The organism is Planotetraspora mira, from assembly GCF_016863275.1.
GTDB classification, from domain to species: Bacteria; Actinomycetota; Actinomycetes; order Streptosporangiales; family Streptosporangiaceae; genus Planotetraspora; species Planotetraspora mira.
This window is the reverse complement of record NZ_BOOO01000031.1, coordinates 57,672-115,215: the sequence shown is the minus strand read 5'-3', so window position 1 is coordinate 115,215 and position 57,544 is coordinate 57,672. Positions and strand designations below refer to the sequence as shown.

Here is a 57,544-nt window from a genome sequence, read left to right as displayed (position 1 = left end):
GTGTCCCGCCAGTCCGTCCGGGGAATCTCGTCGCTCTGCCGCCCCACCTGGGTTTGGAGATCGCGATCGAAGTCGTCGATCTCCTGCCGGGCGCGATCACCGGCGTCGGGCCAGATCGCGGTCAGCGCCGGTGCCGCGGCTGCGGCGACCAGATTGTCCTCTTGGTTCGCCGGCTGCCCGGTGTGCGGGAACCACGCCCAGGCGAGCCGGTCGTCGCGGTCGAGCAGGAACTGCGCCACCTGCGGATGAACGGTGTCCGCCTCGTCGCGGTGACCGATCCGGCACCACAGGGCACGGCCGTCCGCATTGGCTCGAACCTGCGCGCAGAACCAACCGGCCTCCCTCAACGGCCGAGTGAGTGTTCCGGCCGTACCGTCGGTCGGGACCGGCACGGCCTGCGAGTCCTCGCCCGATGCGTCGTGGTCGTAGACGCCGGCGGGCGGCAGCGCCGGAGGCTCGGCCGATCGGGTGCAGCCGGTCAGCATGAGCGGGCCGAGAATCACGATCATCGTGGCGACGGCGATCGTGCGGACGGACGGCCGACGCCGGCGTGTGGTCGTGGAGAACGGGCGGGACACGGGGTTCATCGAAGCCGCTGGATCAGTGATCCGGCAACTTCGGTCATCGGGCGCGGGGGAGGACCTGGCCGGACCGGTTACCTACGCCCTGCACGTCCATGCCTGGAGCGCCACCCGCCGTGTGAGGACCGGAGCCTCTGGGAGATCGTGCAGCGTCGCCCCCTGCACTGACCGTTCTGGGTGATGGTGGTCCCGCTGACGCTGTTCACCTGCTGGACGCCCCTGACGGTGTTGGGGCTGTTGATGGCCGGTGCGTTCTGGTTGTGCCGCCCGCTGTTGTGGTTCCGGACAGGGCCGGGCTTGTCCGCGAAGGTGGGCGCCGGCGCGGTCCGGGGGGTCGTCCAGGCGCTCGCGTTCGCCTGTGGTGTGGCGGCGAACCCGGAAAGTGTGACGGCGACAGTGGCCAGGGCCAGCAGTCGGACGCCGACGATCGTGGCGGCGGATGAGTTCCCTGCACGATGACGACTCATTTCGTCGTGCACCTGCCTCTCGTCCGTCGGCGGTCATCACCTCCGAACGGACATAAAGGACATAAGGGACATAATGCTGCATACCCTGAGGCTGGGTGCCGGCCCCCTGTCTGGCGGTCTACGGCGCAGATGATTGCTCCTTCTTTGTCGTCTGATGTCGGGAAGAGATCATCATTCGGGCGGAGCATCCTCGCGCTGCTGGCTAGTGTCGATGGCATGACCGCCGATACGCCCAAGTCGCTGGTGCTCGTACGGCACGCCAAGTCCGCTTGGCCCGATGTGCCTGATCATGAGCGGCCTTTGGCCGGGCGGGGGCGGCGGGACGCGCCGCTGGCCGGGCAGTGGCTGCGCGACCACGGTCATGTGCCCGACCGTGTCATCTGCTCCACCGCCCAGCGGACCCGCGAGACGTGGGAGTTGGCCTCGGCTCATCTGGACGCCTCGCCGCCCGTCACCTACGACCGGCGGCTGTACGGCGCGGATCTGCGGCAGTTGCTCGATGTCGTGGCGGAGAGCGGCGGTGATGTCGGCACGCTGCTTCTGGTCGGGCACGACCCGGGCCTGCAGGAATTGATCCTTCACCTCGCAGGTGATCGCGCCGGGGACGCCCTGGAGCGCGTGCGCGTCAAGTTTCCCACCGGCGCGATCGCGACTCTGGCGATCGCATCCCCATGGGCCGAACTCGGCGCGGGTTCGGCGGAGCTGACCGAATTCGTCGTCCCGCCGCGGCACGGTCGCCCGCATCACTACTAGGTCGTGTTTCCTGGATCTTGGTTCGTCATCTCGGGCAGTACGGTGCAGACTGGGCAAATGGCTCAGATCAAGGTCTATGGGCGGCGCGATGCATGGGCGGGGAAGCAGCGGAGGATCTCTGATCTGCTGCAGGAGTGCCTGGAGTCGGCGTGGAGGCTGCCGTCGGACAAGCGGTTCCACCGCTTCCTGCTGCTCGACCCCGAGGACATGATCTGCCCGCAACGAAGTGACCGCTATCTGATCATCGAGGTCCTGTGCTTCACGGGTCGTTCCGACGACGCCAAGCGTGAGCTGATCCGTACCGTGTATGAACGGCTGGCGCCGGGCCTCGACCTGCCCGTCGATGACATCGAGCTCACCATTGTCGAGATGCCGAAAGCGAACTGGGGAATCCGGGGCGTTTCGGCGGATGAGTTGTCGCTCAGCTACCCCGTCAATCTGTGAAAGACCCCGTTGGGCACGGGTAGGTGAGACTTTTCCCCTGACCACGTGACGGGGTCGCGGAGCCAGATCTTGATGGTGCTGACCTGGGCTGGTCAGCTTGGTGATCGGGCGGCAAGGAAACACGCCCTGGCCCCGGGTCCGACGACCGATCCCCCCGTCGATGCCAGCGCCGCGTGGGGGAGGCCGCCCCTTTATATACCACTGGTACGGTTTGCACAGAAATAGGCAAATAGGACGATTGCGGGCGGAATGACGGATAAGCGGGACGCCCGTCTGGCGCTTCTGGACAAAGCTTCGCCAGGACGATCAGCACACCGGGTTCGGAATGACAGGGACGGCGCGGAGAGCGGATTCGTGGCACTCCAGCGGCTCTTCGACGAGAGCGTGAGCCGATGACCGTTGTAGACGGGCCGAAGGCCTCGGGGCAGGCGGGGGAGCCGTCTGCGCCGGCGGGCGAGGAGGCCAGCGAGATCATGCTGATCGTCTTGCGCATGGGCGAGTTGTTACTGAGAAGCGGAGCACCCGCGGCCGACGTGGTGGCCACGATGACGGAGGTCGCCGAGTCCCTCGGGCTGCGCGACTGCGCGGCGGACGTCACCTCCGGCTCGATCGTCCTGTCCTACAGAAGCGGTCCGCGGGCGGTGCCGCTGACCGAGATCAGGGTCGTCCGCGCCGCCGTTCTGGGTTATGCGCGCATCGAGGCCCTGCACCGCCTCGCCGAGCAGATCAGAGGCGGGCGGGTGGACATGCCCGCGGCCTCGGCCCGCCTGGGCGAGATCGAGGCCGCGCGGCCGGCTCATCCCGCGTGGCAGGTCACCCTGTCGTGGGCGTGCCTCGGCGGATTCTTCACCGTGATGCTGGGTGGCGGGCCGGTGGTGTTCCTGGCCGCCGCCGCGGTGACCGCGTTCATCGACCGCGCCGGTCGCCGGCTGTCGCGCCGTGGTGTCCCCGCCTTCCACCAGGCGGTACTCGGCGGAGCGGTCGCCACCGCAGTCGCGACCGGGCTCTTCCTCTCCGGGGGGACGACCCAGGCGCCGCTCGTCGTCGCGGGCGGAATCGCGATGTTGCTGCCCGGCCTGTCGTTCGTCGGGGCGGTGCAGGACGCCATCGCGGGCTATCTGGTCACCGCCGCGGCGCGGGCGATGGAGACCGCGGTGGTCGTCGCCGCGATCGTGGCCGGGGTGGGAACGGTCCTGTACGCCGCGGTGCGTTACGGGCTGCGCGTCCCTCAGGTTCAGCCGGACGGATTGACGCCGCACGGTTGGGCCGGACTCGCGGTGGAGATTCCGGCCGCGATGATGGTCTGCGTCTGCTTCGCCTTCTGCGTCCAGGCGACGCGTTGGAACATGCTCACCGCCGGATTGGCGGGGGCGGTGGGCTGGACGGTCTACCTGGTGCTCACGCAGGAGTACAGCCTCCCGTCGGCTCTGGCCACCGCTGTCGCCGCGGTCGTCGTCGGGCTCGGTGGCCATGCCTTCGCGCGCCGCACCAACGGCACGGCGCTGCTGCACACCGTCGCGGGCATCGTGCCGCTGGCCCCCGGTTACACCATCTACCGGGGCCTGCTTCAACTCAGCCACGGCCAGGCCGGGCCGGGATTCCTGGCCATCGGGCAGGCCGCCGCCATCGGCCTGGCGATCGGAGGCGGTCTGACACTCGGTCAGGCGATCCTCAACCGGCCCGCGCGTGCGGTCCCGCAAGTCGAGAAGGCGCCCAGCGGTTCGGGACGGCGACGCCTGATCGGCGGCCGCCGGCGGTGAGCCTCGGCCGGCGACCACCGTCCCACGTTCAGTGGTGCTGGATCGTGCCGGGTCACGCTTGTGGCGCGGCGACGGCGTCGGGGGGCAGGCGGCGAGACAGGTGAAGCATCCCGAGGCCGGCCGACGCGAGCATGGTGGCGAGCGTCAGCCACAACAGCGGCGGCGCCGTATCGAGCAGGACCGAGAAGCCCGCGGGCGCGAAGACGGCCGCCAGCGCCCAGGTCTGCTGGTAGATCGCCAAGTAGCGGCCCCTGAGCGCGGGGGGCGCCGTTGCCGTCGTCAGGGCCCACGAAGGGGTGGTGTGCATGAGTTCGCCGAGGGTGAAGACGAGCGTGGCCACCACGAGACCGCAGACGCGCGGCAGCACGGGCGGAACAAGCGCCGTCGCGGCGTACGCACCGCACGCGACGATCAGGACCGCCCCGCCCAGCGCCATGGCGTGCGTACGGCGGGCGTTGCGCTGCCACCGACGCACCGCGAGTTGTCCCGCGGCCACCAGGATCGTGTTGAGGGTGTACAGCAGGCCCAGGAGTGAGGCCGGGGCGCCGAGTATCGCGACCGCGTATATCGGCAGCGCGACCGGGAGGATCATGTGCGCCAGCGTGAACGCCTGCTCGGCCGCCACCAGGCCGATGAACGGCCGGTCCGCGAGCACCCGCCGGTAGCCTCCTCGCCGCCGTGGGACGGTCTCAGCCGGCGCGTGCCGTCCCGAGCGGATCAAGCACCCCGCGGCCACGACGAAGCTGGCCGCGTTCACCAAGGCGATGAGCATGAACCCCGTTCCGCCGGCGAGCGACACCGCACCCGCCGACATCAGGCCGCCCAGCCCGAAGGCGACGTTCCTGGTGGTCGCCACGAGCGCGTACAGCCGGTCCCGGGCCGCCCCCTCGGCCAGGACTGAGATGTAGCTGCCAGAGGCGGGGTAATAGGCGCGGTCGCCCACCGCGACCACGGCGGCGACGGCGATCAGGGCGGCGAAGCCGTCCACGAACGGGTAGGCGGCGAAGCCCAGCGCGCGGAGCACATAGGTGGCGATCAGCACGCGGCGTGCGTCGAACCGGTCGATGAACGCACCGGCCACCGGATTCGCGGCCAGTCCCACCACGGCCGCCGCCGTCACCCCCAGGCCGACCGTGGTCAGGGGAAGACCGGTCACCTCGTGGATGAACAGCAAGGTGAGCGGAACGTAGATCCCGCTGCCAAGCGCGTCGACGAACATTCCGACGACGAACGGCCGTGCGCCCGAGACGCGCTGTATAGACGTGATTGACACGACGAACGAGTATCCGCAGGCGAGGGCCGGAGTGGATCAGGCGGCGGCCCTGGACGATCTGAGTCCATCGGCCTAGGTCGAACGATCGAACCCGCCTTCATGAGGCGACTCGCCGAGAAGGCCGAGGATCAGCCGACCGCGCCCATCACCCGCCTGAGCGCAGGCGCGGGCCGGCCGATCTGGACGTCAGGGCCGCCGGTCGGCCAGGGACGACGCGAGCTTCAGCCAGTTCTCCAGAGTGGTGGTGGCGCCGCCGCTGTCGACGGCGCGGCGCGCCTCTTCCAGGCCGGTCGCGAAGGCGTCATGGAGGCCTCCGCCGAAGCCGCGGTGGGCGGCGAGGGCTCCGGCCGCGTTGGCGAGGACGGCGTCGCGGGCGGCGCCCGGCTCGCCGGCCAGGACCCGGTGGACGACCGAGGCGTTGTAGGCGGCGTCACCGCCGCGGAGTGCCTCCGGTGCGCTGCGCGCGAGCCCGAAGTCGGCGGCGTCCAGCGTCTCCTGCCTGACGCCGTCGCCGCCGGCGATCCAGACGTCGGTGGGTGCCGCGGTGGTGATCTCGTCCAGGCCGTCCTGTCCGCGCACGACCAGGGCGCCCGCGCCCCGCTCGGCGAGGACGCTCGCCAGGACCGGGGCGAGGGCCGAGTTGGAGCAGCCGACAAGGGCGGTGCGGGGACTGGCGGGGTTGGTCAGCGGCGCCAGGTAATTGATGGCGGTCGGGACGCCGAGCGCCTTGCGCACCGGACCGGCGTGACGCAGCCCGTGGTGGAAACGCGGGGCGAAGGTGAAGCCGATGCCGACCTCGCGCAGGCACCGGGTGATGTCGTCGGGGGTGAGGTCGAGTGAAAGGCCCAGGGCCTCGAGGACGTCGGCGGAGCCGGCCTTGCTGGACACCGACCGGCCGCCGTTCTTGACGACCGGCACGCCGGCGGCTGCGACGACGATCGCCGCCATGGTGCTCACGTTCACGGTGTGGGCGCCGTCGCCGCCGGTGCCGACGATGTCGACGACGTCCGCGCCGTCGACGGGGAGGGGGATGACCCGTTCCATGAGGGCGTCGAGCATTCCGCGGAGCTCTGCGGTGCTCTCACCCTTGGCCCGCAGGGCGACCAGGAATCCGGCGAGTTGGGCGGGGTCGGCCGCGTCGTCCATGACCCGCCGCATGGCCCATCGGGTGTCGTCCGCGGTGAGATCCTGCCCGCGCAGGAGTGTCGCGAGCAGATGTGGCCAGGAGCGGGCGGGCTCAGTCACTGAGATCCTCTCGATACGACTGTGGACTCACCGGCGAGCGGTGTCGCCACTCACCGACGAAATCTACCGGGGGACACATGGGGGACCACACATCATGGAGCAATGCTCAAGACCTGTGGATGACGACGGCTCCACGCGAGACAGCTCCCTGATCGACGAGATCGTGCGCGAGGGTGGTTACTGGTCCGGGTCGGCGATCTCGATGGTGAACAGAGGGTCTTCCAGCGGGCCCGACGCTTCGTTCCACTTCCCGGCGTCGAGCGTCAGGATCGGACAGATCGCAACATCGGCGATGGCTGCGACGTGCGCGTCCCACGGGCTGAGTCCGGTCCGGCCGATCAGGTCAGCGATCTTCGCGGCCTGCTCGATGCCCTCGAGCGGCGCGATCTCCACGCTGTCGAACGCCGCCAGGCCGGCCAGGAGGGCGCATCGATGAGATCAGGTGGCTACGCCACCAGCTGGACGCCGCTCGACGGAGCGCACCGGAACAGTAACTAAACCTGCGTGATCCACAGGTATTGACGATTACTCCACATCATGCGCGTCTGCCCCAGATGGAGCCCATTCGCCTCGCGGCTCTGACCGCGACGACGCACGACGCCAGGTAGAGGCCGATCGTCAGAGAGAACACCAGGTGCCACAGGACGTTGCCGTCGAGTGTGAACTCCCCGGTGCCGAGCCATCCGAAAGTCGCGAAGACGACCTCCAGCAGGGTGAGCACCGCCGCCGAGATCCCCCACGGCATCGCCGGAATGCCGATCAGGAACGCCAGGAAGTTGCCGTTCGACTCCTTGAGGAAGAAGGCGCCCACCAGGAACGCCGCCCCCACCAGGACGTACACCTTCGTGAACGACGTCAGGTTCAGCCAGGACACGGCCGATGGCGCGTCCTGTGCCTCCAATTCCAGGAAGAGCCTGCCCGACCCCTGATAGGCGAAGGTGAGCAGGTTGCCGACGACGAGCAGACCGGCCAGCCACATGAGTTGCACCACCACGAGAAAGGCCGACACGACGGTGGCGATCGTTTTCTGACCCGCCGGCATCTCACGGAGACGCGAACGGGCCTCCTGTACGGCTCCCGCCAGCCACAGGGCCGCCGACCTGGTCGATTTCAGCGCGCCCAGCCAGGAAACCACGAGGTTGTAGACGAGGAAGGCCGTCACCGCCAGGCCGGGGCCGAGCGTCGCGTTGATGGCCCATTTCCAGACGTCGTCGGGCTGGGGGATGTTCTGCAGGAAATCGTTCATCGATTTTCCTGTCTGCGGGGGAGAGGGCGAAGTACACCATAATCACGTGATCGCTCCGGTGCGGCGCAGATCGAATAACGGGGACGGGACGCCGCCGAGTCACCGGATTCGGTCGATCACGGCATGGTTCACGGCAGGTCGGCGCGTGTTTTCGACGATGCCGCGTTGCGGGACGCGGAGATCGGTTCCTGGGGCGTCGTGGTGGCCCACGGGTGTCCGGCGAGGAGCCGGAGGGCCGCGTCGGACGGTGAGCCGGGGATCGAGGTGTAAGTCAGGATGCGGTGCCCGGTGTCGTCGGGCAGGTGGAGGACTTCGAACCCCAGCTCGAGGTCGCCGACCTCGGGGTGGTGGAACTGCTTGACCCCGGACAGGCAGTTGTGGACCGGGTGTCCGGCCCACAGGGAGGCGAAATCGTCGCTCTTGAGGGTCAGTTCTCCGACGAGCTCGGCCAGCTCCCGGTCGTCGCGGTATCGGCCGGCGATCAGCCGGAGGGAGGCGACGGCGCGGGCGGCCTCTTCGTCCCAGCGGGTGTACAGCTCGCGCGTGTGCGCGTCGAGGAACAACATCCGCGTCAGGTTGGGCCGCTCAAGCGGGCGGCTCGGGGCGTCGAAGTCGTGGTGCCCGGCCAGCAGCGCGTGTCCGAGACGATTCCAGGCGAGGATCTCGCTGCGGCGGCCCATGACGACCGCGGGCACCTCCGCCATCGCGTTGATCAGACGCACGGTGCCGGCTCGCGCGGCTTCCGGCCGGGCGGGGCGGCGCCGCTTGGTCCTGACCGGCCGTGCCAGGTCGTGGAGGTGGGTGCGCTCGTCCTCCTCGAGGTTGAGCGCCCGGGCGATCGCGTCGATGACGGCTTCTGAGGCGTTGCCGCTCTGTCCCTGCTCCAGACGGGTGTAGTAGGTGGCGCTGACGCCGGCGAGCTGGGCCAGTTCCTCCCGGCGCAGCCCCGGTACGCGGCGGGCGCCGTAGGACCTGATGCCGGCGTCCTCCGGGGTCAGCCGGGCCCGGCGACTGCGGAGGAACTCACCGAGAGCGCCCGCCGTTGCCGCATCCGCTCCGTTCATGCCCTCCATTGTGCCCATTCGCCGGCTGTGTGCCTGTCCCTGTCAGTGCTAGGCAACGCAGTGGTGGGCAGCGCGGTGCTCGACTCAGCCGGGTGTGGTCGCGGATCCCGGCCTCTTCCAGAGTCTGAGGCGGGACGGCGGGACCGTCCCCACCGCTCTGAAAGGGATCACCTGATATGACCCGCCTTCATCAGCCACCCGCCGCCGGCGGCGACATCGCCTCCCGAGGCGGCGTCGGCGACGGCACATCGCGCAGCGTGGGCATCGGCGGCCGAGAGCGCTTGATCTTGGCCGTGTTGCTGACGGCCGGTTTCACTCTCGCCGTCGACTTCTCCATCCTCAATGTCGCCCTGCCGACCATCGGCGCCGACGTCGGGTTCTCTCTGGGCGGCCTGCAGTGGATCGCGACCGCCTTCTCACTGTGCGCCGCGGGCTTCACGCTCTTCTTCGGGCGGATCGCCGATCTGTTCGGCCGGCGTCGCCTGTTTCTGGTGGGCATCGCCGTACTCGGCATCGCCTCTCTCGTCGGAGGCCTGGCCGGCACGCCGTGGGTGCTGATCGTCGCCAGGGTGGCGCAGGGGCTGGCGACCGCCGCGGTCACGCCCGCGGCGCTGTCGCTGCTGACCACCTCCTTCCCCGAGGGCCCGGTGCGGGACAGGGTGCTCGGTCTGAACGGCGCACTGATGGCGGCGGGGTTCACGACCGGAGCCGTGCTCGGTGGCGTGCTCACCGATCTGCTGAGCTGGCGGTGGGCGTTCTTCATCAACGTCGCGGTCGCCGTCGCCGTTTCGGCGCTCGCTCCCGCGGTCCTGGCCGAGAGCCGGCCGGAACGCCGTCCCAAGGTGGACGTGCCGGGAGCGGTCACCGTGACCCTTGCGTTGTCGGCGGTGGTGTACGGGCTGACCCAGGCCGGGGAGAGATCCTGGGGGAGCCCGCATGCGTACGGCGCGCTCGTCGCCGGCGCGGGGTTGCTGGTCGCGTTCTGGGCGATCGAGAAGCGGGTGCCGCAACCGCTGGTGCCGATGCGGGTGCTGCGCCGGCGGACCGTCGGCTGGGGCAACGTGGCCGGACTGGCGGCCTTCGCGACCGAGACGTCCGTGGTGTTCCTGCTGACGCTCTACCTGCAGGAAGTTCTGGGTTACTCCCCTCTGGCCGCGGGCCTGTCCTTCGCGGTGCTGGGTGTGGGGACCGTCGTCGGCGGCATCCTCGGCCCGAGGGTCATCGGCGCCGTCGGCGGCAAGAACGCCCTCGTGGCCGGCTTCCTCACCCAGGCGGCCGCGACGATCCCGCTGATCTTCCTGGGCGACCGGCCCGGGTGGGTCACTGTGCTGCTGGCCGCGACGTTCGTCGGCGGGATCGCCAACCTGGTCGCGATCGTCGGGTTCATGGTCACCGCGACGTCCGGGCTGCCCGATGACGAGCAGGGCCTGGCCACGGGCCTGGCGACGATGAGCCAGCAGGTGGGCATCACGATGGGCATTCCGATCATGTCGGCCGTCGCCACCGCACGGATTCATGCACTGGGCGGCCAGACCGCGCACACCGTTCTGCGTGGGATCAGCACCGCCCTGATCCTGAACACGGCGGTCTGCGTCGTCGCAGCGGTCCTGCTCGCGGTGTTCTTGCGGCCACCCGGGCATCTACGGGCGACCGCGTGAGCGCGGCGCCCGTAGAGATCGGGGACGATCAGGAAGCCGGACTCCCCACCTCGGGAACCGGCCGGTCCACCGAGGCGCGCAGGTGCACGGCCTCGATGTTCCGGTTCGTCCGGCGCATGATGTCGGTCATCTCGGTGTACGGCTGGTCCTGCTGATTCACCAGTCCGGTGTTGAACGCCTCGGTGGCGCCGGGCTTCATCGTCACCGCCTGGTCGTAGTTCGCGAACCAGGAGAATCCCACGAACACCGGGCTCTTCGCCTGCGCCTCGACGAACGCCTGGAACTTCTCGCCGCGGTTCGCGATGTCGGTGGCGCTGATCGCGGCGTTGGGCGTGGTGAGACCGCGGTCGGGATGGGAGAAACAGAACTCGAGATTCACGATCGGCTTGTCGTACGCCTCGTACTGCTTCAGATAGTCGGCGCTGTCCGAGTACCAGTCGAAGGAGATGGCGTCGAGGTGATCGATCCCGCCGACGTTCCACTCCAGGCTCGTCCGCCAGGTCGCCACCAGGGACGAACCGAGGAAAAGGTGGTGCGGGTCCTGGCGCCTGATCGCGTCGCGGACCTTCTTGAAGTAGGTCTGCGAAGCCCGGGTGATGAACGCCTTCACATCGTCGCCGGGCACCTTGCGGATGTCGATCACCACGTCCGCGAGCGCGTGGAACGAGTCGGCGTCGGTCCCGAGCATCGCGTTGACGCGGGCGAGGTCGCCGTCGTAGGCCTGCCGGAGGTGGTGGACGAACGCCCGCTTCGCCGGCAGGCCGGAGTCCCGCTGAAGCACGGTGGACACGACGTCGCTGTTCCACCCTCGCTCGTTCTCGAAGAAGTATCCGATCAGCCACGGGTCGTTCCGGTAGTGCCGCATGCCGAAGTCCCGGAACGCGCGGTCGAGCTTCTTGGAGAAGTCCGGGTCGAACGGGTCGATGCCCCACTGCACGGTGATCACATCGGCAGGGGTCGGCGCCCGTTCGATGTACGGCATCGCGACCGACGGATCCCGCTGCCACTTGCCCTGGGCGTTGAAGCCCCAGTCGATCATGCGGCGCCTGCTGACGTCGCGCCATTTCGCCTGGTAGTCGTCGCCGTACTTGCGCCGCAGATTGGCCTTGATGAAGTTCACCGTCTGAAGCCCCTGCTGGACGACGGCATAAGCGTCAGGGAACCGCTCTGGGTCCGGCAACTCCTCGAACACCTCCCGCGGGCTGCCGTCGGCGTTCTTGTACAGGGTGCCGTAGCCCCACTCGTCGTAGGAGAAGGCGTCGACGCCCTTGAGGAAGAACAGGTGGCCGTCAGGCGTGACGAACCACCAGCGGCCATCCACCTTGTGCAGCCGGAAGTATCCGGTGGCCGCATGGCGTCCCAGGCTCTTCAGGCCGCCGTACCGGTCGTAGGCGGCCCGGTCGAGGGCGACGCCGGAGAGCTTCGCCGCCTCCTCGGCGTACTCGCGCCGCAACTGTTCGTCCGACGTGACCTTGCTCGGCCAGTCCTGGTGGAGGTACTGCCCGTACCGATCGACCAGGTTGGCGCCGGCGGCCTGGCCGGTCGCCGCCTCGGCGGTTCCCCGCCCGGCAAGCACACCGGCCACCGCGAGGGCCGGTACGCCGATGAGCAGGTGTCGTCGCGATATCTCGGGCATGGGGGGCTCCTTTGTCTCGCGCTGGTTTGCGGACGTCCGTAGCGGTCCGGGAGGCCGCTACCTGTCGAAGGGCGTCGGGTCGAGCGGCGTGGAGACGGCCAGACCGTCCCAGCGCCAGCGGATCAGCTCCGCCGCGTCCTGCTCGCCGGTCAGTGCGGCCGTGCGGGGCGGCGTGCCCGTCGTGATCAGCTCCACGGCGAAGGCGGCACGCAGCCGGGCCTCGTGGAAATCGACCGACGCGGACGGCCCGGCGTGCAGATCCACCTCGACGCGCACCTCGCCGTCGCCTTCGGCCGCCCGCCACGTCCTCGTCCGGCCGAGGAACTCCGCGGGCACGGTGTGCACCACCGCCTGGCGGTCTCCGGCGGCCAGCGCGAACACGCCGTCGCGCACCTCGCGCACCTCCACCCCGCGGCCGCGCAAGGAGACGCTCAGCCGCAGGTCGTCGATGCGGAAGACGCTCCCGGCGGGCCGGTCCAGAGCCGGGTGGAAGTCGCCGGAGTCGTAGCTGAGCCACCAGGCGGACAGGACGCGTGGGCCGTCCTGATGCTGGCGGCACCAGGCGGCGCTGAGGTCGTGGCCGTTGAGCAGCATCCGGGCGCGCAGGGCCACGGCGGGGTCGTCGGGCGTCCGCCAGTATCCGAGCACGGGACGCCGCTGGACCCAGGCGAACTCCTCGTCGGCCGAGCCCAGGCAGGCGTCCTCGGCGAACCAGGAGGTGCCGGTCGTCGTGGGGTTGAAGCGCGTGTGCGTTTGGAACGGCGTGGTGGGGAGGGCGCGGAACCGCTCGGCGACGGTTTGCGGGCAGGGCAGCGGCGGCACCAGGAGCGGCGCGGCCGGGGCGTCGTCCCCGGAAGTCTCCTTGCGAGGCACGATCGGAGCGCCCGTCTGGGCCTGCAGATAGGCGGCCAGGTCCGACTGGATCCAGTCGTGGTAGGCGCGGCTCATCGGGCCGGCGAGCTGACCCGTCCCGGGGTGGAAGCACGCGGCGAGCGCCGCCCACGTACGCTCCCTCAACTGCTCCGCGACGGCCCTGAACCCGGTGTCGGCGACGATCAGTGTGGCCCGCTCCAGCTCTTCGAGCACCACCCGTCCATACGCCGGGGAGTTGTACTCGGTGAATCCGCCGTTCTCGTCGTGCAGGGCGAGGACGGCGCGCAGACGCCGCCGGCCGAAGTCCAGCAGGAGTTCGGAGTCGAGGGGGCCTCCCCGCGGAAGATCGGAAGCCGGAGGGCCGGGACGGAGGATCTCCGCCGCCGCGGCGGCGGTCACCGCGCCCATCACCGCGATGTTGGTGTAGCCGGGGTCGACGTTCCGCCGGAAGATCGCCATCGCCGCGTGGTGCAGCGCGGTGCGCACCCGCTCCCGCAGTTCGGGTGCGAGCCGCTCGCCGTGGACGGCCAGGATCTGCGCCAGCCGTACCCCGATGAAGTCCGCCCAGTTCCAGTCGGCCGGTTCCATCCGCTCAGGCGGCTCCTCCAGGAACCATCCCCAGATCCCGTAGTGGGCCGCGAGGGGGTCGGTCACCTGCAGGTCGACCAGCGCGTCCAGCACCTCCCCGGCCCGGTCGGCCCGGCCCAGCCCCAGGAGCGCGATGGCGTAATCGGCCGCCTCCCTCGTCTGGTGCGCGCGGGCGCCTTCGGGCACGCGGGTGTGATAGCCGGGGCCGGTGGCATGGCACCAGGGCAGCCGGGTGTCCGCGTCGTATCGGGTGTCCAGTTCGGCCACGTATTCGTCGAGTCGCATGGGTCCTACTTCGTGTCGTTGACGCAGCGCAGCACCGGAGGGCACGTGAGCGCGCCGGGATCGAGGTCCCGGGAGCTGCGGACGCGGAACACCGTTCGCTCACCGGGCAACAGCGTGATCATCATGTCGTCCACGGTGGCGTCCGGATCGAGCCGGTCCGGGAAGAGCGCGAGGTCGCGCAGGATCGTCCTGGCGGTGACGGTGACGAGGTAGCCGTCCGCCACCGGCCGCGCCTCGGCGTCGAAGTCGGCGGAGGGAAAGGCGACCGCGGTGTCCTCGGCGAAGAAGTGGACCGTTCGCGCGTCGCCCAGGCCGGCCACCAGCAGCTCCGCCGCCGGGTCGGCGGGGGTGGCCACGGGGCGCGCCATCGGAATCCGGGCCACGCTCCGGGGCGGCACGAGGACCCGCACCGAATCCTTGGCCAGCGGCTCGCCGGTGAGACCGTGCCGGACCAGGCTCAGCTCGCCCGACCACGGGTCCGCGCTGTCATTGATCGCGACGAGGTCGCCGCCCTGCACGGTCAGCAGGCGGTCGGCGTAGGCGCGGCGCAGCGCGTACCAGAGGGGCTTGCGGCGCCCGTCCCCGTCGATGGCGGACCAGGAGGTGACCGGCCAGCAGTCGTTGAGCTGCCAGACGATCGTGCCCATGCAGTACGGCATGAGCGCGCGGAACCTCTCGACACCGAAGGTCACCGCCCTGGCCTGGTTGAGCTGGCTGTAGTAATGCCAGTCGTCGAACGTCGCGGGAGGCGGCAGGTGGCCGGCCATCCCGCGCAGGAGCTTGCCCTGGCCGTCGTCCGCCTTCTGGTGCGAGGAGTCGGCGGTGAGCGGGCCCCCTGTCACCGAGCGGCGCAGGGTGGCATAGGCCGGCGGGCCCTGGAATCCGAACTCGGCGACGAAGCGCGGCCGCCAGTTCGCGTAGTGGGTGTAGTCGAGGTCGTTCCAGACGTCCCAGATGTGCACGGTGCCCTGCTCGGGAGCGTTGGGATGGCGGCCGGTGTCCCCGGAGTACGGCGTGCCCGGCCAGTACGGTCTCGTCGGGTCCAGCTCCGCGACGACGCGGGGGAGCACGTCCAGGTAGTAGGCCTCGCCCCAGGTGCGACCCGCGAGCGGCTCCCGCCAGCCCCAGTCGGCGTAGCCCATGAAGTTCTCGTTGTTGCCGATCCACAGCGCCAGGCTGGGGTGCGGCGCCAGACGCACCACCTGCTCGCGGGCCTCGGCCGCCACTTCGGAGTAGAGCGGTTCCTCCTCCGGGTAGGCGGCGCAGGCGAACGTGAAGTCCTGGAAGACCAGGAGGCCCTGCTCGTCGGCCAGGTCGTAGAAGTCGTCGCTCTCGTACAGCCCGCCGCCCCACACGCGCAGCAGGTTCACCTGGGCGTCGCATGCCTGGGCGAAGCGCTCGGCCAGGCGCTCACGGCTGATCCGGGCGGGAAAGCAGTCGTCGGGGATCCAGTTGGCGCCGCGCACGAACACCGGCACGTCGTTGACGACGAGGGTGAAGGCCGACCCGTCCGCGTCCGGAGTCGTGTCCAGCCGGATCGAGCGGAAGCCCACCCTGCGCCGCCAGGTCTCGCCGGTCTCCTCGAGCACCACGGTGAGCTGGTGCAGGGCCTGCGCGCCGTACCCGCGCGGCCACCACCGGGCGGGCTCTCGCACCCGCAGCTCAAGCACGGTCTCGCACTCGCCCGGCGCCAGCGGCACCCGCACGGAGGTTCCGGCGACCGCGGCGGTCAGCGTGAGCGGGATGTCGGCGGCCCGCTCCACCATGACGTGGACCCGTACCAGGCCGTCGTCGCCGTTCAGAGTGACCTCGGGACGGACCTGGGCGAGCCGGGCGGTGTTCCAGGTGTGCAGGCCGACGGGCCGCCAGATGCCGGCGGTGACGAGCGTGGGGCCCCAGTCCCAGCCGAAGTTGCAGGCCATCTTGCGGATGAACTGGTAGGGCTCCGGATACGGGCCGGGACGCTCACCGAGCTCGGCCCTCCGGTCCTCCGCGTAGCGGTAGGGCGACTCGAAGTGCACGGTCAGGGTGTTGCGGCCGTCACGGAGCAACTCGCGCACCGGAAAGCGGTAGGTCCTGTGCATGTTGGCCACGGTCCCGACCTCGATCTCGTTGACCGACACCGTCGCGACCGTGTCCAGGCCCTCGAACACCAGGTCAGCCCGGTCGCAGCCGTCGTCGGCCGGGGACATCGTGAACTCGGTGGCGTACCGCCACCGCGCGCGGCCGATCCAGGCCAGCCCGCTCTCGTTGTCGTCCAGATAGGGATCGTCGATGAGACCGGCCGCGAGCAGGTCGGTGTGCACGGAGCCGGGGACGGTGGCGGGCACCCCCTCGATGGGCGGCTCGGTCGAGGCGGTGCTCGCAGTCCAGCCGCGGTCCAACGGGCGGTACGGGCTCACATGATCTCCCAATGTCTCCGAAGTGATACTTAAGCGCGTAAGTGATATGACCGTACGACCAGCATTAATCCTCGTCAATAGCCTGCATGACTGACAGGTGGCCACTACTGATGCGCTTCATGAACCCCATTGACAAATGGCAGTTTGTTAACCCATAGTGACGGCCACGCAAAAGAAGGTCCCACCCCCTGAACGGAGCTCTCATGCGAGTCCAGATGCCGGGCCTGTTCGCCGCCGCGCTCATCGTCGCGGCGGTCGCCGGCTGCTCGTCCGGTTCGTCCGGCTCATCCGAGTCCGGTTCCGGCGGCAAGACACTGATCACCATCGGCGACCTGCCGCCCACGACCCAGCAGAACGTACGCCAGCAGTTCCTCGACCAGGTGGCGGCGTTCGAGAAGGCCAACCCGGACATCAAGGTTGAGCCGCACGAGTCCGTGTGGGACCCCAAGACCTTCGCCACCCGTCTGGCCGGTGGCCAGTTGGAGACGGTCTTCCGGGTCCCGCTCACCGAGCCCGCCGGGCTGGCCAAGCGGCGTCAGATCGCCGACATCACCACCGAGGTCGGCAAGCTTCCGCACGCCACCGAGTTCGACAAGCGTGCCCTCGCCCCCGCCACCGACCAGGCCGGCCACATCTTCGGCCTGCCCACCAGCGAGTTCGCCCTCGGCCTGGCCTACAACCGGGACCTGTTCGGCAAGGCGGGCCTCGATCCGGCCAAACCACCGACGACCTGGGACGAGGTCCGTACGGCGGCGAAGGCGATCCAGGGGAAGACGGGGGTGCCGGGCTTCGCCGTCCCGACCACGAACAACACCGGAGGCTGGATCTTCACCGCCATGGGCTACACCTTCGGCGGGCGCCTGCAGCAGGACAGCGGAGGCAAGACCGTCGCGACGCTCGACACCCCGCAATCCCGCAACGTCCTCGACCTGCTCAAGGCGATGCGGTGGCAGGACGACTCGATGGGCACCCAGCACCTGCGCAACGCGGGCGACCTCGCGAAGGACTTCGCGGCGGGCAAGGTGGCCATGATGATCGCCACCCCGAGCTCCTACACCGAGTTCGCCACCCAGTTCGGTGGCACTCCCGACGTGTTCGGCATGGCCGCCCTCCCGTCGGGAGGCACCCCCGCCACCCTGCTCGGCGGGCAGATCGCGGTGGTCAGCCCCAAGGCCACCGCGACTCAGCGCGCCGCGGCGGTGAAGTGGATCGACTTCTACTACCTCAAGCCGAAATACGACCCGGCCTTCGCGGAGAGCGTGGCCGCGGCCAAGGCGGCGGACCAGGTGCCGATCGGGTTCCCCTACGTGTCGCCGTACGGCTCGACGGTCGCGGCCCCGGTCCTGGCCGCCGAGCGCAAGCACGCCAACGTGCCGGTGGACAACTTCAAGCCGTACGAGGACGGCGTCGCCGCGCAGGAGTTCGTCACCGAGCCGGCCGTCGCGGGCCAGGACATGTACGCGGCGCTCGACACCGTGCAGCAGGCCATCCTGACGCGCAAGGACGCCGACCCCGCCGCGGAACTGGGCAAGGCCGAGGAGAAGGCCACCGCCGCGCTGAACAGAGCCGAGCGATGACCGGGAGTCGAGGCTCGGCGGCGACCGGAAGGCGAGCGTGTCGCTGATGACGACATCGCTCCGGCGCGCGAGGCAGGTGCGGCCACACGTGGGGCTGGCCGCCCCTGCCTCGCGGCCGGCCGCTGACCGGCCACTCCGCCATCGGCGCCGCCCGCGCCTCGCGGGGTGGCTGTTCCTGCTGCCCATGGTCCTGGTCTTCGGCTGCTTCGCCTGGTGGCCGATCCTGCGCAGTCTGGTGTTGAGCGTCCAGTACACCAATCTGGTGGACCCGCCCACATGGGTCGGGCTGGACAATTTCAGCAACCTGCTGGCCGACCCGTTGTTGTGGACCACGGTCCGCAACACGGTCTGGTTCGTGCTGCTGGCGCTGGTCTTCGGGTTTCCGCTGCCGATCCTGCTGTCCGTGGTGATGTCGGAACTGCGCAGGTTCAGCGGCCTGTTCCGCGTGCTGGTCTACCTGCCGGTGGCGATCCCGCCCGTGGTGGCGGTGCTCATGTGGAAGTGGTTCTACGACCCGGACTTCGGCATGTTCAACCAGGTCCTCGGCGTGTTCGGGCTGGGCCCCTTCCCGTGGCTGCAGGACACCGCGACCGCCATGCCCAGCCTGGTGCTGGAGGCCACCTGGGCCGCCTCGGGTTCCACCGTGCTGATCTACCTGGCCGCGCTGACCTCGGTGCCCGGCGAGTTGTACGAGGCGGCGGAGATCGACGGCGCCTCGATCTGGCGGCGCGTCTGGCACGTGACCCTGCCGCAGTTGCGCGGAGTGTTGCTGATCATGTTGCTGTTGCAGATCATCGGCACCTTCCGGGTCTTCACCGAGCCCTTCGTGCTCACCGACGGAGGCCCTGAGGACTCCACGGTGACGATTCTGCTGCTGATCTACCGGTACGCGTTCATCAACGGCGACTACGGCACGGCCGCCGCGCTCGGTGTGCTGCTGGCCCTCGCCCTCGGTGTGATCTCCGCCGTCTATCTGCGCCTCACCAGGAAATGGAGCCGCACATGAGCGACGACCGCGGCCGTGGCATCGTCTCCGACATCGACCGGCGGCGGCCCTGGGTGCGCCGGCCTCTGCGCCTGATCCAGGGGATCCTGCTGCTGGCCACCCTGCTGGTCGGCCTGGGGCCGATCCTGTGGACCGCCAAGGGGGCGCTGTCTCCCACCCAGGACCTGTTGCGCGATCCGTTGCGGCTGTGGCCGTCGTCGGTGGAGTGGGGGAACCTGTCCACCGCCTGGACGGATCTGCGGGTCGGCCACTATCTGCTCAACACCGTCGTCCTGGTCGGCGGCTCGTGGTTCGTCCAGTTGTTCGTCGCCGCCGCGGGGGCGTTCGCGCTCTCGGTCCTTCGGCCCCGCTTCGGCCGGCTGGTCTACGGCGCGGTGCTGGCGACCCTGTTCGTGCCCGGCTCCGTGTCACTGGTGGCCCTGTACCTGACCGTGCTGGACCTGTCGCTGGTGAACAGCCCGTGGGCGGTGTGGCTCCCCGCGGGGGCGCACGCCTTCAATGTGCTGATCATGAAGCAGTTCTTCGACGCCCTGCCCAGAGAGCTGTACCAGGCCGCTCAGGTCGACGGGGCGGGGCCGATCCGGTTGTTCTGGCAGATCGTCATGCCGATGTCCCGGCCGATTCTGGCCGTGGTGTCGCTGCTGGCGGTGATGGAAGGGTGGAAGGACTTCCTGTGGCCGATGGTCGCCATCTCCGACGCCGACGCGCAACCGCTCGCCGTCGCGCTCCCGCGGCTGGCCGAAACCGCGGAGCAGAACACGGTGATCGCCGGAATGCTCGTCGCGATCATTCCGCCGCTCGTGCTCTTCCTGGTCTTCCAGCGCCACATCGTCCGCGGGATCAGTTTCACCGGACTCAAGGGATAGACAGCGTGAACCACTTCGTACGGCGGGCTCCCGGCGAACTCGCCGCCTTTCTCATGGCCACGTTCGCCTCGCCCTCGGCGGGTAGGGTACGAGCGTGAAGCGGCCGACCATCGCGGACATCGCCCGGCGAGTGGGGGTCTCCCAGGGCGCCGTGTCCTACGCGCTCAACGGCCGTCCCGGGGTGTCGGACGCCACGCGGGCGCGGGTGATGAAGGTCGCCGAGGAGTTGGGCTGGCGGCCCAGCGCCGCGGCCCGCGCCCTCACCGGTGCCAGCGCCAACGCGGTGGGCCTGGTCCTGTCCCGGCCGCCGAGCGTCCTGGGCGCCGAGCCGTTCTTCATGGAACTGTTCAGCGGGATCGAGATGGCGCTGAAGCCGCACTCGTACGCGCTGATGCTGCAGATGGCCGATGACCAGGACGCCGAGATCGAGGTCTTCCGCCGCTGGTGGGCGGAGGGCCGGATCGACGGCGCGATCCTGGTGGAGGTGCACGTCTCCGACCGGCGCCTGCCGGTGCTGGAGGCGCTCGGCATGCCGGCCGTGGTGATCGGCGGATCGCCCGGCTGCACCGGGTCGCTGCCGTCGGTGCTCTCCGACGAGAGCGCGCCGGTGCACGAGACCGTGGAATACCTCGCCGCGCTGGGCCACCGCAGGTTCGGTCATGTGGCGGGGCTGCCGCATCTGGTGCACACCCGGGTGCGGGAGGAGGCCTTCGCCGAAGCCTGTGCCCGCCTTGGCCTGCCGGAATGCGTCACGCTGCACACCGACTACACCGGAGAGGACGGCAGGCGCGCCACACGCCGCCTGCTCAGCTCTCCCAGCCGGCCGACCGCGATCATCTACGACAACGACATCATGGCGGTCGCGGGTCTGTCGGTCGCGCAGGAGATGCGTCTGCGCGTGCCGGACGACCTGTCTCTCGTGGCGTGGGACGACTCGCAACTGGCGCAGGTGGTGCGGCCCGCGCTCACCGCGGTGCGGCGCGATGTGCCCGCGCTGGGCGCGGCCGCGGCCCGCCACCTGCTCGCGCTCCTCCATGGTGAGGTGCTCCCCGACGTCGAGACCGAGCCGGCCCGGCTCACCACGAGGGGAAGCACGGGCCCGCTCGCCTGACACCGGGTGTGCGAAGGGGCGGCGCCGCCGACGCGGCGCCGCCCCTTCGGCCTATTTCCGTGGCGCCTTGGGCACCGTCAGCTTCAGTGGGATGGTCGACGCCGTGCTGCCGTCGCTCATCCTGGTGATCCTCAGGGTGAGTGTGACCGTGGTCTTTCCGGCGGGGAGCCGTACGGTCCCGTCCGGCGCGACCACGTCGGGCCGGGAGGAGGAGGCGATCTCCAGTGAGAACGCCTGCGGCGTCCGTGGCAGCGACACCACGGAGGCGTGCTTCTTGACCGGCGACAGCCGGGTGATGGAGGCCGCCACCATCTCCGCGGTGAGATCGCCGGTTCCGTTCCTGTGCACCGCCTCCAGCGTGAGGTTGGTGTCGCGCATGATGTCGGTCATCTCGGTGTAGGGCTGGTCCTGCTGGTTGAGCAGGCCGAAGTCGTAGTTCTCGCCGTCACCGGGCCGTCCGGTGACCGCCTGGTCGTAGTAGACGAACCAGCCGGAGCCGACGAAGACCGGGCTGGCGGCCTCGGTCTCGACGAACGACCGGTACTTGTCGCCGCGCTCGGCGATGCTCTGCGCGCGGGTCGCGGCGTTGATCGCCCGCAGGCCCCGGTCGTCGGTGCTGAAGGAGTACTCCAGGTTGAGCACCGGCTTGTCGAGGGTCTCGTACGGTGCCAGGTAGTCCGCGGTGTCGCTGTACACGTCCAGCGACACCGCGTCCACCTGGTCGATGCCGCCGACGATCCAGTCGAAGCCGGCGTGCCAGGTGGGCACCAGGGCCGAGCCCAGGAACAGGTGGTTGGGGTCGGCCTTGCCGATGGACTCGCGAATGGCCGTGTAGTACGTCTTGGACGCCAGGCGGATGAACGCGGTCATGTCCTCGGCCGGCAGCCTGGCCACGTCGATCGCCACATCGGCCAGCGCCTCGAACGAGGGGGCGTCCGTGCCCAGGATGGAGTTCACCTGCGCCAGGTCCTGCCCGTGCGCGTCGGCCATGTAGGTCACGAAGGCCCGCTTGGCGGGGAGCGTGCCGTCCTTCAGCAGGACCTCCTTGACGACATTGGAGTCCCAGCCGCGCTCGTTGTCGAAGAAGTAGCCGATGAGCCATGGGTCGGTGCTGCGCGCCGCGACGCCGAGTGAGGCGATCTGGGTGTCCAGCTTGGCCCCGAACCCGGGGTCGAACGGGTCGATCGCCCACAGCACCTTGACGACGTCCGGCGGGGCCGGCACCTGGTCGATGTACGGCATGCGCAACCGCGGGTCACGGGCCCACTTGGCCAGCCCGTTGAAGCCCCAGTCGATCAGCCGCTTGGCGGTGTGCCTGCGCCAGTCGTCCTGCCAGTCGTGCCCGTACTTGCGCATGAGGTTGGCCTTGACGAAGCTCACCACCTCACCGCGGTCGGTGGTGGAGTAGGCGTCCTTGTAGGCGACCGGGTCGGGCAGCGACTCGAACACCTCCCGCGGGCTTCCGTCGGGCTCCTTGTGGAGCGTGCCGTACCCCCACTCGTCCTGCGAGACCGAGTCGACGCCCTTGAGCAGGAACGGGTAGCCGGCAGGGGTGACGAACCACCATCTGCCGTCGATCTTCTTGAGCTGGAAGAACCCGTTGGCCTGCTGCTTCCCCAGGGCTTTCACCCCGCCGTACTTGTCGTGTTCCGACGTGTCGAGGGTGACCGTCTTCAGACGGTCCCACTCCTGCCGGGCCTCGGTGCGCAGTTGGTCGTCCGAGGTCACCTTTCCCGGCCAGTCCTGGTAGAGGTACTGGCCGTACTGGTCGGCCAGCCTGGTGGGACGGGTCAACTCCTGGCGCAGGGCGCTCTCATCGAGCGGCGGCGCCGGGTTCTGCCCGACCTGCCCGGCGCCCAGGGTGAACTGAACCTCTGACAGCGGGATGTGCAGGAACTGGTTGGTTCGGCTGAGCTGGATGCGGACGAAGCGTGCCTGCTTGCCGGCCATCGGGACCGCCAGTTGATAGGCGAGGTCGGTCCGCGCGCGCACTCCCTTCGTGGCGATCCGGTAGGTGGTGTCGGCCTCGGCCCGGTAGGTGACGGTGATCTCGTCGAAGCCCCAGTACTGGTTCGGCGCGTTGCTGAAGATGGTGATGTCGTCGAGCGGATGATCCGCGAGCAGGTCGAAGACCAGCGACACCGTCTTGGGGGCGGTCGCACTGCCGCGCCACCCGGCGCCGCTCGTCACGCCGCGGTCGAACAGCGCCCCGTACGGGAACGGCACGGCCCCACCCGCGTTGTCGGGCACGCCGTCGTCCGGCGTGGTGTCGGCGAGGTAGTTGCCGAGGTCGACCATGCCGGGGCGGGGGATCTGCTTGACGGGTTCGGTGATCTCCGCACGCAACTGGTCGGCGGTCAGCGGCGGTGCGGGGGACTGCCCCGGCTCGCCGGCTCCCGGGTGGATCGAGATCTCGTTCAGCACCATGTGCTGATACTGGTGCAACCGGGTGATCTTAATGATGATCATGCGAGCGGTGCGATCGCCCAGATCGACGTCGAGGGTGTGGTTCAGCGGTTCGTCGGCCGGCAGCGGGTTGGCCGTGCCGTACCAGTCCTGAGACTGGATCGAGGTGTAGTCGGGGTCGGCCTCGGCGCGGGTGCGCACCGAGATCGACTTGATGCCGTAATAGCGGTTGGGCGCGTTGCTGACGATCGAGATGTGGTCCACGGGGTAGTCCCGGCGCAGGTCGATGACGATCGAGACCTCCTTGTAGGCGGTCGCGGCGCTGCCGACCCATTCCGCCCGGGTGGCGACAGACGCGTCCGCCAGTACGCCTTGACCGAACGGCTGCAGCCCGGCCTGTCCGATGTCGGGGGCGCCTCCGGCGTTGGGGGGTTGGTCGTAGGTGTAGCCGCCCGAGGCCACGGCGGGCGGGTCGGCGCTCGCGGGCGCGGCGACCAGCGGCGGCACGGCCAGCAGGAGGAATGCCGTCAGCAGTTTGGATAACACGAGCTGAAACCCTTCAGTTCAGCACGCGACATCGGGGGACCACCGGGAGCCGGCCGGATTCCCCCCGAGCGATTTCCATTTCCAGACGGCATCGTCGCATCTGGCAGGGTGGCAGTTACCGAAGCGCGTAACAGAGGAGCCTGCTTCTTGCAGATGACACGATTACGAAACGAAGAAGACATGTCAATATCTTGTTCCCATTTTACTTAAGCGCTAAAGTTAATCGAGGTCGTACTGGTCGACAGAGACGGGACCCCCAATGGCAGATCCCCTTCGCGCCGTCCTCGTGGGCGTGGGCGGCATCGCGCGCAGCGCCCATCTGCCGGCGGTGCGCGCGCTGGCCGGCGCCGTCGAGCTGGTGGCCGTCACCGACATCGACGGTCACCAGGCCGCCCGCTTCGCCGCCGAGCACCGGGTGCCGCGCGTCCACGCCGACCTGACAACGATGCTCGACAAGGAAACGCCCGATCTGGTGCTGGTGGCCACCCCCTCGGCCACGCACGCGGCGATCGCCGTCGAGTGTCTCGACGCCGGCGCCTCCGTCTACTGCGAGAAGCCGCTGTGCGCCTCGCTCGCCGAGCATGACGCGATCCTGGCCGCCGAGCGCAGGAGCGCCGGCTGGTGCGTGCCGGTCTTCCAGTGGCGCAGCGGCTCCGCCGCCCGCCACTTACGTGATCTCCTCGCCGCGGGCTCGCTCGGCAGGTCGCTGCTGGCCCTGTGTCACACGCTCTGGTACCGCGGCCCGGACTACTATGCCGTGCCCTGGCGCGGCCGCCGGGACACCGAGATCGGCGGTGCCACCACCACCCAGGGCATCCACGCGATCGACCTGCTGCTCTGGCTGCTGCCCGACTGGGAGGAGGTGAGCCGTGCTCGCCACCCTCGATCGGCCGCTGGAGACGGAGGACGTCTCGATCGCCCACGTCCGGTTCGCCTCCGGCGCGCTGGCCGGCCTGGTGAGCAGCGTGCTCTCGCCTGCCCAGACCAGCAGCCTGCGGCTGGACTGTCAGCGGGGCACCGTGCGGCTGGAGCACCTCTACCAGTACAGCAACGCCGACTGGACGTTCGCGCCGGCGCCCGGGCAGGACGACCTGTGGGCCCCGCCGACGGACGAACCCGCCTCACATGACACCCACCTGGCCCGCACGGTCGCGCGGTTGCGCGACGGGTTGCAGCCGGAGGACACGGCCGAGGACGCGCGGCGGACGGTGGAGTTCCTCACCGCGCTCTACAAGTCCGGCGTGACCGGCGTGCCCGTCAGACGGGGCGGCATCGACCCGTCGGACCCCTTCTACCGATCGATGTGGGGCTGACGGCATGCTGAAGCTGACCCATGCCCATGGCGAATCCGTCAGCGTCTCCGCGGACGGCACCGAGTTGCTGCGCTACATCTACCGGCCCGACCCGGAGCCGACCGAGTCGCCCAAGCCCTATGTCCATCCCCTCCGCACCCTCGCCGGCGACGTCGTCTCCGGCTACCGCCCGCACGACCACCGGTGGCACAAGGGCCTGCAGATGACCGGCTCGCACGTGTCCGGCGACAACTTCTGGGGCGGCGGCACCTACGTGGACGAGCGGCGCGGATACGTGCAACTCGACAACAACGGCCGCATCCGGCACGAGAGGTTCGACCACGTGGACGCCGATGCCGACCGGGCCCGCCTGTCGGAACGGCTGACCTGGGTCAGCTTCCAGGGGGAGGAGTGGCTGGACGAGTCGCGCGAGGTCATCGCCGGCCGGGTCGACGCCGCAGCCGGCTCGTGGGAGCTGGAGTGGCGGACCACCCTGACCGGACGGCGAGAGCAACCCCTGCGGTTCGGCAGCCCCACCACCCACGGCAGGCCCCTGGCCGGATACAGCGGACTGTTCTGGCGAGGCCCGCGCTCGTTCACCGATGGCGAGATCATCGGCCCGGGGGAGCTGAGCGGCGAGTCGATGATGGGTGTCGGCGCGCCGTGGCTGGCGTTCGTGGGCCGCCATGACGAGGTCGACCGGTCCTCGACACTGGTGTTCCACGTGGCCCCGGAATGCCGGGCCACCTGGTTCGTGCGCAGCGCCCCGTTCGCGGCCGTCAACCCGTCGTGGGCGTTCCATGAGGAGTTCGAGCTGGCCCGGGGGGAGAGCATGACCTGGCGATATCGCCTGGTGGTGGCGACCGGGTCCTGGGACAGAGACAGAGTGGAGCGCCACCTGAAGGAGAATCCGTGGTGACCTCCCTGCCCGGCGCCGTCGGGCTGTCGCACCTCACGGTCTATGACTGGCCGGCCGAGGACGGCCTCGCCGGGGGCACGCCCCACGTCCACCTGGCCTGCGCGGAGGCGTACGTCGTGACGAGCGGCACCGGCTCCGTGCAGACCCTCACGCCGGCCGGGTTCATGGAGACCCCGCTGGAGCCGGGAACGACGGTGTCGTTCACCCCCGGCACCCTCCACCGGCTGGTCAACGCGGACGGCCGGCTGCGCATTGTCGTCGTCATGCAGAACAGCGGCCTGCCGGAGGCCGGTGACGCGGTCTTCCCGTTCCCCCCCGAACTCCTCGCCGACCCGGCCGCCTACGCGCGAGCCGCCGTCCTTCCCGGCGCCGAGGTCGCCCTTCAGGAGCGGGAGCAGGCGGTCAGAGAGCGTAGGGACCTCGCCCTGGCGGGCTTCGCCCGGCTGCGTGACGAGGTGACGGCCGGTCGGACGGGCGCGCTCGACGACTTCTACCGCCGGGCGGCCGATCTGGTCCGCCCCGCCCTGGACCACTGGACCGACGTCTGGCGCGAGGGGGCCGCGGCCGCGTCGGCGGCCACCGGCGACCATCTCGACCTGCTGCGGAGGGGAGACCTCGACCACCTCCGGCACGCCGGTGTCCGCCGGCCCGTTCCGGCGCCCCGCCTGGGAATGTGCGGGTGGCTGCAGGCCTACCGATGAGGTGCGTGTTCGGACGTATTCGAGTTGATCGCCGCGGCCTGCGTGATGATGACGTAGCCGGTCTGGGAGCCTGTGGGCTCGGTCTTGGCGGTGGAACATTGGGCGGGGGACGGGGCTCCATACATCTCGACGTCCGCCACTGCCGTACCGGTGTCCTGCCCGCAGCTCTCCCAGGCGAGCACATCGCGCGCGAAGATGACCATAACGATGATCCCGACGCTGACGAGCGCCACGAACAACATCGTGCTCAACCGTCTCATCGCCGCCTCCAGCCCCTGCTGGATGGACGAAATCGGCACTGGCGAAGGTGACCTGAGAGCGGAGGCCGCCCGCCGGTCCTAGTCCACCGAGAAGGGGACCAACACCCACAATACGGCCTCTGCTCGGGCCGGTCACCGGCCCCCTGCACCCCGCTCTGCCTCGACTTCGGCCCGCAGGCCTCCCGCCGTGATCTCGGTGCGGACGGCCCGCCGCCGGGGGTCGGTTCAGGTGGTCGCGAGCCAGTCGGCGTATCGGGTGGGGGCGATGTCGGCGTCGGCCGGAGCGATGATGACGTCGCCCGGGACCGCCGCGAACATGCCCGCCGTGTCGTCGGGGACGACGGATCGGCTGTCGCCCTTGGCCTTGAGCGTGATCCTGCCGAGGTCGTCGAGGGTGAAGACCTCGGGGCCGGCGATGTTGCGGATGCCGTTCAGGGGGGCGCCCGCGGCGACCTTCGAGACTGCGACGGCGACGTCCGCGGCGGCGATCGGCTGAATCGGCGTACGCGGCAGGCGCACGCTCTTTTCATCGGAGGTCCAGGACATGGCCGCGTCGATGAACTCCATGAACTGGGTGACGCGCACGATCGAGAACGGGATCGTTCCGGCCCGCAGCACGTTCTCCTGCAGCACCTTCGCCCGGTAGTAGACGAGGTCGGGCACCTGGTCGACGCCGACGATGGAGAGGATGACGAAGTGCCCGACGCCGGCCTTCGCGCTCGCGGTCATGAGGTTGTCCATCGAGGTCTGGAAGAAGGCGGGCGAGGCGTCGTCGAAGGTCGGGGAATTGGTGAGGTTGACGACGACATCCGCGCCCGCCACCGCGTCGTCCACGCCGTCGCCGGTGATGACGTTCACGCCCGTGGACAGCGAGTGCGGCACGGCCTCGTGCCCGGCCGCGGTGAGATTCCTTACGACCTGCGAGCCGATCAGGCCGGTCCCGCCGATAACTGCGATCTTCATGATGAGCCTCTCAAACAAGATCGAACTTGTCTCTTCCGCCGCTCAATATACTCGGACAATTAATGTCCGAGTAAGAGGATCGCGGCTAAGGTGACAGGGTGAAGATGTCTGGGGGTGTGGAGTGGGCGCTGCACTGCTGCGTCGTGCTCACGTCCGTGGCAGAGCCGGTGCCGGCCGCCCGGCTGGCAGAGTTGCACGATGTGTCGCCCACCTACCTGGCCAAACAGCTTCAGGCGCTCTCGCGAGCGGGCCTCGTGCACTCGGTGCAGGGGAAGTCGGGCGGCTACGTGCTGACCCGCTCCCCGGCGTCGATCACGCTGCTCGATGTCGTCGAAGCCGTCGACGGGCCCGATCCGGCCTTCGTCTGCACGGAGATCCGCCAGCGCGGCCCCTTCGCGACTCCTGCCGAATCCTGCACCACGCCTTGCCCGGTCGCCCGCGCGATGGCCACGGCCGAGTCGGCGCGGCGGGCCGCGCTGAGCTCCGTGAGCATCGCCGACCTCGCCGAACAGGTCGAGATCAGCAGCGGTGAGGGCGCGCTGAGCAGTATCGGCACCTGGCTCGCCCCCGGCAATGTGTAGCCCCGGCAGGTGACGCCGCGCCGCGCGATGCGACGAAGGGTGTGCTGTGCGCGAACCGCGGTCAGTGCCGCGAGCGTCGCCGCTATACGGCAGGCGAAGGCAGCTGCACCAAGCCGAAGCCGAGTTGGCCGTAGAGCTCCAACTGGTCCCAGTAATGCTGATGCGTGACGATCTTGTCGTTCTCGACGTGGACGTCACATGACGCGCGGAGTGTGATCCGTCGGCCGGTCCCCTCCAACTCGGTCCCGTCATGCAGCAGGAAGGGTCCCGTATGAGTTCCGGTGATCGTCCATTCGGTGACGGCGGGATCGTCGCAGTCGACCTCCAGCCAGGGCGTGTAATGCAGGTCGGGGAAGCCCTTGAAGAACCGCTCGTAGCACCACTCGATCTGATCGTGTCCTTCCGCCACCCCCACCGGGGTGACGAGGACCGCGTCCGGGCTGTAGCACTCGAGTATTCGGCGCAGGTCGTGATCGTTGAGCGCGTCGCCCAGCCGGTGTTTGATCTCCCAGGACGTAGACATCACGAAAGTCCCCTCGTCGGACCACGAAAGGCAGGCAAGGCGAAGAGCGCACGCTCTTTCAGTCCCGGATCGGCATCTGGCCGATTACCGGCAGGAGGCGTGAATGCCCGGCCGGGTCAGAAGTAGTGCTTGCGTCCGCCGACGGGCCGTCCCATGCGGCCCATCAACATGAGCACCAGCCCGATGACCAGGACGATGATCCCGATGGTCCACAGGATGGAGATGCCGGTCAGGAATCCGATGATCAGCAGGATGATCCCGATGACGATCATGATGGCTGCCTACTTTCGAGGATGGTGAATGTGAGGCATCGGCTTTCGGGTCGTGTCGACGGCGTGATGACCGGTCGATGTTCGAAGGTGTCCCTCATGGGTCACCGTGTTTTACATCTACCCCCCATGGAGAATGCAGTCCGGCTGCCGGAAACGCATGCCTCAATCTGCCGAATGATTCCCATCTGTTGAATTCCCCATGGGGAAGCCGTCGAGCAGCGAGATCCGCATCGGCTACGCCGGCGTCTCCGCCGTGGTCCGACCGGTAGGTGCAGCGTTCCCTCCCGCAGCCCCTGGGCGGGGTGCTCGGGGTGGATCAATAAACTCGCCGGTATGACATCGCTTGATCTCACCCCGGACCAGTTGCTTTCCACCACGCGTGCGGTGCGCAAGCGTCTCGACTTCACGCGTCCGGTTCCCGACGACGTGGCGCGTGAGTGTGTGGCGATGGCGTTGCAGGCGCCGTCCGGGTCGAACGTGGTGACGATGCGGTTCGTGGTGATCCGAGACGAAGAGAAGCGTCGCGCGATCGGTGAGGTGTACCGGCAGGTGTACGCCATGTACAAGGCATCGCCCGGCTACGCGGGCAGGCCGACCGGTGACGCCGAGCGTGACCGTGTCCAGAGCCGGGTCGCGGATTCGGCCGACTATCTGGGCGAGCACATGGGCGAGGCTCCTGTGCTGGTGCTCGGCTGCAACGAGGGCAGGGACCGGGCCTCGGCCATCGCGGGGATCGGCAACATCCTGCCGGGGATGTGGAGCTTCATGCTGGCGGCCCGGGCGCGCGGGCTCGGCACCGCCTGGACGTCGATGCACGTGGCCCGCGAGCGGGAGGTCGCGGAGATCCTCGGCATCCCGTACGACACCGTCGCGCAGGCGGTGCTGACGCCGCTCGCGTACACCAAGGGCACCGACTTCCGCCCGGCCGACCGTCCGGCTCCCGACCAGGTGATCCACTGGGACACGTGGTGAATCCGTAACGTGGACGCCGTTCACATGCGCCGGTTAGCCTCTAGGCCGGGAGGCGACCAGATGCCAGCACAGCCGCAACCGCTCGACCACACCTTCACGGCCCCCATCGGGGTCGACGTCAAGGGGGAAACCTGGTCGTGCGTGGCCATGCCCGACTCAGTGGAGTTCTTCGGTACGGGCAGGTCCGTCAAGGTCGCCGCGACGATCGACGGCCAGCCGATCACTGCGGCCTTCATGCCGACCGGCGCCGGCGGTCACATGCTCTCCATCAACGCGGCCCTGCGAAAGCGCCTCGGCAAGGGCATCGGCGACGAGGTGACCGTCCATATCGAGCAGCGTCTGAGCTGAGGTCCACTGATCGGACCCGCCGACGGATTCGGGCGGAGAGCGCTGGGTAGGCCCGCAGAAAGGGATATCTGGGGCGAAGGGGTCATAACCGTATGGCGCGTGACTTCAAGATCCGTCCTCTCGGCGGGGCGATGGGCTGCCTCGCGATGATCGCGGTGTCGATCCTTCTCTCCGTGCTGCTGACAGTGCTCATCAACGTGTTGCTGCGGTAGCGCGCGAGGCGGCACCTCCATTCGACTCGGCCGTCATCGAGCCGGGTGAAAGCGGTCCGCGTCAATCGATGCGGATGAGGTCGGCGTAGACGCCCGTCGCGGTCCGCCTCTCCGGAGCGGGGCTGTCGTAGACGACGATCAGCCGTCCGTCGTCCAGCACGGCCAGGCCCTCGGGATGGTCGCAGCCGCGGCCGAAGGGGAGGTCGGCCACGTGTTCCAGATCCTTGGCGGTGACCACGTCGCGGACGGAGCCGTTCCGCCAGCGCACGACCCGGACCGGGCCGTCGAGGTCCATACTCGGGCCGGTGAGGATCAGCAGGTCGTCGCCGTACGGGCACAGGTCGCGGATGCCCAGGCCGTCCAGGTCCAGAAAATGCGTCCGGTACGGCTCGGCCAGCCGGAGTCTGGACGGGTCGCGCGGATGGGTCACGGGCCGGATCTCCAGCAGCACCGCCCACCCGCGCAGGACCGGTCCGCGGAGCCCCACATAGAGCCGGTCGCCGTGCTCGTCTCCGACGGCGGCGATGCCCTCGATGTCGAGGCCGTTGTCCTTGCCCGGCAGTTTCAGGAACGGAGCCAGGTGGGGATCGTCGGAGAGCATGTCGGCGAGATTGTCGTGGTCGGCGAGGATGGCGGCCCTGCGACGGCCGTCCGCGCGCACCGGTTCGCCGTCTTGAAGCGGCAGGCGCAGGAGCACGAACCGGTTCTCCTCGCGGATCACCGTGGCCAGCCTCTTGCGGGCCCTGTCAGTGGAGTGGCCCGGTTTGACCCGCTTGCGCTTGAGGCTGTGCGAACCGATCGCCCAGAGCCAGCCGTCGGTTCTGGCCAACCCCTCGATGTCGGCCTCCGCCTCCGGCCCGGCCGGGAGATCCACGAAGTCGGCCAGATTGAAGGTGCGCTGCTCGTCGTAGACGCCGTCACGTAACGTCAGCCGCTCGATGGTCGCCGTCTCGTCGCCCGCGATCCACAGGTGCCTTCCGTCCTGGCGGATCGCCGACAGGTTCTCATGAGTGCCGGCGCTCTGGGCGCCCGAATGGAAGCGGAGTTCCACGCAATCTTCAAGGTGCACCCCTCCCATCATGACCTCCGGTCGGCGGAAGAGCGCGGCTTGTCCGCCACGTAAACCGCCGGAGAGGTCACCGTGACGGCATGGCGCCGAGCGGGGCGGGCGCGGGTCAGGGCAGCCGTGCGCTGGTGAACAACGTGTGGACGGCGGATTCGAAGAAGACCGCGATGTGAGCGAGACCGGTGGTGTCCATGGTCAGCACATGGACGGCGTGCGGCCGGTGAGTGCCGTCGTCCTCGTGCAGGTAGGCCATGACCGCCGGCTGCCCGTTCGCCGCTGTGGGCACCATGGAGAAGCGGCCCGGCTTGCGGAGAACGCGGGTGGCGAAGAATTCCGCGACGGCGCTCCGGCCACGGAACCACTCGGCTTGAGGGGGCATTTCCAGAGCGATGTCGGCCCGCATGAGCCGTGTCAGGGCGCCGATGTCGGCGGTCTCGAACGCGGCGACATAGTGATCGAGCAAGGCACGCCGGCGTGGTTCCGCAGGTTCGACGACCTTGTCGGCGATGGGCGCGACCTGGGCGATCTGTGCTCGGGCCCGGGGCAGGGCGCTGTTGACCGCGGCGGTCGTGGTGTCCAGGACCTCCGCGGCTTCGGCCGCGGACAGGGAGAGCACATCGCGAAGGATCAGTACGGCACGCCGGATCGGTGGCAGGTGCTGCAGTGCGGCGATGAAGGCGAGCCGTACGGACGCCCGCGTGTCGACGACGGCGGCTGGATCGGAGGCGCGTGCCAGCAGGGCGTCCGGGATCGGCTCCAGCCAGCTCGGCTCGCCGGGCTCGAAACCGTGAGCAGAGGGCATGATCCGGCGCGACCTCTGCTCCAGGGCCGTGAGACAGGCGTTCGTGGCTATCCGGTACAGGTAGGTGCGCACCGAGGAGCGCCCTTCGAAGGCGCCGAAGGAACGCCAGGCCCGGAGAAACGTCTCCTGCACCAGGTCCTCCGCCTCGTGCACCGACCCGAGCATGCGGTAGCAATGCACAAGCAACTCGGTGCGGTAGGGGTCGGTCAACGCGGCGAACCGGGTCGTGTCCGGGCTCATCGTGCCAGTTTGCATCATGGTCTCCTCGCGCCTGCGTACACATACAGACCGTCGTCCCGTACGGAAATCAGCACCCGAACGGTGACGAGTTCTCCGCATCGCGCTGGTCTGTATCGGTGTCCGTATCGACGACACAGGAGCTCAGCATGCGGCTGGACAACAAGAACGCGATCATCTACGGGGCGGGCGGGGCGATCGGCGGTGCGGTGGCGCGGGCCTTCGCCCGCGAGGGAGCGAGGGTCTTCCTCACCGGCCGCGACCTCGGTCCACTCGAGGCCGTGGCCAAGGAGATCTCCGCTGAGGGCGGGTTCGCCGAGGCGGCGCACGTCGATGCGCTCGACGCCGCGGCGGTGCGCGAACACGCGGACGGCGTGGCATCCCGGCACGGCGGCATCGACATCTCCTTCAACGCGATGGGCCTGCCGCAGGCCGGCATCCAGGGCACCGCGCTCGCCGACCTGGAGCTGGACCGCTTCCAGGCGCCGATCCACGCCTACCTGACCTCCCACTTCCTGACCGCACAGGTGGCGGGGCGGCATATGACCCGCCAGGGCTCCGGGGTGATCATCACGCTCACCGCCGCGCCCAGCCGCGCCGCCGCCCCCTTCGTCGGGGGGATGGCACCCGCCTGGGCCGGGGTGGAGGCGCTGACCCGCGTCCTCGCGGCCGAACTCGGCCCGCAGGGCGTCCGGGTGGTGTGCCTGCGGCCCGACGGCATCCCCGAGACGGCGACGATCGACGTGGTCTTCGGACTGCACGCCCAGGCGCTGGGCATCACGCGCGCCGAGTTCACCGATGCCATGCGGGAGCGGACGCTGCTCAAGCGGCTCCCGACACTCGCCGATGTCGCCGGAGGAGCGGTGTTCCTCGCCTCCGCCGATGCCGCGGCGATGACGGGCACGGTGGCCAACCTCAGCGGTGGCTCACTGGTGGACTGACGGGCGTCGCGCTCAATAGGTGGGGGCTGCCGGCCGGCCGGGTGTGAGCCGCGCGCGCCGGTCTTCACGAGGTGACCTCGGCGCTCAGGCCGGTCCAGGCATGTGACGCGTGTCACATCGATCCCATGTCACGAAAGGGAGGGCGGCTTCCATCTCGTGGTCGTCAGCACGAAGAGAGAGGCACCACGATGAGCACTCAGCACGAAGCCGGCATGGCGGCCACGCACCGCGTTCTGGTCCTGGGGGCGGGGTACGCGGGCATGGCCGCGGCGATCCAGCTCGCGGCCCGGGTCGAGCGGCGCGAGGACGTGCAGGTGACCTTGGTGAACCCGCAGGAGCGGTTCACCGAGCGGCTGCGGCTGCACCTCTCGGCGACCGGGCAGCAGGTCGCCGAGATGAACATCCCGGAGTTGCTGGAGGGCACGGGTGCGCGGTTCGTCCGTGGCTGGGTGACGGCGGTGGACGCGGACGCGAAGACCGTGCGGATCGACGATGACCGGGTGCTGCACTACGACACCCTGGTGTACGGGCTGGGCAGCGTGGCCGACACGGCGGCGGTGCCGGGCGTGGAGGACCACGCGTACAACCTCAACAGCGCCCAGGACGCCGAGGTGCTGGCCGGCCGGTTGGCCCAGCTCGGCCGCGGCACGGTCGTGGTCGGTGGCAGCGGGTTGACCGGCGTCGAGTCGGCCGCGGAGATCGCCGAACGGCACCCGGAGCTGAACGTCGTCCTGCTGGGACGCCAGGAACCCGGTGCGGCCATGACCCCGAAGGCCAAGGCGTACCTTCAGGCCGCGCTCGAACGCCTGAACGTCCACGTGCGCAGCGGGATCGAGGTGGTGAAGGTGCTGCCCGACTCGGTCGAACTGGCGGGCGGGGAGAGCATCGCCGCCGATGTCGTCCTGTGGACGAGCGGCACGCGGGTGTCGCCGCTGGCGGCCGCCGCGGGCCTGACCGTCGACGAGCGCGGCCGCGTCGTCACCGACACCGCGCTGCGGTCGGTGTCGCACCCGGACGTGTACGCCGTGGGCGACGCGGCCGCGATCCGCCAGGGCTACGGCGTCATGCACGGCACCTGCCAGGGCGGCATGCCGACCGGGGTGCACGCCGCCGTGTCGATCTTCCGTACGCTGAACGGCAAGCGGCCCAAGCCGTTCCGCTTCGGCTACTACCACACGCCGGTGAGCCTGGGACGGCATGACGCGGTCGTCCAGTTCACCCACCCCGACGACAGCCCCCGACGGGTGCATCTGACCGGCCGTATGGCGGCACGGTATAAGGAGACGGTGACCGCCTCCCCCTGGCCGACGTACGGCCGCATGAAGAAGATGCCGGCCTCAGGCGCGTTCTGGCCCCGCGGCGGCCGCTTCACCCGCATCCGGGGTGTGCGGTGACCCACCTGTCCCCGGACCATGACCAGCAGGTGTTCAACGAACATCGCAACCTGCTCTTCTCCGTGGCCTACCGCATCCTCGGCACCGCGGCCGATGCCGAGGACGCGGTCCAGGACGCCTGGATCAAATGGTCGGCCGCCGACCGTTCGCAGGTGACCGACCCCAAGGCCTATCTGGCGCGGATCGCGTCGAACCTGGCGCTCGAACGGCTGCGCTCCACCCGGAACCAGCGCGAGACCTATGTCGGGCCGTGGCTTCCGGAGCCCATTCTCACCAGCGGCGACACCGCCGACGACGTCACCGGCGCCGAGTCCGTGTCGATGGCGATGCTGGTGGTGCTGGAGACCCTGAGCCCGCTCGAGCGCGCGGTGTTCGTGCTGAAGGAGGTCTTCGACTTCGGCCATACCGAGATCGCGGAGGCGGTGGGGCGCTCCGAGGTCGCGGTGCGTCAGGCCGCGCACCGTGCTCGCGAGCATGTGCGGGCCCGGCGGCCGCGTTTCACCGCGGACCGGTCGCGGCAGCGCGACGTGACCAAGCGCTTCCTGGCGGCCGCGACCGGAGGGGACATCAACACCCTCATGGAACTGCTGTCTCCTGACGTCACCCTGTGGACCGACGGCGGCGGCAAGGTCCGTCAGGCCCTGCGTCCGATCGTGGGCGCACAAACGGTGGCCGCCTGGTTCGCCGCCATCGGCACGGTCACCTACCAGGGCGTCGAGCCCGCCGACATGAACGCCGAACTGGTCGAGATCAACGGCGGCCCGGGCATGGTGTTCAGCGGCCCGGGCCGTGTGATCGCCACCGTCACCTTCGATTTCGACGCCGACGGCCGCATCGTCGCCGTTCACAACGTCGCCAACCCCGACAAACTCCAGGCCGTCGCCGGCGGGACCACCCACGACGTCAGCACGCCCTGAGACTCATGTCCGCGCCTCCGGCGGCCGCCGCGGGCCTCTGCGGACTCGGCCTATTTCACATCGGCCTGCTTCACATCGGCGAGGACGCGGTCGAGGAGCCCGCACAGCGTCTCGAGCTCGTCGGAACTGAGCCCGGAGAACCACGTGGCGACGGCGGCGTGGTCGCCGATGTTCCGCTCGCGCCAGTACTCCGTGTTGGCCGCCGTGGTCACCAGCCTGCGGCGGCGCCGGTCGGCGGGGTCGGTGGCGATCTGGAGCATCCCCTTGCGCTCCAGGGACGCGACGAGCTGGGCGACGTTCTGGTGTGTGCTGCCGAGCACGGCGGCCGCCTCCTTGAGTGACGGTTCGCCGAGCGCGTCCACCACGGTCAGCAGGGCGGCCTGCTGTGTGGTGAGCCCGTCCCCGCGCAGCCTGTCGTCCATGAGATAACGCAGTCGCTGGGCGAGGGCGAGGACCCCTCGGAAGGCGTGCACATGTGGCTCGGGGGCCTTGTACGGCTCAGACATAGGCAATATATTACCTAATATGATCGCTCTTGTCCCCCATTGCGGATACCTGTCGGAGACCTCGCGGATGCTGGACATCTACCACGCACTCCGCCGCCGCGGCGCCCAGGTCAGGATCGCCACCCACGGTGGCACGCACGAGAACCAGCTCCGCGTGCCGTACGACATCGTCGAACCGCGCATGGACCACGAACGCTGCGTCCGATTCGTCCAGAACGGTCTCGGGCTCGGCCCTGCCGACCAGAGCATGTACACCGACGACGAGCTGCGTGAGCACGCGCTGGCGGAAGCCGAGTACTTCCGGGAGCACGGCATCACGGTCGCGGTCACCGGGATCGCGCTGAGCACGCTGCTGTCCACACGGCTGGCCGGGATCAAGCTGGTGACCGAGCACGCGGGCTCCTGGGTGCCCCCCGTCCTCGATCCGAGGGTCCTGGAGCTCACCTGGTACTGCGACGGCTTCAACCGCGTGGCCGACGAGCTCGGCGTGCCTCGGATCCCCAGCCTGCCCGAGCTGCTGTGCGGGGACCTGACGCTGATACCCGAGGTGCCGCAGGTGCTCGGCGTACCGGCCGGCGAGCTGGGCGACAGGTTCCGATACGCCGGCCCGCTGTTCGCCCACCTCGACCTGCCCGTTCCCGACCGGGTGTCGGCGTTCCTCGACCAGCCCGGTCCGGTCGTCTACGTCGCGCTCACGTCCACCTCACCCGACCTGATCAGGCGCATCGTCAGGCAGCTGCACACCCGGGTCCTGGTCGCGGGGACCGTACACGACCTGGCCGACCTGGCCGGAGACGACGTGCTGGTGGAGGGCGTGCTGCCAAGCCACCTGATCATGCCGAGGGTCGACCTCGCGATCACCACGGGCGGGCAGGGCAGCGTCCAGACCGCGATGGCGTCCGGGACCCCGCTCCTCGCGGTGCCGCTGCAGCCCGAGCAGCAGCACAACGTCGACCTGCTTCACCGGCTCGGGGCGGCCGAGTCGCTCGATCTGGACCAGGTCGGCCCCCAGGTCGACAAGATGCTCGGCAGCGGGTCTCATCGCGCGGCCGCGCGCCGGATCCAGGCCTGGTACGACGAGGTCGACGGCCCGGACCGCGCCGCGGAGGCGATCCTGGAGTTCGCGGTCGCCGGATGACGGCAGGCCCGCGGCAGGGGATGGCCGGGCGCCCGCGGATCGGGAGACCGCGGCGAATTCCGGTGACCTGGTCGCCGGCGATGGTTCGCACGTCAACACCCGGCCGCAGCTTGATCACGAATGCGGAGCGGGGCGAACAACACATGATCTCGCCTCGTCTCTTCTGCCATGAGAAACTCGGCCGTGGGCTGGCTCGGTCACCCCCTGACCGTCATCGCCGTGGTAGTCCTGCTGCTCAACGACCACCTCTTCAAGGCGCTGTGGCCGGGCCCGGTCACCGGCAAGCTCAGCGACTTCGCCGGGTTGATCGTCGCCCCGCCCCTGCTCAACCTGCTCATCCGCCGCCCCCGGGTGTCCATCCTGCTCACCGGCGCGGCCTTCACCCTGGTCAAGACCACCGCCGTCGGCGCCGTCCTCGCCTCGGAGGCCTGGACCCTTGTCTGGGGTCCCTCCCGGGTCCTGGCCGATCCCACCGACCTCATCGCCCTCCCCGCGCTGTACGCCGCCTGGTGGACCTGGAACCGCCCCGGCGCGCGAGCCGTACGGCTGGCACGGGCCGCGGTCCTGATCCCCGTCACCGTGCTGGCCGTGGCGGCGACCGGCGCAGCGGACATCTTCCGGCCGTACAGCGCCTATGCCGTCGACGTGGTCGACGGCATGATCGTCGTGTCGACCCGCGGGGGATCGTCGATGGGGCCGCCCGCGACGAACTTCGCCTCCAGTGACGGCGGGAATTCGTGGTCGAGTTGGGCCGTCCCGGTGCCGTCCCTTCCGAGGACGTCGGCCTGCGTGCCCGACCAGCCGGACCGCTGTTACCGGATCGTCCCCGACAGGCTCAAGGTCGAGGAGTCGAGGAATGGCCGGTGGGTGACCGCGTGGGAGATTTCTCCCAGCGGCCAGGACCGGCTGACGAGAGCTCACGCGACCAAGTTCCCCGAGGACACCGAGGCCGTCGCGTCCCTGGGGATCGCCATCCAGAAGTTCTCCGGCGGATACGTCGTGGTCGTCGCCAACGGCGCGGACGGGATCGCCCTGCGGGACACCGCGGGTGCCTGGCGCCGGCTGGGCTGGGCGGAGGACGGCTTCGACTACTCGAACGCGGTGTCGCTGTCAGCACAGGGGAGAGTTGAGGACTCCGTTCCCATGGCGGCGCTGCTGGCAGCCCTCGCGGCGGGACTGGTGACCCTCGGATGCGGTGTGCGAAGGTTCGGCTTCGCCGCGGCCGCGCTGACGCTGTGGGCGGGAGTCTGGTTGTTCTATACGGGGGTGAACACGCCGATCCTGTTCGACCCGTACGCCGTGCTCCTCGCCGTCGTGCTGGTCCCCGTCGGAGGGATCTCCACGATGGTGAGCGCCGTGCGGGGCGGCATACGGATCCGGGCGTGGGCGATCAGCACGGCCACCGCGGCCGTCGCCTACTACGCGGTCATGATGCCCTTCTCCGCGTGGAGCGCCGGGTGGCTGGGGTACTACTCCCTGGCGTCCGGACTGTCGATCGTCCTGGGGATCGCGGTGACCTCGGCAGGCGTCCTCGCGGTGATCAAACTGAACACGCGGCGACCGGCACCTCCCTTACAGCCGCACGCCGATGACCCGGATCAGTGATCTATTACACGATGCGGTGTGAAGTACTACGCTTTGTTGAGTTGCCTGCGCATACCGCCGACCTTCTCCACCACGCACGCAGGAATAGATCACCTGCTGTCCGAGCTCAAGTCCGTTCGCTGGGAGAACTCATGACGGTGATGACGGGCCTGCTGGACGCCCTGGTCGACGACGCCGGGCTGTTTCCGCCGACCTCGCTCGACATGAGATCGGCGGTAGAGCGTCATCGCAGTGACCTGGCCGCCGCCGCGCCGATGCTGACCCACCGCCTCCTGTGTCCGGCGGCGCGGATAGGGGAGCTCATCGCGGAACTGTCGGCGGACGATCGCCTGCGGGTCATCCTGATCGGAGGCGACGACCCGGCGAGGACACAGGACGCCATCGACCAGGTCGTGAGCGACGGCCAGCTCACGCTCGCCGCTGTGGAATGGGCCGTGACCCCCCTGGCACCGCACCGACCCGGCGATGGCCCGCATTCCAAGGACCAACCCCGTGAGGGATCACTCGACGAGGCGCTGCAGGTCGCCTTCCGTGCGCTCGACGCGTCACAGGCGGGGCCTCAGGTGCCGTTGTTCGCCGAGGCGGCTGACATCTCAGCGGCGCCGGCCATGACCGCGGCGCTGGCCGTACGCCCGGAGGCCGAGCGGCCGGTCGGACTGAAATTGCGCTGCGGCGGTGTCCGGGCCGAGTTGTTCCCGGCCCCCGCCGACCTGGCCGCCGCGTTCGTCGTCGCGGCTCGCGCGGGCATCGCGGTGAAGGCGACCGCGGGCCTTCACCATGCGGTCCGTCATGTCGACCAGGCCACCGGGTTCACCCATTACGGGTTTCTCAACGTGCTGCTCGCCTCGGCGCAGGCTCAGCGAGGTAGGCCGGTGTCCGAAGTCGAGGCCGTCCTGCTGGATGACGACGCCGAGAGGCTGGCCACGCTGGCCCGGTCCTTCACGACTGAGGAGGTCCGGCCGGTGCGTGCCGGCTTCTTCTCCTACGGGTCGTGTGACACCTCCCTCCCGGTGCGAGAGGCGGCAGGACTCGGCCTGTCCGTCTGAGCCCGGCGGGGCGTGACCGAGCCCCCATCCGGTGGCGGGCTGGGCGTCGGATGTCGACAGCCTTAGTGGTGCCCAGGTCTCAACCGGTGCCGGCGACGAGCGGGTCTTCCAGGAGACGTTCGAAGGCGAGTTCGGCGGCGCCCATCAGAGGGACGTCGTCGCCGAGCACCGGGGTGCGCAACCGGATGTGGTCCCGGCAGCCCGGAAGCGCCATTGTGCTCAGCCGGCTGTGGACCTGGGCGGCGCCTGCGAGGTACAACTCGCGCAGCGTGCCGCCGAACACCACCATGTTCGGATTGAAGATGTTGACGAGGTTGACCACGCCGAAACCGAGCCAGTCCGCGACGTGCCGGATGGCGGCCTCGGCCGCCCTGTCGCCGTCCAACGCCGCGTCCAGGACGGCGAGGACGGCGTCGCGGCCGGTGGCACCCGCCCGTCCGGCGCGCTCGAGCAGCGCCTGCTCGCCGATCTCCGTCTCCCAGCAGCCCCGGGATCCGCACCCGCAGGCGCGGCCGTGTGGGTTGACGACCATGTGGCCGGCCTCCCCGCCGTAGCCGCCGTGCCCGGTCACCCGTCGGCCCCCGGCGATGATGCCACTGCCGACGCCCACGTCGCCGTGGAGGTAGATGACGTTGTCGTAGCCCGCCGCGGCGCCGCGGGTGTGCTCCACCAGGGCACCGACATCGGCCGAGTTCGCGACGACGAGGGCGCGGTCGTGGCCGAGCGTGGAGCCGAGTGCCTCGCCCACTGTTCCGGCAACCCCGCCGACAGGCGAACTGATCCGCACGACGCCGTCCGCGCCGCGCACCATGCCGGTGACGGCCACTCCACCGCCGACGCAGCGGGAGTCGGCGGGCGCGGCTCGCCGCATGTCCCGTACGAAGCCGGCCAGCGTGCCGACGGTCTCGAGTATCGGCAGCCCGGGTGGGCGATCCGCGGCACGACTGTCCAGGATCTTCCCGCCGAGGCCGACCCGTGCGGCCCGCAGCCGGTCCACTTCGATGCTCAGCGCATACGCGTGCACTCGTGACGATCGGGGCCGGACCACCAGCGACGGCCGGCCGGCACGGCCGGTCTTGCGGGGAATCTCCTCGCTGACCAGATCGGCGGTGGTCAGGTCGGCGGTGAGGGCACCGATGGTGCTGCGGTTGAGCCCGAGCCGGTCGGTCAGTTCGGCCCGGGATGTGGCGCCGTGGATGTGCACGTACCGGAGCAGCGCGCCCAGGTTCCGCCGGCGGACCTCCTCCTGGCTGGGGGCGGCGATCGTCAGCGCCATGCCGCGCCCTCGCCGGTGCTACGTCGCCCTTGATGTGAAATCGCGGTCACGGGAGAGGTCCCTTTTCCGGTCGGGCAACGCCGCTAGACGACAATGTGGGTCCCCGACGTCCGGGGACCCACGATTTGCCTGACTTCAGACGAGCGCTGCTACTTCGTGAGCGGGGCCAGGTTGGGGTCGTTGGCGTAAGCCTCGACGACGTTGTCCTTGGTCACGATCATCGGGGGGAGCAGGAACGACGGGACGACCTTCACCCCGTTGTTGTACGACTTGGTGTCGTTGACCTCGGGGGTCTTGCCGGCCTGCAGGTCCTTGACCATCTGGATGGTCTGCGCGACCAGGTTGCGGGTGTCCTTGTTGATCGTGGAGTACTGCTCACCGGCGACGATCGACTTGACCGACTCCACCTCGGAGTCCTGGCCGGTCACGATCGGCAGCGGCTTGCCCGCACCCTTGACCGAGGTGATGATGGCGCGGGCCAGCGTGTCGTTGGGGGAGAGCACGCCGTCCAGCGTCTTGCTGCCGTAGGTGGAGGTCAGCAGCGAGTCCATCCGCCGCTGGGCGTTCTCGGCCTTCCAGCCGTCGGTGGCGGTCTGCTTGATGTCGGTCTGGCCGGAGCCGACCACCACGTCGCCCGAGTCGATCTTCGGCTTCAGCACGCTCATCGCGCCGTCGAAGAAGACCGCCGAGTTGTTGTCGTCCGACGATCCGGAGAACAGCTCGATGGTGTACGGGCCCTTCGCCTTCTTCTTCGCCATGCCGTCGAGCAGGGCCTGGCCCTGGAGCTCGCCGACCTTGAAGTTGTCGTACGCGACGTAGTAGTCGACGCCCTGGGTGTTCTTGATGAGGCGGTCGTAGGCGATGATCGTCGCGCCGGCCTGCTTGGCGGCCTCGACCTGGGTGCTCAGCTGCGCGGCGTCGGTCGCGCCGATGACGATGACCTTGGCGCCCTTGGTGGTCATGGCGGAGATCTGCGCCTGCTGGTCGGCGACGGTCGTGGAGGAACCGGCGTACTGCACGTCCGACTGGAAGCCGGCGTCCTTCAGGCCGTTGGTGAACAGGTCACCGGCCAGGACCCAGTTCTCCGAGGTCTTCGCCGGCAGGGCGACGCCGATCAGCGAGTTGGCGGGGAAGCCCTTGGCGGCCTCGGTCGAACCGCTGGTGGCGGTGGCGTCGCCGCCCGAACGCTCGGAGGAGCAGGCGGTGAGCGACAGCAGCGCGATCGCGCCGGCCGCCACGCCCCTGACGAGGATATTGCGCATTTTCAGATGCCCTTCTTCGATGGAGGACGGGGCGGAGGCTCCGTCCGTGAGGAAGAACGGTGGCCGTCAGCCGGCCACCGGACTCTTGCCGCGTTCTTGGCCCGCTTCGGCGGGAGACTCGGCGCCGGTCGGTGTGTCCCGGCGGAATGGGCGCATCAGTGAATCGATGACTGAGAAGCGCCCCTGCTTCTTGTTGTAGGCGTCGAGTGCGACGGCCAGCAGCAGGACCACGCCCTTGATGATCTGTACGCGGTCGGACCCCACGCCCATCAGCTGCAGACCGTTGTTGAGCACGGCCATGACGAGGCCGCCGACGATCGACCCGCTGATGGTGCCGAGGCCGCCGGAGACGGCCGCGCCGCCGACGAAGACGGCCGCGATCGCGTCCAGCTCCCAGCCGATGCCGTCCTGCGGCCCGGAGGCGGCCGAACGGGCGACGAAGATCATGCCGGCGAGAGCCGCCAGGACCGACATGTTCATCATCACCAGGAAGTTGACCCGCTTGAGCTTGACGCCCGACAGCTCGGCAGCGCGGGCGTTGCCGCCGACCGCGTAGATGTGCCGGCCGCCCGCCGTGTTGCGGGTGACGAATCCGTAGATCACGACCAGGACGCCGAGGATGATGCCGGAGATCGGGAAGCTGGTTCCGACGCGTCCGCCGGCGAACTGCAGCGTCGCGAACACCACGACGACGAGCGGGATCGCGACCCGGATCACCGAGATCCACATGGGGGCGACCTCGGCCTGCATCTCCCGCCGGGTGGCGCGGCCTCGCCACTCGCGGACGACGACCGCCACGCAGATCACCAGGCCGAGCAGGAGGGTGAGGTTGTTGTATCCGGTGTTCGGGCCGATCTCCGGCAGGAAGCCGGCGCCGATCTTCCTGAACCCTTCGGGCACCGGAATGGTGTCGGCGTTGCCGATGAACTGGTTGCCGCCGCGGAACAACATCATGCCGGCCAGGGTGACGATGAACGCGGGCACGCCGACGTACGCCACCCAGAAGCCCTGCCAGGCGCCGATCACGGCGCCGACCGCCAGGCCGATCAGGATGGCCAGGAACCACGGCACCGAGTAGTCCTGCATGATGTTCGCGACCACGATGCCGACGAACGCGGCGATCGAGCCGACGGACAGGTCGATGTGGCCGGCGACGATGACCATCAGCATGCCGATGGCCAGGATCAGGATGTAGGAGTACTGGCTCACCAGCGAGATGAGGTTGCCGGGGCTCAGCGTCAGGCCGTCGGTCAGGATCTGGAACAGCAGGACGATCGCGACCAGCGTGAAGATCATCCCGAACTGCCGGGCGTTGGAGGTCGTCCCTCCGAACAGGGACTTCTGGAGTTCTTTCACGCGGCTCATGCTCGTTGCGCCTTCTTCACTGAGGTCATCTGCTTCATCAGGAGTTCGGGGTCGGCGTCCTTGCGGAGGATTTCGCCGGTGATGGTCCCCTCGAACACCGTGTAGATCCGGTCACACAGGCCGATCAGCTCGGGCAGCTCCGAGGAGATGACGATGACGCCCTTCCCCTGGTCGGCCAGTCGCTGGATGATGCCGTAGATCTCGTACTTGGCGCCCACGTCGATGCCGCGGGTCGGCTCATCGAGGATCAGCAGGTCGGGGTCGGTGAACATCCACTTGGCCAGCACGACCTTCTGCTGGTTGCCGCCGGAGAGCTTGGTGACCCCCTCGTCGACGGTGGGGGCCTTGACGCGCAGGCTCTTCCGGTAACTCTCGGCCGCCTGGTACTCCTGCACCTGGTCGACCACGCCGTGCTTGGAGATCTTGGACAGCTTGGCCGCCACCATGGAGGTCTTGATGTCGTCCAGCAGGTTCAGGCCGATCGCCTTGCGGTCCTCACTGACGTACGCCAGGCCGTGCTCGATGGCGTCCGACACGGACTTCAGCACGATCTCCTCGCCGTCCTTGAAGATCTGCCCGGAGACGTAGGTGCCGTACGAGCGGCCGAACAGGCTCATCGCGAGCTCGGTCCGCCCGGCGCCCATCAGGCCGGCGAACCCGACGATCTCGCCGCGGCGGACGGTGAAGCCGGAGTGCTTGGCCACCAGGCGCTCGGCGGAGATCGGGTGCCGGACCGTCCAGTCGCGTACCTCGAAGAAGACCTCGCCGATGTTGGGGGTGTGGTCCGGGAACCGGCTGTGCAGCTCCCGGCCGACCATGCCCCGCACGATGCGGTCCTCGTCGACGCCGTCCGCCTTGATGTCGAGGGTCTCGATCGTGCGCCCGTCCCGGAGGATGGTGATGGAGTCGGCGACCTGCGCGATCTCGTTGAGCTTGTGGGAGATGATGATCGAGGTGATGCCCTGCAGCTTGAAGCCGCGGAGCAGGTCCAGCAGGTGCTGGGAGTCGGCCTCGTTCAGGGCGGCCGTGGGCTCGTCGAGGATGAGCAGCTTCACGTCCTTGGCGAACGCCTTCGCGATCTCCACGAGTTGCTGCTTGCCCACGCCGATGTCCTTGATCAGCGTGTCCGGGTCCTCTTCCAGACCGACCTGGGCCATCAGCTCGGTGGCCCGTCGGTTGGCGATCTTCCAGTCGATCACACCGCCGCGGCCGGGCTCGTTGCCGAGGAAGATGTTCTCGGTGATGGACATGCCGGGCACCAGGGCGAGCTCCTGGTGGATGATCACGATCCCGGCGTGCTCACTGGCCCGGATGTCGGAGAACCGGCTCTCCGTGCCCTGGTACAGGATCTCACCGGAGTAGGTGCCGTACGGGTAGACCCCGCTGAGCACCTTCATCAGGGTGGACTTCCCGGCGCCGTTCTCCCCGGCGATCGCGTGGATCTCTCCGGCCCGCACCACCAGGTTGACGTCGGACAGCGCCTTGACTCCGGGGAACTCCTTGGTGATCGAACGCATCTCCAACAGGACGGGTGCGCCGCTCATGACCAGCTCACCTCACTCCGGGCCCGTCCCGGGTACGGCTGCGGGGCAGCGGGGCCGCCGTCCCTGGGCCGCCGGAGGGATCCGCGCGCGTCCGGCTGCAGTCGGCCGCGCCACGTCTCCAATGACATTGTTGCCTCCGGGGGTCGACATCAGTTCAGACAACTTTGACCGCAGCCTGAAACATATTTCGAAGACGAGGGGCTCCACAAAGCCCCGATTCGCTCATTTCTCGAACGATTCGCCTGTGCGGGGAGTGATCGGCGTTTGCTGGTGCCGCAGTCGTACGCGGTTGCGGACCGTGGTCGACTGCAGACCAGGCCCGGCAGCCTCGTCGTGGGGGGCCGGCGACGATGTCCGCTGGAAGCGATCGTGCGAGGGCGCTTGGCCCCGGCACCGGCTGACAGGCGTGTCCACGCCCGCGTGGAGTTCCTGACGGGACACGGTACCGCAGGAGGAAGAGCCGGCAAACATAACGATTGTGGTTCCCTCCGATCGGTCGTGACATCGTTGTCAGGCAGGCAGCGGATAGAGACTCCTACCGCGTTACGAGAGTGTCAACTGGACTCGGTCCAATGTGGCCGTTTTGTAACGCGTCTCCGAGCGCTCTGAGGCTCTCACCTCGCATGATCCAACCGGTCGGCACCGCTCACGGCGAGCCGTGGGCGATCGGTCGTGACGCGACGACCGCGGTGCGTGGCCGGCCGGTTCCGGCTCAGCGCGGAGGGGCGCCCCGCGCGACCAGTTCGGTGGGGAGCACCACCGTTCGCGGCCAGGAACGATCCCCCTCGATCCGGTGGAACAGCAGCTCGGTGGCGGTCCGGGCCAGCTCACGAGTGTCGTAGGCGATCACCGTCAGCGGGTACGGCACCAGGCGGGCCACGTCGAAGTCGTCGAACCCGAGCACCGCGGCGTCGCTGCCGCGCCGGTGCAGTTCCTCGATCACACCGAGGGTGATCCGGTTGTTCAGGGAGAAGAAGGCGGTCGGCGGATCGGGTCCTTCGAGCAGTTCGGAGACGACCTGGGCGGCCGCCGCCGGATCGCGGACGCCGTCGCGGACCAGCCGGGTGTCGTACGGCACGCCGGCCGGGGCCAGCGCGTCCTGTGCGCCGTCGAGCCGCTCGCGCATGGTGTAGACGCCGATGGAGTCGAGCAGGATGCCGATCCGGCGGTGGCCCGCCTCGACGAGCCGGCGGACCCCGGCCCGCGCGCCCCCGCGGTTGTCGAGCAGCACCGTGTCGGCGAGCAGCCCGCCGGCCGGCCGGTCGAGGAAGACCATGGGGGTGCCGAGTTCGATCTCGGCGCGCAGGAACGAGTGATCGTCGCCGGCCGGCACCACGAGCAGCCCGTCGACGCGGCGGGCGCACATGTCCCGCAGCAGTTGCTCCTCGCGCGCCGGATCCTCTTCGGAACTGGCGATGATGAGCATCGTGTCGTGTTGCCGGGCCACCTCGGCGGCGGCTCCCGCGATCGTCGCGTAGAACGGGTTGGCGATCTCCTCGATCAGCAGCCCGATCGTGGCGTTCGTCTGCCCGGAGCGCAGGGAGCTGGCCAGGGGGTTGCGGCGGAACCCGAGCTCGGCCACCGCGGCGAGCACCCGCTCGATCAGCTCGGGCTGGACGTGCGGCGCGTTGTTCACGACCCGCGAGACGGTTTTCAGGCTCACTCCGGCCAGGTCCGCCACGTCCGCCATGGTGGGCCGCCTCGTACGGCCGACGTCGCTAGCCATGAAGGAACCATACCGGCTCTGACCGCTATTGTGACAACGTTGTCCAAGCCATAGGAGCGCTGCATGTCCGATCTCGCCCTCGCCGTCGACATCGGCGGAACCAAGGTCGCCGCCGCCCTGGTCGCCGCCGACGGGACCGTCGCCGAGCGCGGGGTGCGGGCGACGGTCGTCTCGCCGGACCCCGAGGTGGTCTGGCGACCGGTGGCCGAACTCGTCCTGGAACTGCTCGCGGCGGCCGGCACGGCACGGGTGGTCGGCGTCGGCGTGGGCTCGGCGGGCCCGATCCACCTGCCGGAGGGCTCGATCAGCCCGGTCAACATCCCGGCTTGGCGCCGCTTCCCTCTGCTGCACCGTCTCGCGGAGCTGGTCCCCGGGGTCCCGGTCCGGCTCGCCGGCGACGGCAGTTGCGCCGCGGCGGGGGAGCACTGGCGCGGCGCGGGGCAGGGCGCCGACGACCTGCTGGGCATCGTCGTCTCCACCGGCGTCGGGGGCGGCCTGATCCAGGCCGGGCGGATGGTCGGCGGCCCGACCGGCAACGCCGGGCACATCGGCCACATGGTCGTCGACCTCGACGGAGTCCCCTGCCCGTGCGGGGGGCGTGGCTGCGTCGAGGCGATGAGCAGCGGGCCGAGCATGGTCGCTTGGGCGCTGCGCGCCGGGTGGCAGGCACCCGTACCGGCGCCGACCGGGGTGGACCTCGCGACCGCGGCCCGGGCCGGTGATCCGTATGCGTGCGAAGCGTTCCAGCGTTCCGGCCGTGCCCTCGCGGCGGGCATCGTCTCGACGGCGGCCATCTGCGACCTGTCCCGGGTGGTGATCGGCGGCGGTGTCTCGGCCGCCCACGACCTGCTCTTCCCGCCGCTGCGGGCGGCCATCGCCGAACACGGCCGGCTTGACTTCCTGCGGACGCTGACGGTGACGACGGCGAGTCTCGGCAACGCCGCGGGCCTGGTCGGCGCCGCGGCCCTGGTGCTCGCCCCGGAGGCGTACGCCGGTCGCGGCGTCGCCTCGCTCGCCTGACCAGACGGACGACCACGGGAAAACGAACGGGTTGTTTCGCGGAGGTTTCGCGGTGAGTCTTGACAACGTTGTCTCAGAGGAACCAGGCTAGCCGCGATCTCCAGCCGGGTGCGCCCTTCCGCGAGCCCGCCATCCCCTCGTGGAGCTTCCGCATGGTCCAAGACCTACGTCCCTACTCACGGCAGCGGTCGCGGCGGTTCTCGCTGCTTTACGGCACCCCTCCCGGCGCCGACCCACGCTGACCCGAGCTGACCCCCCTCGGAGCCGAACCGCTTGGGCGCGGACCTCTGGCCGGCATACGGCAAGCCAGGCCAGAGTCCCCCCGCGGGCAACTCGCGCCCCATCGCAGTCGGTCGACTGCGGCAGCCAGGGTCTTCATCCCCCGACGATCGACGCTCTCGACCTCCATCGAGTCGAAAGGCCCCCGTGATGTCACATCCCCCCTTTGCCCGCCTCTTGTCCCTGAGGCGGTTGGCCGCCGTGGCCACGGCGCTTTCGCTGCCGGTGTGGGTGCTCGCCGCCGCACCTTCGGCGAGCGCCGCGGCGCAGCCCGGCGACTTCATCTCCTCGTTCGAGACGGCCGACCCGCAACCCGCGGCGAGCACCGTCGAGACCGCGAACGGCAAGCCGGTCCAGGCGAACCTGAGCGGGTCCAACCCCGGACTGCCCGGCAGCGTGCTCGGCCAGGTCGGCGCGGTGACCGCGAGCGCGGACAACCCGCCCGGCGAAGTCGCCACGAACCTCAAGGACGACGACTCGTCGACCAAGTGGCTGGCGTTCAGCCGTACCGGCTGGGTCACCTACCGGATGAACCAGCCCGTCGTGGTGAAGAAGTACGCGCTGACCTCCGCGAACGACGCGCCGGGCCGCGACCCCAGGGACTTCGCCGTCCAGGGGTCGAACGACGGCAGCGAGTGGACCGACCTGGACAGCCGGACGGGGGTGAGCTTCAGCGGGCGGTTCGCCACCAACACCTACAGCGTCTCCAACACGACCGCCTACACCTACTACCGGCTGAACGTCACCGCGAACTCCGGTGACTCGATCATCCAACTCGCCGACTGGAACATCAGCGACGGCTCGGACGTCGTGCGGCCTGCCACCCCGATGGTCAGCGTCGCGGGTCCCGGTCCCGTCGACGGCGCCAACATGAAGCCCGGGGCCGGATTCACCGGAGTGACCGCGGTGCGGTACGCGGGCTACGCCCAGGCGGGCGGTCGCGCGTACGCGACCAACAAACTGTTCGATGTCAACATCCCGGTCGGGCCGAAGAGCCGGTTGACCTACAAGGTCTTCCCGGAGTTCACCGCCGACGACCCGCGGTACCCGTCCACCTACGTGGCCGTGGACCTGCACTTCACCGACGGCAGTTACCTGAGCAGCCGTTCCCCCGTCGACCAGCACGGTTACGCGCTCACGGCCGAGGGCCAGGGTGCGGCGAAGGTGCTGTTGACCGACGAGTGGAACGCGGTGCAGTCCGAGATCGGTGCCGTCGCGAACGGCAAGACGATCGACCGCATCCTGCTCGCCTACGACGACCCCCAGGCGACGGACTCGACCCGCTTCCAGGGCTGGCTCGACGACGTCGTCGTGACGGGCGTTCCGGCGCCGATCGACGGCCGCAGCCTGACCAACTACGTGGACACCCGGCGCGGAACCAACGCGACGGGCGGGTTCTCGCGCGGCAACAACCTGCCGATCTCGGCGATGCCGAACGGCTTCAACTTCTTCACGCCGGTCACCAACGCCGCGGCCAACAACTGGGAGTACGACTACCAGCGGGCGAACAACGCGGCCAACCTGCCCACGCTGCAGGGCCTGGAGATCTCGCACGAGCCCAGCCCGTGGATGGGCGACCGCAACCAGATGTCGGTCATGCCGGTGCCCGCAGGCGGGTCGCTCACCGGAGCGCCCAGCGGCCGGGCACTCGCCTTCAGCCACAACGACGAGATCGCACGGCCGGACTTCTACGCGGTCACGCTGCAGAACGGCCTGAACGCGCAGATGTCGCCCACCGACCACGGTGGGATCATGCAGTTCACCTTCCCGTCCGGGCAGGCCAGTGGAAGCCTCGTCTTCTACAACGGCACGTTCACCATCGGCACTGACGGCACGTTCACCGGCTGGGTCGACAACGGAAGCGGCCTGTCGGCCGGGCGCAGCCGGATGTTCGTGTCGGGCACCTTCGACCGGGCGCCGACGGCGACCTCCGCCACGTCCGCCACCTTCGACACCTCCGCGACGCGGCAGGTGACGCTGCGCATCGCGACGTCGTTCCTCTCGGTCGACCAGGCGCACAAGAACCTCGACTTCGAGGTCACCGGCAAGAGCTTCGACCAGATCCACGCCGCCGCCACCGCGGCCTGGCAGGACCGCCTCGGCCGGATCGAGGTGCGGGGCGCCAACGACACGCAGCGGGTGACGCTGTACTCGAACCTGTACCGGCTGAACCTCTATCCGAACTCGCAGTCGGAGAACACCGGCACCGCCGCCAAGCCGCACTGGCAGTACGCCAGCCCGGTGTCCGCGCCGACCGGCACGTCGACCGCCACGCAGACCGGCGCGAAGATCGTCGACGGTCAGATCTACGTCAACAACGGGTTCTGGGACACCTACCGCACGGTGTGGCCCGCCTACTCGCTGCTGTACCCGGACATCGCGGCCAAGATCGCCGACGGGTTCGTCCAGCAGTACCGTGACGGCGGCTGGGTCGCCCGCTGGTCGTCCCCCGGTTACGCCGACCTGATGACCGGCACCAGCGCGAACGTCGCACTGGCCGAGGCCTACCTCAACGGCGTCAAGCTGCCCGACCCCCTCGCCGCGTACGACTCCGCGGTCAAGGACGCGACGGTGGCCTCCGGACGCAGCGAGGTCGGCCGCAAGGGCATCGAGAGCTCACTGTTCCTCGGCTACACGCCGACCTCCACCGGCGAGTCGGTGTCGTGGGCGCTCGAAGGCTTCATCAACGACTACGGCATCGGCAACATGGGCGCGGCCCTGGCCAAGGACCCGGCCACGCCGAAGTCGGAGCGCGCCAGGCTCAAGGAGGAGTCGGAGTACTTCCTCGAGCGGGCTCGCAACTACGTCAACCTCTTCGACACCAAGACGAAGTTCTTCCGCGGGCGTGACGCGGCCGGCAACTTCCTGGCCGGCGACCCGCTCGACTGGGGCGGCGTCTACACCGAGACCAACGGGTGGAACTTCGCGTTCACCGCGCAGCAGGACGGCCAGGGCCTGGCCAACCTGTACGGCGGGCAGAAGGCGCTCCAGGACAAGCTCGACCAGTTCTTCGCCACCCCGGAGAACGCCGACCGTTTCGGCGGGTACGGCGCCCTCATCCACGAGATGCTCGAAGCGCGTGCGGTGCGTCTGGGCCAGCTCGGCATGAGCAACCAGCCCTCGCACCACATCCCGTACATGTACGACTACGCCGGAGCTCCGTCGAAGACGCAGGCGATCGTGCGGGAGATCCTCCAGCGCCTCTACGTCGGCGGCGAGATCGGCCAGGGCTACCTGGGCGACGAGGACAACGGCGAGATGTCGTCGTGGTACGTCCTCAGCTCGCTCGGCATCTACCCGCTGCAGGCCGGCTCGTCCAACTGGGCCATCGGCTCGCCGCAGTTCACCCAGATGACCGTCCACCGCGAGACCGGCGACATCGTGGTCAACGCGCCGGACAACAGCACGAAGAACGTCTACGTGCAGGGTGTGAAGGTCAACGGGAAGACGCAGCACTCGGTGTCCATCGACTCGTCCGAGCTCGCCCGCGGCGGCAGGATCGACTTCCAGATGGGCTCGAAGCCGTCGTCGTGGGGCACCGGCAAGCACGACGCCCCGCCGTCGCTGACCAAGGGCGACGAGGCGCCCAAGCCGTTCCAGGACACCACCGGCCCGGGCCTCGGCACCGCGACCGCGACCGGCGGGCAGGACGCGTCGAAGCTGTTCGACGACACGTCGACCACGCAGATGACCTTCGCCTCCGGCACGCCGCAGGTGAACTGGACCTACCGCGGAGGCAGGCAGAAGCCGACGTACTACACCCTCACCTCGGGGGCGAACGCGGGCGATCCGGCCGACTGGCGTCTGCAGGGTTCGAAGAACGGGATCACCTGGACCACTCTCGACTCCCGTAAGGGAGAGGTCTTCCCGTGGCGGAACCAGACCCGGTCCTTCAAGATCGACCACCCGGGGGGGTTCACCCAGTTCCGCCTGGTCGTGACCAAGTCCGTGGGCGCCGCGCAGACGAACCTTTCCGAGATCGAGTTGCTCTCCGGCGGCGATGTCCAGCTCACCGGCGACGACATCGCGGTGACCGGCGTGAGCGGCGTCCAGGCGCGGTCCGGCGCCGCGGTGTCGGCGCCGCTGGCCACCGTCACCGGAGGCGACGCGAGCGGCTACCAGGCCACGATCGACTGGGGCGACGGCACGCCGGCCACCCCGGGCACCGTGACCCTGAGCTCTCGGGGCGTCTACGGCGTCAGCGGCTCTCACACCTACGCCACGCCGGGTTACTACCAGGCCGGCGTGACGGTGACCGACGGCGACGGGCAGGGCTCGGACACGGCAGGGGTCGAGGTGGCCTACGCGCCGGCCTCCGGCCTGACCGCGGCCTTCGACACCGTGTGCATCGGCGACCAGGGCGTCGTCGCGGCCAACTGTGACGCCAAGTCGTGGGCGTACTCCCGTGCCGCTCTCGCGGAGGCGGGCGTGACCCAGGGCGAGCGGCACGACGTGCCCGGCACGGCGCTGCACTTCACGCTGCCGGAGATCCCGGCGGGGCAGGCGGACGACGCGACCGGCAACGGCAAGACGATCGTGCTGGACCTGCCGGACGACGCGAAGAGCATCTCGTTCATCGGCGCGGGCACTCAGGGCAACCAGAGCACCACCGCCACCGCGACGTTCAGCGACGGCAGCACCGCCTCCCTCCCGATCCAGATGAGCGACTGGACGCTGGGCGGCAACGCGAACGGCACGCCGTCGTACGGCAACATCGTCGTCGCCAAGGCGGCGTACCGGCTGTACGGCACGAGCAGGGACAGCGCCCAGCCGTTCCTGTTCGCCACCGCGCCGTACCAGATCCCGGCGGGCAAGAAGCTGGTCTCGGTGACCCTGCCGGCGCAGTCCGGCGACCCGGGCTCCGCGGGCAGGATCCACGTGTTCGCCGTCGCCGACGACGGCACGCAGGCTCCCGCGCTGGAGACCACCGCGCCGCAGGCCCAGAAGGCCACCGCGGGGCAGGTCCTGTCTGCGGACCTCGGTACGGTCGCCGGCGGCGTCGTGGGCTCGGAGGGTTACCACGCACGCGTCCAGTGGGGCGACGGCACGGTTCCCGGCGACGCGGCCGTGGAGGCGTCCGGCAAGATCGGCGCACAGCACACCTACGCGCAGGAGGGCACCTACACGGTGCACGTCACCACGTGGGACACGCGGTCGAGCAGGACCGAGTCGTTCACCGTGACCGTGGCGCGGTCCGGGCGGCAGCCGTCGATCGCGGTGACGCCCTCGGCCCTCGCCGGTGACCCGATCACCGTCGACGGCAACGGGTTCGCCGCCGGTGAGCAGGTGACCGTGAAGCTCGGCACCAGCCTGGTGCGGAGCCTGACGGTCGCGGCCTCGTCAACGGGGACGGTGCACGCGTCGGTCGAGGCGTCCGACGACGCCGAGCCCGGCCTGTACGCCGTCACCGCCGCCGGCACGTCCTCGCAGACACCGGCGACGGCCACCGTGCAGGTGACCGAGGAGCCCACGGCGCCGGTTTACCGGCCGGAGGCGCTCGCCTCCGCGACCTCCGGGCCCCGCGGCACGGCGATCGTGATCGACGCCAACGGGTTCGCCCCTGGCGAGGCGATCACGATCACCTTCGGTGACGGCCTGTCCGCCACCACCGTCCACGCGAACGGCGACGGCATCGTCTCCGGACAGACCGTCAGCGTTCCGGGTACGGCCAAGCCGGGCTCGACCGAGATCACGCTGGCCGGCGCCGACTCGGCGACCAAGGTCGGATTGTCCTTCACGGTCACCAGTCCGAACTGATCCGAGGTAGTCCGAAGCCGCCGGTGGGCGGGGCCGTCATCACGGCCCCGCCCACCGGTGGTTTCCGGTACGGCCCAGTCGGCACGCGGCTCACCGGGACAGCCCGTCGCTGAGCCGGGCACCGCTCGTCATAGCTCTTCTCGAGCACGATCAGGCCGGCGGGAGCAGGTCGTGGGGCGTTGTCGCACCCGTACGGAATACTTGCTCGGTCATGGCTGATTCATTAGACGGTTCGAGAGCTCTGGATCTGGATGCGCCGGCGATCGGCGACAGGTTCCGGCTGTTCAACTTCACCCGCAGAGATGATCATGTTGCGTACCTGTGGGTGCTGCGGGCGATGGAGCGCCTGCGCGCGGTGCATCGCGTCCAGGTGGACGGTGACGACGTGATGACGGCGCTGCGGGATCTGGCGCTGGTCCACGATGAGGTTCCCCAACTGGACACGGGCCTCCGGAGCCGCTTGGACGCCCTGGCCGACGACGGCATCATCCACAGGCTTGAGGACGCGTCCCGGGCGGGAACGCTGGAGCGTTACCGCAACAGGCAGTCGGTGTACCAGTTCAGCGAGCTCGGCTACCGGGCCTTCGTCGCGGTCGAGGATGTGCTGGCCGCCAGAGTCCGCGACGCGAACCTGTCCCGCCTGGTGTTCTCGGACATCCTCGACGACCTCAAGGCGCTGGCGGCGGCGAACCGTACGGGAGACCAGGAGCAGGTCTACCGGCGCCTGTCCCGGTTGAACCAGGTCATGGAAGACATGGTTCGCCGGTCCGCTCAGTTCCATGTGACTCTCAACCAGATCGTCACCTCCACAGAGACCTCACCTGAGCTGTTCCTTCGCTACAAGAACGCCCTGCTGGTCCACATGAGCGACTTCATGGCGGAGCTTGATCGCTACCTGCCTCGACTGGATCGAGCGGTACGGGACGTCGAGGCGACCGGAATCAACACGATGCTCGTCCGGGCGGCCGATGCCGACGACCGGCCCTTTCTCGGCACCGTCGAGCGGATCGAGGACTGGAAGAGACGCTGGCAGGCATTGCGGGCATGGTTCACCTCCACGCCGGGGCAGGAGTCCGGTGCCGCGGATCTGCGGCGCGCGACCAGGGCGGCCGTGTCGGGTGTGATCGCGCTGCTCCGTCAGCTCACCGAAGCCCAGCGCGGCGGCGTGAACCGGGCCTCGGAGCTGCGGCATCTCGCTCAATGGATCTACAACGCACCCGACGAGGACGCGGCGTACGCGCTGGCGTCGGCGGCGTTCAACGTCGGATCGGCACGCCATCTCGGTGGAGCCCACGATGACGTCGAGGAGATCTCGTCGTCGGCCACGTGGTGGGATGCGCCGGGGATCGAAGTCGCACTCACACCATTTCGTACGGGGCGACAGGCCGGGCCCGGTCTGCCGCAGCCTGTCCGCTCCGACACCGGACAGCGGGCCGATCTGAGGCGGCGCCAAATCGCGGTCAGAGCGGCCGAGAGGTCGGCCGCGGAGAGCCTCGCGGCACGCGGAGCCCATGACCGCGTCCTCGATGAGGCGGAGACCAGAGTGTTGATGTCCTTGCTGACCAGAGCGCTGGAGGCCCGGTCGGTCGTGGCCGGGCGGCTGGAATCCGGATCCGGCAGCGACGACACCGTGCTGATGCGACTCGTCCCGGATGTGAAGGGCGGCGCCGTCCGCACCGCTCACGGCATGCTGCACCTGCCGGGATTCGCCTTGGAGATCGTTTCGCGTTCCGGGAGGGCACGTGGCTGAGCCACGGGCGGCGGCCGAGGTCCAGGCCGGCGATCTCGGCGCGTACCAGGACGCGGTTCGGCTGGTGCTCACCAGTGACCTGATCACCGCGGTTCATCCCCGGCCGGGAGTCCTGGAGCGGGTGCTGCCGTGGGCGGACGAACTGACGCGCGACCTTCACGATCTGTTCGGCTACACCTTGATCGCGACGACCCGGCACGTGCGGTTGATCCGTCAGCTCGACACCCTGAACCCGTCCCGGGGGAAGATCTTCACCAACAGGGCGGGTAAGGCGTTCGACCGTCGGCGCCTGGCGTATCTCTGCCTGATCATCGGCTCGTTTCAGAGATCACGTGTGGAGATCAGCCTGGCCGATCTCGTCCGTCAGTTCGGCCCTGTCGCCAACTCCATCGAGGGGCTCGGCTTCGATCCAGTCGTCCCCGGCCACAAGGGAGCAGTCGTCGACGTGCTCGGCTGGCTGGTCGAGCGGGGAGCCTTGAGCCTCTCCGACGGTTCGATCGAGGCATGGGCGCGCGGTGACGGGGGCGACGCCCTGTACGACATCGACCACGACATCTGCGCGATGATCTTCCGGCCGTCGCGTCCGCTGCAACATCTGACCAGCGCCGCCGGCTTGCTGGACGGCGCCGGGTCTGTCGAAAGAAGGGCGCGGAGGCTGCTGCTGGAGCGCCCAGTGGTCTACTACTCCGACGTCGACGCGGACACGGCCGCGGTTCTCCTGCGCGACGACGTCGCCGAGAACCTGGCCCGGCTCACCGGCCTCGTCGTCGAGCGCCGCGCCGAAGGCGTCCTGCTCGCCGACCCGGTGGGACGGTTCACCGACAGGCCCTTCCCCGGCAGGGGCGCGGTCATCAACCGCGCCGCAGGTCTCCTGATCGCCAGGATCGCCGACCTCCTTGAGGAAGGCGGCGTGCTGGGGCGCGTTCAGGCGCCGACCGAGGCCGAGGTGCAGCAGGACCTGCTCACACGGATCGACTCGGCGCTGCCGCAATCCGGGGTCGTCCGTGATCTCGCCTGGTCCGAACGGGCGCAGATGCCCGGACAGGCTTCGCAGGCGCTCGTCTTCGTGGAGCGGCACAGGCT

Annotated in this window: 48 protein-coding genes (2 of these 48 only partly in view); 26 read left to right on the top strand and 22 right to left on the bottom strand. The window is 69.4% G+C overall.

What is annotated here, in order from left to right:
• Window positions 1–578: the 5' portion of a hypothetical protein gene (locus Pmi06nite_RS26300; RefSeq protein WP_239114216.1), read on the bottom strand. 511 nt of this gene lie to the left of the window's left edge; 578 of the gene's 1,089 nt are visible here — the first part of the coding sequence; its start codon is at window positions 576–578; the stop codon falls past the left edge of the window.
• Between the two features lie 183 nt (window positions 579–761).
• On the opposite strand from Pmi06nite_RS26300, the gene Pmi06nite_RS26295 reads away from it, so the two are divergent.
• The 4 genes from Pmi06nite_RS26295 to Pmi06nite_RS26280 all read left to right on the top strand — a co-directional run bounded on the left by Pmi06nite_RS26295 (window position 762) and on the right by Pmi06nite_RS26280 (window position 4,005).
• Window positions 762–1,040, top strand: a complete 279-nt coding sequence (locus tag Pmi06nite_RS26295) for a hypothetical protein (protein WP_203955801.1) — start codon at window positions 762–764, stop codon at window positions 1,038–1,040.
• A gap of 224 nt (window positions 1,041–1,264) precedes the next feature.
• Window positions 1,265–1,801: a SixA phosphatase family protein gene (locus tag Pmi06nite_RS26290; protein ID WP_203955800.1), complete on the top strand. Its 537-nt coding sequence runs from the start codon at window positions 1,265–1,267 to the stop codon at window positions 1,799–1,801.
• 57 nt (window positions 1,802–1,858) lie between these two features.
• Window positions 1,859–2,245 carry a tautomerase family protein gene (locus Pmi06nite_RS26285; RefSeq protein WP_203955799.1) on the top strand — a complete coding sequence of 129 codons (387 nt, stop codon included), beginning with the start codon at window positions 1,859–1,861 and terminating at the stop codon, window positions 2,243–2,245.
• Window positions 2,246–2,637: 392 nt separating this feature from the next.
• Window positions 2,638–4,005, top strand: a complete 1,368-nt coding sequence (locus Pmi06nite_RS26280; RefSeq protein WP_203955798.1) for a threonine/serine exporter family protein — start codon at window positions 2,638–2,640, stop codon at window positions 4,003–4,005.
• Between the two features lie 52 nt (window positions 4,006–4,057).
• Here Pmi06nite_RS26280 and Pmi06nite_RS26275 read toward each other — a convergent pair whose 3' ends face one another.
• From Pmi06nite_RS26275 to Pmi06nite_RS26255, 5 genes are all read right to left on the bottom strand, one after another.
• The gene (locus Pmi06nite_RS26275; protein WP_203955797.1) at window positions 4,058–5,278 is read right to left on the bottom strand and encodes an MFS transporter; all 1,221 of its coding nucleotides are present in this window, start codon (window positions 5,276–5,278) and stop codon (window positions 4,058–4,060) included.
• Window positions 5,279–5,464: 186 nt separating this feature from the next.
• The gene (gene trpD, locus Pmi06nite_RS26270) at window positions 5,465–6,523 is read right to left on the bottom strand and encodes an anthranilate phosphoribosyltransferase (protein ID WP_203955796.1); all 1,059 of its coding nucleotides are present in this window, start codon (window positions 6,521–6,523) and stop codon (window positions 5,465–5,467) included.
• Between the two features lie 177 nt (window positions 6,524–6,700).
• Window positions 6,701–6,916 carry a hypothetical protein gene (locus tag Pmi06nite_RS26265; RefSeq protein ID WP_203955795.1) on the bottom strand — a complete coding sequence of 72 codons (216 nt, stop codon included), beginning with the start codon at window positions 6,914–6,916 and terminating at the stop codon, window positions 6,701–6,703.
• A 142-nt stretch (window positions 6,917–7,058) separates the two neighbouring features.
• Entirely contained in the window at window positions 7,059–7,769 is a 711-nt protein-coding gene (locus tag Pmi06nite_RS26260) for a hypothetical protein (RefSeq protein ID WP_203955794.1), read from the bottom strand.
• 128 nt (window positions 7,770–7,897) lie between these two features.
• The gene (locus Pmi06nite_RS26255) at window positions 7,898–8,833 is read right to left on the bottom strand and encodes a helix-turn-helix transcriptional regulator (protein WP_239114215.1); all 936 of its coding nucleotides are present in this window, start codon (window positions 8,831–8,833) and stop codon (window positions 7,898–7,900) included.
• A gap of 176 nt (window positions 8,834–9,009) precedes the next feature.
• Between Pmi06nite_RS26255 and Pmi06nite_RS26250 the strand changes: the two genes are divergently transcribed.
• Window positions 9,010–10,491 (top strand): MFS transporter, encoded by a 1,482-nt coding sequence (locus Pmi06nite_RS26250; protein ID WP_203955792.1) that lies wholly within the window; start codon window positions 9,010–9,012, stop codon window positions 10,489–10,491.
• A gap of 28 nt (window positions 10,492–10,519) precedes the next feature.
• Here the strand turns inward: Pmi06nite_RS26250 and Pmi06nite_RS26245 are convergent, their stop codons facing one another.
• From Pmi06nite_RS26245 to Pmi06nite_RS26235, 3 genes are read right to left on the bottom strand one after another with little or no spacing between them, the layout of a single operon-like run.
• Window positions 10,520–12,127: a bromodomain-containing protein gene (locus Pmi06nite_RS26245; RefSeq protein WP_203955791.1), complete on the bottom strand. Its 1,608-nt coding sequence runs from the start codon at window positions 12,125–12,127 to the stop codon at window positions 10,520–10,522.
• 57 nt (window positions 12,128–12,184) lie between these two features.
• The gene (locus Pmi06nite_RS26240) at window positions 12,185–13,873 is read right to left on the bottom strand and encodes a DUF8769 domain-containing protein (RefSeq protein ID WP_203955790.1); all 1,689 of its coding nucleotides are present in this window, start codon (window positions 13,871–13,873) and stop codon (window positions 12,185–12,187) included.
• Between the two features lie 5 nt (window positions 13,874–13,878).
• Window positions 13,879–16,275: a glycoside hydrolase family 2 protein gene (locus Pmi06nite_RS26235; RefSeq protein ID WP_203955789.1), complete on the bottom strand. Its 2,397-nt coding sequence runs from the start codon at window positions 16,273–16,275 to the stop codon at window positions 13,879–13,881.
• Window positions 16,276–16,478: 203 nt separating this feature from the next.
• Between Pmi06nite_RS26235 and Pmi06nite_RS26230 the strand changes: the two genes are divergently transcribed.
• The 4 genes from Pmi06nite_RS26230 to Pmi06nite_RS26215 all read left to right on the top strand — a co-directional run bounded on the left by Pmi06nite_RS26230 (window position 16,479) and on the right by Pmi06nite_RS26215 (window position 20,835).
• Entirely contained in the window at window positions 16,479–17,852 is a 1,374-nt protein-coding gene (locus tag Pmi06nite_RS26230; RefSeq protein WP_203955788.1) for an ABC transporter substrate-binding protein, read from the top strand.
• A gap of 46 nt (window positions 17,853–17,898) precedes the next feature.
• On the top strand, window positions 17,899–18,858 hold the full coding sequence (locus Pmi06nite_RS26225) for a carbohydrate ABC transporter permease (protein WP_203955787.1): 960 nt from the start codon (window positions 17,899–17,901) through the stop codon (window positions 18,856–18,858).
• Window positions 18,855–19,724, top strand: a complete 870-nt coding sequence (locus tag Pmi06nite_RS26220) for a carbohydrate ABC transporter permease (protein ID WP_239114214.1) — start codon at window positions 18,855–18,857, stop codon at window positions 19,722–19,724. The genes Pmi06nite_RS26225 and Pmi06nite_RS26220 overlap by 4 nt, the downstream gene beginning before the upstream one ends.
• A gap of 94 nt (window positions 19,725–19,818) precedes the next feature.
• Complete coding sequence (locus Pmi06nite_RS26215) at window positions 19,819–20,835, top strand: LacI family DNA-binding transcriptional regulator (RefSeq protein WP_203955786.1); 1,017 nt, start codon at window positions 19,819–19,821, stop codon at window positions 20,833–20,835.
• Window positions 20,836–20,886: 51 nt separating this feature from the next.
• Here Pmi06nite_RS26215 and Pmi06nite_RS26210 read toward each other — a convergent pair whose 3' ends face one another.
• Window positions 20,887–23,787, bottom strand: a complete 2,901-nt coding sequence (locus Pmi06nite_RS26210; RefSeq protein ID WP_203955785.1) for a hypothetical protein — start codon at window positions 23,785–23,787, stop codon at window positions 20,887–20,889.
• 259 nt (window positions 23,788–24,046) lie between these two features.
• Between Pmi06nite_RS26210 and Pmi06nite_RS26205 the strand changes: the two genes are divergently transcribed.
• The 4 genes from Pmi06nite_RS26205 to Pmi06nite_RS26190 are packed head-to-tail and all read left to right on the top strand — an operon-like array spanning window position 24,047 to window position 26,699.
• Window positions 24,047–24,916 carry a Gfo/Idh/MocA family protein gene (locus Pmi06nite_RS26205; RefSeq protein WP_203955784.1) on the top strand — a complete coding sequence of 290 codons (870 nt, stop codon included), beginning with the start codon at window positions 24,047–24,049 and terminating at the stop codon, window positions 24,914–24,916.
• 28 nt (window positions 24,917–24,944) lie between these two features.
• Window positions 24,945–25,100 carry a hypothetical protein gene (locus tag Pmi06nite_RS26200; protein WP_203955783.1) on the top strand — a complete coding sequence of 52 codons (156 nt, stop codon included), beginning with the start codon at window positions 24,945–24,947 and terminating at the stop codon, window positions 25,098–25,100.
• 4 nt (window positions 25,101–25,104) lie between these two features.
• On the top strand, window positions 25,105–25,998 hold the full coding sequence (locus tag Pmi06nite_RS26195) for a DUF6807 domain-containing protein (RefSeq protein ID WP_203955782.1): 894 nt from the start codon (window positions 25,105–25,107) through the stop codon (window positions 25,996–25,998).
• The gene (locus Pmi06nite_RS26190; protein ID WP_203955781.1) at window positions 25,992–26,699 is read left to right on the top strand and encodes a cupin domain-containing protein; all 708 of its coding nucleotides are present in this window, start codon (window positions 25,992–25,994) and stop codon (window positions 26,697–26,699) included. Before Pmi06nite_RS26195 ends, Pmi06nite_RS26190 begins: the two co-directional genes overlap by 7 nt.
• Here the strand turns inward: Pmi06nite_RS26190 and Pmi06nite_RS26185 are convergent.
• The gene (locus Pmi06nite_RS26185) at window positions 26,690–26,998 is read right to left on the bottom strand and encodes a hypothetical protein (protein WP_203955780.1); all 309 of its coding nucleotides are present in this window, start codon (window positions 26,996–26,998) and stop codon (window positions 26,690–26,692) included. The genes Pmi06nite_RS26190 and Pmi06nite_RS26185 overlap by 10 nt on opposite strands.
• Before the next feature lie 186 nt (window positions 26,999–27,184).
• Entirely contained in the window at window positions 27,185–27,922 is a 738-nt protein-coding gene (locus Pmi06nite_RS26180) for an SDR family oxidoreductase (RefSeq protein WP_203955779.1), read from the bottom strand.
• Window positions 27,923–28,026: 104 nt separating this feature from the next.
• On the opposite strand from Pmi06nite_RS26180, the gene Pmi06nite_RS26175 reads away from it, so the two are divergent.
• Entirely contained in the window at window positions 28,027–28,503 is a 477-nt protein-coding gene (locus Pmi06nite_RS26175; protein ID WP_203955910.1) for an RrF2 family transcriptional regulator, read from the top strand.
• Window positions 28,504–28,585: 82 nt separating this feature from the next.
• On the opposite strand, the gene Pmi06nite_RS26170 is transcribed toward Pmi06nite_RS26175, so the two are convergent.
• Window positions 28,586–29,026 carry an ester cyclase gene (locus Pmi06nite_RS26170; protein WP_203955909.1) on the bottom strand — a complete coding sequence of 147 codons (441 nt, stop codon included), beginning with the start codon at window positions 29,024–29,026 and terminating at the stop codon, window positions 28,586–28,588.
• Window positions 29,027–29,142: 116 nt separating this feature from the next.
• On the bottom strand, window positions 29,143–29,298 hold the full coding sequence (locus Pmi06nite_RS26165; protein WP_203955778.1) for a DUF6131 family protein: 156 nt from the start codon (window positions 29,296–29,298) through the stop codon (window positions 29,143–29,145).
• Window positions 29,299–29,631: 333 nt separating this feature from the next.
• Here Pmi06nite_RS26165 and Pmi06nite_RS26160 point away from each other — a divergent pair, with 333 nt between their 5' ends.
• On the top strand, window positions 29,632–30,270 hold the full coding sequence (locus Pmi06nite_RS26160) for a nitroreductase family protein (protein WP_203955777.1): 639 nt from the start codon (window positions 29,632–29,634) through the stop codon (window positions 30,268–30,270).
• Window positions 30,271–30,330: 60 nt separating this feature from the next.
• Window positions 30,331–30,618, top strand: a complete 288-nt coding sequence (locus Pmi06nite_RS26155; RefSeq protein WP_203955776.1) for a DUF1905 domain-containing protein — start codon at window positions 30,331–30,333, stop codon at window positions 30,616–30,618.
• A gap of 273 nt (window positions 30,619–30,891) precedes the next feature.
• On the opposite strand, the gene Pmi06nite_RS26150 is transcribed toward Pmi06nite_RS26155, so the two are convergent.
• Window positions 30,892–31,899, bottom strand: a complete 1,008-nt coding sequence (locus tag Pmi06nite_RS26150) for a DUF3616 domain-containing protein (RefSeq protein WP_203955775.1) — start codon at window positions 31,897–31,899, stop codon at window positions 30,892–30,894.
• A 106-nt stretch (window positions 31,900–32,005) separates the two neighbouring features.
• On the bottom strand, window positions 32,006–32,953 hold the full coding sequence (locus Pmi06nite_RS26145) for an RNA polymerase subunit sigma-70 (RefSeq protein WP_308442531.1): 948 nt from the start codon (window positions 32,951–32,953) through the stop codon (window positions 32,006–32,008).
• A gap of 131 nt (window positions 32,954–33,084) precedes the next feature.
• On the opposite strand from Pmi06nite_RS26145, the gene Pmi06nite_RS26140 reads away from it, so the two are divergent.
• From Pmi06nite_RS26140 to Pmi06nite_RS26130, 3 genes are all read left to right on the top strand, one after another.
• Entirely contained in the window at window positions 33,085–33,876 is a 792-nt protein-coding gene (locus tag Pmi06nite_RS26140; RefSeq protein ID WP_203955773.1) for an SDR family NAD(P)-dependent oxidoreductase, read from the top strand.
• Window positions 33,877–34,064: 188 nt separating this feature from the next.
• A complete protein-coding gene (locus Pmi06nite_RS26135) occupies window positions 34,065–35,270 on the top strand; it encodes an NAD(P)/FAD-dependent oxidoreductase (RefSeq protein WP_239114212.1) in 1,206 nt (401 codons plus the stop codon).
• Entirely contained in the window at window positions 35,267–36,187 is a 921-nt protein-coding gene (locus Pmi06nite_RS26130; RefSeq protein ID WP_308442530.1) for an RNA polymerase sigma-70 factor, read from the top strand. Before Pmi06nite_RS26135 ends, Pmi06nite_RS26130 begins: the two co-directional genes overlap by 4 nt.
• 50 nt (window positions 36,188–36,237) lie before the next feature.
• Here the strand turns inward: Pmi06nite_RS26130 and Pmi06nite_RS26125 are convergent, their stop codons facing one another.
• Window positions 36,238–36,693 (bottom strand): MarR family winged helix-turn-helix transcriptional regulator, encoded by a 456-nt coding sequence (locus tag Pmi06nite_RS26125; protein ID WP_203955772.1) that lies wholly within the window; start codon window positions 36,691–36,693, stop codon window positions 36,238–36,240.
• A gap of 19 nt (window positions 36,694–36,712) precedes the next feature.
• On the opposite strand from Pmi06nite_RS26125, the gene Pmi06nite_RS26120 reads away from it, so the two are divergent.
• The 3 genes from Pmi06nite_RS26120 to Pmi06nite_RS26110 all read left to right on the top strand — a co-directional run bounded on the left by Pmi06nite_RS26120 (window position 36,713) and on the right by Pmi06nite_RS26110 (window position 40,482).
• Window positions 36,713–37,831, top strand: a complete 1,119-nt coding sequence (locus Pmi06nite_RS26120) for a glycosyltransferase (RefSeq protein ID WP_203955771.1) — start codon at window positions 36,713–36,715, stop codon at window positions 37,829–37,831.
• A gap of 168 nt (window positions 37,832–37,999) precedes the next feature.
• A complete protein-coding gene (locus tag Pmi06nite_RS26115) occupies window positions 38,000–39,436 on the top strand; it encodes a hypothetical protein (protein WP_203955770.1) in 1,437 nt (478 codons plus the stop codon).
• 131 nt (window positions 39,437–39,567) lie between these two features.
• Window positions 39,568–40,482 carry a hypothetical protein gene (locus Pmi06nite_RS26110; protein WP_203955769.1) on the top strand — a complete coding sequence of 305 codons (915 nt, stop codon included), beginning with the start codon at window positions 39,568–39,570 and terminating at the stop codon, window positions 40,480–40,482.
• Between the two features lie 79 nt (window positions 40,483–40,561).
• Here the strand turns inward: Pmi06nite_RS26110 and Pmi06nite_RS26105 are convergent, their stop codons facing one another.
• From Pmi06nite_RS26105 to Pmi06nite_RS26085, 5 genes are all read right to left on the bottom strand, one after another.
• Entirely contained in the window at window positions 40,562–41,758 is a 1,197-nt protein-coding gene (locus Pmi06nite_RS26105; protein ID WP_203955768.1) for an ROK family protein, read from the bottom strand.
• Window positions 41,759–41,907: 149 nt separating this feature from the next.
• Window positions 41,908–43,020, bottom strand: a complete 1,113-nt coding sequence (locus Pmi06nite_RS26100) for a substrate-binding domain-containing protein (protein ID WP_203955767.1) — start codon at window positions 43,018–43,020, stop codon at window positions 41,908–41,910.
• A 66-nt stretch (window positions 43,021–43,086) separates the two neighbouring features.
• Window positions 43,087–44,385: a multiple monosaccharide ABC transporter permease gene (gene mmsB, locus Pmi06nite_RS26095; RefSeq protein ID WP_203955766.1), complete on the bottom strand. Its 1,299-nt coding sequence runs from the start codon at window positions 44,383–44,385 to the stop codon at window positions 43,087–43,089.
• Window positions 44,382–45,929 (bottom strand): multiple monosaccharide ABC transporter ATP-binding protein, encoded by a 1,548-nt coding sequence (gene mmsA, locus Pmi06nite_RS26090; RefSeq protein ID WP_239114211.1) that lies wholly within the window; start codon window positions 45,927–45,929, stop codon window positions 44,382–44,384. The genes mmsB and mmsA overlap by 4 nt, the downstream gene beginning before the upstream one ends.
• Before the next feature lie 712 nt (window positions 45,930–46,641).
• Window positions 46,642–47,655, bottom strand: coding sequence for a LacI family DNA-binding transcriptional regulator (locus tag Pmi06nite_RS26085; protein WP_239114210.1), 1,014 nt, complete (start codon window positions 47,653–47,655; stop codon window positions 46,642–46,644).
• 63 nt (window positions 47,656–47,718) lie between these two features.
• On the opposite strand from Pmi06nite_RS26085, the gene Pmi06nite_RS26080 reads away from it, so the two are divergent.
• The 4 genes from Pmi06nite_RS26080 to Pmi06nite_RS26065 form a co-directional block, all read left to right on the top strand.
• Entirely contained in the window at window positions 47,719–48,675 is a 957-nt protein-coding gene (locus Pmi06nite_RS26080) for an ROK family protein (protein WP_203955765.1), read from the top strand.
• Window positions 48,676–49,155: 480 nt separating this feature from the next.
• A complete protein-coding gene (locus Pmi06nite_RS26075; protein WP_203955764.1) occupies window positions 49,156–54,711 on the top strand; it encodes a GH92 family glycosyl hydrolase in 5,556 nt (1,851 codons plus the stop codon).
• Between the two features lie 211 nt (window positions 54,712–54,922).
• Entirely contained in the window at window positions 54,923–56,461 is a 1,539-nt protein-coding gene (locus Pmi06nite_RS26070; RefSeq protein WP_203955763.1) for a TIGR02677 family protein, read from the top strand.
• Window positions 56,454–57,544, top strand: partial view of a DUF2398 family protein gene (locus Pmi06nite_RS26065; RefSeq protein ID WP_203955762.1) — the 5' portion only. The gene runs 244 nt beyond the window's last position; only the first 1,091 of its 1,335 coding nucleotides appear in the window; it begins with the start codon at window positions 56,454–56,456; its stop codon lies beyond the right edge, outside the window. The genes Pmi06nite_RS26070 and Pmi06nite_RS26065 overlap by 8 nt, the downstream gene beginning before the upstream one ends.

Bases quoted from the DNA above. Each gene is read 5' to 3' on its own strand.
- Pmi06nite_RS26260 (WP_203955794.1), bottom strand. From the start codon at position 7,769: ATGAACGATTTCCTGCAGAACATCCCCCAGCCCGACGACGTCTGGAAA.
- Pmi06nite_RS26155 (WP_203955776.1), top strand. From the start codon at position 30,331: ATGCCAGCACAGCCGCAACCGCTCGACCACACCTTCACGGCCCCCATC.
- Pmi06nite_RS26245 (WP_203955791.1), bottom strand. From the start codon at position 12,127: ATGCCCGAGATATCGCGACGACACCTGCTCATCGGCGTACCGGCCCTC.
- Pmi06nite_RS26105 (WP_203955768.1), bottom strand. From the start codon at position 41,758: ATGGCGCTGACGATCGCCGCCCCCAGCCAGGAGGAGGTCCGCCGGCGG.
- Pmi06nite_RS26255 (WP_239114215.1), bottom strand. From the start codon at position 8,833: ATGAACGGAGCGGATGCGGCAACGGCGGGCGCTCTCGGTGAGTTCCTC.
- Pmi06nite_RS26110 (WP_203955769.1), top strand. From the start codon at position 39,568: ATGACGGTGATGACGGGCCTGCTGGACGCCCTGGTCGACGACGCCGGG.
- Pmi06nite_RS26120 (WP_203955771.1), top strand. From the start codon at position 36,713: ATGATCGCTCTTGTCCCCCATTGCGGATACCTGTCGGAGACCTCGCGG.
- Pmi06nite_RS26135 (WP_239114212.1), top strand. From the start codon at position 34,065: ATGAGCACTCAGCACGAAGCCGGCATGGCGGCCACGCACCGCGTTCTG.
- Pmi06nite_RS26280 (WP_203955798.1), top strand. From the start codon at position 2,638: ATGACCGTTGTAGACGGGCCGAAGGCCTCGGGGCAGGCGGGGGAGCCG.
- Pmi06nite_RS26080 (WP_203955765.1), top strand. From the start codon at position 47,719: ATGTCCGATCTCGCCCTCGCCGTCGACATCGGCGGAACCAAGGTCGCC.
- Pmi06nite_RS26165 (WP_203955778.1), bottom strand. From the start codon at position 29,298: ATGATCGTCATCGGGATCATCCTGCTGATCATCGGATTCCTGACCGGC.
- Pmi06nite_RS26145 (WP_308442531.1), bottom strand. From the start codon at position 32,953: ATGCAAACTGGCACGATGAGCCCGGACACGACCCGGTTCGCCGCGTTG.
- Pmi06nite_RS26115 (WP_203955770.1), top strand. From the start codon at position 38,000: ATGAGAAACTCGGCCGTGGGCTGGCTCGGTCACCCCCTGACCGTCATC.
- Pmi06nite_RS26225 (WP_203955787.1), top strand. From the start codon at position 17,899: ATGACGACATCGCTCCGGCGCGCGAGGCAGGTGCGGCCACACGTGGGG.
- Pmi06nite_RS26240 (WP_203955790.1), bottom strand. From the start codon at position 13,873: ATGCGACTCGACGAATACGTGGCCGAACTGGACACCCGATACGACGCG.
- Pmi06nite_RS26125 (WP_203955772.1), bottom strand. From the start codon at position 36,693: ATGTCTGAGCCGTACAAGGCCCCCGAGCCACATGTGCACGCCTTCCGA.
- mmsA (WP_239114211.1), bottom strand. From the start codon at position 45,929: ATGAGCGGCGCACCCGTCCTGTTGGAGATGCGTTCGATCACCAAGGAG.
- Pmi06nite_RS26180 (WP_203955779.1), bottom strand. From the start codon at position 27,922: ATGAAGATCGCAGTTATCGGCGGGACCGGCCTGATCGGCTCGCAGGTC.
- Pmi06nite_RS26250 (WP_203955792.1), top strand. From the start codon at position 9,010: ATGACCCGCCTTCATCAGCCACCCGCCGCCGGCGGCGACATCGCCTCC.
- Pmi06nite_RS26230 (WP_203955788.1), top strand. From the start codon at position 16,479: ATGCGAGTCCAGATGCCGGGCCTGTTCGCCGCCGCGCTCATCGTCGCG.
- Pmi06nite_RS26100 (WP_203955767.1), bottom strand. From the start codon at position 43,020: ATGCGCAATATCCTCGTCAGGGGCGTGGCGGCCGGCGCGATCGCGCTG.
- Pmi06nite_RS26220 (WP_239114214.1), top strand. From the start codon at position 18,855: ATGAGCGACGACCGCGGCCGTGGCATCGTCTCCGACATCGACCGGCGG.
- Pmi06nite_RS26175 (WP_203955910.1), top strand. From the start codon at position 28,027: ATGTCTGGGGGTGTGGAGTGGGCGCTGCACTGCTGCGTCGTGCTCACG.
- Pmi06nite_RS26295 (WP_203955801.1), top strand. From the start codon at position 762: ATGGTGGTCCCGCTGACGCTGTTCACCTGCTGGACGCCCCTGACGGTG.
- Pmi06nite_RS26195 (WP_203955782.1), top strand. From the start codon at position 25,105: ATGCTGAAGCTGACCCATGCCCATGGCGAATCCGTCAGCGTCTCCGCG.
- Pmi06nite_RS26070 (WP_203955763.1), top strand. From the start codon at position 54,923: ATGGCTGATTCATTAGACGGTTCGAGAGCTCTGGATCTGGATGCGCCG.
- Pmi06nite_RS26205 (WP_203955784.1), top strand. From the start codon at position 24,047: ATGGCAGATCCCCTTCGCGCCGTCCTCGTGGGCGTGGGCGGCATCGCG.
- mmsB (WP_203955766.1), bottom strand. From the start codon at position 44,385: ATGAGCCGCGTGAAAGAACTCCAGAAGTCCCTGTTCGGAGGGACGACC.
- Pmi06nite_RS26170 (WP_203955909.1), bottom strand. From the start codon at position 29,026: ATGTCTACGTCCTGGGAGATCAAACACCGGCTGGGCGACGCGCTCAAC.
- Pmi06nite_RS26285 (WP_203955799.1), top strand. From the start codon at position 1,859: ATGGCTCAGATCAAGGTCTATGGGCGGCGCGATGCATGGGCGGGGAAG.
- Pmi06nite_RS26140 (WP_203955773.1), top strand. From the start codon at position 33,085: ATGCGGCTGGACAACAAGAACGCGATCATCTACGGGGCGGGCGGGGCG.
- Pmi06nite_RS26160 (WP_203955777.1), top strand. From the start codon at position 29,632: ATGACATCGCTTGATCTCACCCCGGACCAGTTGCTTTCCACCACGCGT.
- Pmi06nite_RS26085 (WP_239114210.1), bottom strand. From the start codon at position 47,655: ATGGCTAGCGACGTCGGCCGTACGAGGCGGCCCACCATGGCGGACGTG.
- Pmi06nite_RS26290 (WP_203955800.1), top strand. From the start codon at position 1,265: ATGACCGCCGATACGCCCAAGTCGCTGGTGCTCGTACGGCACGCCAAG.